This window comes from Chryseobacterium sp. TB1-D10 (assembly GCF_059803555.1).
Genome location: NZ_JAPFHB010000010.1, coordinates 1 through 56985 on the forward strand (window position 1 = coordinate 1; position 56985 = coordinate 56985).

65 protein-coding genes (1 of these 65 only partly in view) are annotated in these 56985 nt (G+C 37.3%); 47 read left to right on the plus strand and 18 right to left on the minus strand.

What is annotated here, in order from left to right; genetic code table 11:
• The first annotated feature begins 520 nt into the window (after window positions 1-520).
• From OPU68_RS14075 to OPU68_RS14090, 4 genes are all read left to right on the plus strand, one after another.
• A complete protein-coding gene (locus OPU68_RS14075) occupies window positions 521-1039 on the plus strand; it encodes a GFO_1088 family ECF-type sigma factor (protein WP_498474617.1) in 519 nt (172 codons plus the stop codon).
• Window positions 1005-1739, plus strand: coding sequence for a hypothetical protein (locus OPU68_RS14080; RefSeq protein WP_498474618.1), 735 nt, complete (start codon window positions 1005-1007; stop codon window positions 1737-1739). The genes OPU68_RS14075 and OPU68_RS14080 overlap by 35 nt, the downstream gene beginning before the upstream one ends.
• A 95-nt stretch (window positions 1740-1834) precedes the next feature.
• Window positions 1835-3103 (plus strand): DUF4252 domain-containing protein, encoded by a 1269-nt coding sequence (locus tag OPU68_RS14085; protein WP_498474619.1) that lies wholly within the window; start codon window positions 1835-1837, stop codon window positions 3101-3103.
• 13 nt (window positions 3104-3116) lie between these two features.
• A complete protein-coding gene (locus tag OPU68_RS14090; protein ID WP_498474620.1) occupies window positions 3117-3641 on the plus strand; it encodes a DUF4252 domain-containing protein in 525 nt (174 codons plus the stop codon).
• A 14-nt stretch (window positions 3642-3655) separates the two neighbouring features.
• On the opposite strand, the gene OPU68_RS14095 is transcribed toward OPU68_RS14090, so the two are convergent.
• The 8 genes from OPU68_RS14095 to OPU68_RS14130 form a co-directional block, all read right to left on the minus strand.
• Window positions 3656-4027: an iron chaperone gene (locus OPU68_RS14095; protein WP_498474621.1), complete on the minus strand. Its 372-nt coding sequence runs from the start codon at window positions 4025-4027 to the stop codon at window positions 3656-3658.
• Window positions 4027-4482, minus strand: coding sequence for a YciI family protein (locus tag OPU68_RS14100; protein WP_498474622.1), 456 nt, complete (start codon window positions 4480-4482; stop codon window positions 4027-4029). The genes OPU68_RS14095 and OPU68_RS14100 overlap by 1 nt, the downstream gene beginning before the upstream one ends.
• 60 nt (window positions 4483-4542) lie before the next feature.
• Entirely contained in the window at window positions 4543-5748 is a 1206-nt protein-coding gene (locus tag OPU68_RS14105; RefSeq protein WP_498474623.1) for an NAD(P)/FAD-dependent oxidoreductase, read from the minus strand.
• A 117-nt stretch (window positions 5749-5865) separates the two neighbouring features.
• Window positions 5866-6531 carry a hypothetical protein gene (locus tag OPU68_RS14110; RefSeq protein ID WP_498474624.1) on the minus strand — a complete coding sequence of 222 codons (666 nt, stop codon included), beginning with the start codon at window positions 6529-6531 and terminating at the stop codon, window positions 5866-5868.
• Between the two features lie 97 nt (window positions 6532-6628).
• Window positions 6629-9976 (minus strand): methylmalonyl-CoA mutase family protein, encoded by a 3348-nt coding sequence (locus OPU68_RS14115; protein WP_498474625.1) that lies wholly within the window; start codon window positions 9974-9976, stop codon window positions 6629-6631.
• Between the two features lie 247 nt (window positions 9977-10223).
• The gene (locus OPU68_RS14120) at window positions 10224-11864 is read right to left on the minus strand and encodes a T9SS type A sorting domain-containing protein (protein WP_498474626.1); all 1641 of its coding nucleotides are present in this window, start codon (window positions 11862-11864) and stop codon (window positions 10224-10226) included.
• 177 nt (window positions 11865-12041) lie between these two features.
• On the minus strand, window positions 12042-12518 hold the full coding sequence (locus OPU68_RS14125; protein WP_498474627.1) for a Dps family protein: 477 nt from the start codon (window positions 12516-12518) through the stop codon (window positions 12042-12044).
• An 89-nt stretch (window positions 12519-12607) separates the two neighbouring features.
• The gene (locus OPU68_RS14130) at window positions 12608-13483 is read right to left on the minus strand and encodes a hypothetical protein (RefSeq protein WP_498474628.1); all 876 of its coding nucleotides are present in this window, start codon (window positions 13481-13483) and stop codon (window positions 12608-12610) included.
• A gap of 137 nt (window positions 13484-13620) precedes the next feature.
• Here OPU68_RS14130 and rpsL point away from each other — a divergent pair, with 137 nt between their 5' ends.
• The 5 genes from rpsL to OPU68_RS14155 all read left to right on the plus strand — a co-directional run bounded on the left by rpsL (window position 13621) and on the right by OPU68_RS14155 (window position 19456).
• Window positions 13621-14034, plus strand: coding sequence for a 30S ribosomal protein S12 (rpsL, locus tag OPU68_RS14135; protein ID WP_028122160.1), 414 nt, complete (start codon window positions 13621-13623; stop codon window positions 14032-14034).
• A gap of 23 nt (window positions 14035-14057) precedes the next feature.
• Complete coding sequence (gene rpsG, locus OPU68_RS14140) at window positions 14058-14534, plus strand: 30S ribosomal protein S7 (protein WP_498474629.1); 477 nt, start codon at window positions 14058-14060, stop codon at window positions 14532-14534.
• Window positions 14535-14540: 6 nt separating this feature from the next.
• Window positions 14541-16658: an elongation factor G gene (gene fusA, locus OPU68_RS14145; RefSeq protein WP_498474630.1), complete on the plus strand. Its 2118-nt coding sequence runs from the start codon at window positions 14541-14543 to the stop codon at window positions 16656-16658.
• 17 nt (window positions 16659-16675) lie between these two features.
• Window positions 16676-16981 carry a 30S ribosomal protein S10 gene (gene rpsJ, locus OPU68_RS14150; RefSeq protein WP_002661363.1) on the plus strand — a complete coding sequence of 102 codons (306 nt, stop codon included), beginning with the start codon at window positions 16676-16678 and terminating at the stop codon, window positions 16979-16981.
• A gap of 243 nt (window positions 16982-17224) precedes the next feature.
• Entirely contained in the window at window positions 17225-19456 is a 2232-nt protein-coding gene (locus tag OPU68_RS14155; RefSeq protein ID WP_498474631.1) for a zinc-dependent metalloprotease, read from the plus strand.
• 76 nt (window positions 19457-19532) lie between these two features.
• Here OPU68_RS14155 and OPU68_RS14160 read toward each other — a convergent pair whose 3' ends face one another.
• Window positions 19533-20468, minus strand: coding sequence for a hypothetical protein (locus OPU68_RS14160; RefSeq protein ID WP_498474632.1), 936 nt, complete (start codon window positions 20466-20468; stop codon window positions 19533-19535).
• A 330-nt stretch (window positions 20469-20798) separates the two neighbouring features.
• Here OPU68_RS14160 and OPU68_RS14165 point away from each other — a divergent pair, with 330 nt between their 5' ends.
• The 4 genes from OPU68_RS14165 to OPU68_RS14180 all read left to right on the plus strand — a co-directional run bounded on the left by OPU68_RS14165 (window position 20799) and on the right by OPU68_RS14180 (window position 24118).
• Complete coding sequence (locus OPU68_RS14165) at window positions 20799-21320, plus strand: hypothetical protein (protein ID WP_498474633.1); 522 nt, start codon at window positions 20799-20801, stop codon at window positions 21318-21320.
• Window positions 21321-21336: 16 nt separating this feature from the next.
• Window positions 21337-22092, plus strand: coding sequence for a hypothetical protein (locus tag OPU68_RS14170; protein WP_498474634.1), 756 nt, complete (start codon window positions 21337-21339; stop codon window positions 22090-22092).
• Between the two features lie 426 nt (window positions 22093-22518).
• Entirely contained in the window at window positions 22519-22938 is a 420-nt protein-coding gene (locus OPU68_RS14175; RefSeq protein ID WP_498474635.1) for a helix-turn-helix domain-containing protein, read from the plus strand.
• A 379-nt stretch (window positions 22939-23317) separates the two neighbouring features.
• On the plus strand, window positions 23318-24118 hold the full coding sequence (locus tag OPU68_RS14180; RefSeq protein ID WP_498474636.1) for a hypothetical protein: 801 nt from the start codon (window positions 23318-23320) through the stop codon (window positions 24116-24118).
• A gap of 323 nt (window positions 24119-24441) precedes the next feature.
• Here the strand turns inward: OPU68_RS14180 and OPU68_RS14185 are convergent, their stop codons facing one another.
• Genes OPU68_RS14185 through OPU68_RS14195 form a run of 3 tightly spaced genes read right to left on the minus strand, consistent with a single transcriptional unit; the run spans window position 24442 to window position 28202 of the window.
• Window positions 24442-24663, minus strand: coding sequence for a helix-turn-helix domain-containing protein (locus OPU68_RS14185; RefSeq protein ID WP_498474637.1), 222 nt, complete (start codon window positions 24661-24663; stop codon window positions 24442-24444).
• A 36-nt stretch (window positions 24664-24699) separates the two neighbouring features.
• Window positions 24700-27216 carry a hypothetical protein gene (locus tag OPU68_RS14190; protein ID WP_498474638.1) on the minus strand — a complete coding sequence of 839 codons (2517 nt, stop codon included), beginning with the start codon at window positions 27214-27216 and terminating at the stop codon, window positions 24700-24702.
• Complete coding sequence (locus OPU68_RS14195; RefSeq protein ID WP_498474639.1) at window positions 27213-28202, minus strand: hypothetical protein; 990 nt, start codon at window positions 28200-28202, stop codon at window positions 27213-27215. The genes OPU68_RS14190 and OPU68_RS14195 overlap by 4 nt, the downstream gene beginning before the upstream one ends.
• Before the next feature lie 120 nt (window positions 28203-28322).
• Here OPU68_RS14195 and OPU68_RS14200 point away from each other — a divergent pair, with 120 nt between their 5' ends.
• From OPU68_RS14200 to OPU68_RS14355, 32 genes are all read left to right on the plus strand, one after another.
• Window positions 28323-28775 (plus strand): low affinity iron permease family protein, encoded by a 453-nt coding sequence (locus tag OPU68_RS14200; protein ID WP_498474640.1) that lies wholly within the window; start codon window positions 28323-28325, stop codon window positions 28773-28775.
• A gap of 215 nt (window positions 28776-28990) precedes the next feature.
• Window positions 28991-29617 carry a 50S ribosomal protein L3 gene (gene rplC, locus OPU68_RS14205; RefSeq protein WP_232704438.1) on the plus strand — a complete coding sequence of 209 codons (627 nt, stop codon included), beginning with the start codon at window positions 28991-28993 and terminating at the stop codon, window positions 29615-29617.
• Window positions 29608-30237: a 50S ribosomal protein L4 gene (rplD, locus tag OPU68_RS14210; RefSeq protein WP_232704437.1), complete on the plus strand. Its 630-nt coding sequence runs from the start codon at window positions 29608-29610 to the stop codon at window positions 30235-30237. Before rplC ends, rplD begins: the two co-directional genes overlap by 10 nt.
• Window positions 30238-30240: 3 nt before the next feature.
• Window positions 30241-30531, plus strand: a complete 291-nt coding sequence (gene rplW, locus OPU68_RS14215; RefSeq protein WP_063968761.1) for a 50S ribosomal protein L23 — start codon at window positions 30241-30243, stop codon at window positions 30529-30531.
• Between the two features lie 20 nt (window positions 30532-30551).
• Window positions 30552-31373 (plus strand): 50S ribosomal protein L2, encoded by an 822-nt coding sequence (gene rplB, locus OPU68_RS14220; protein WP_498474641.1) that lies wholly within the window; start codon window positions 30552-30554, stop codon window positions 31371-31373.
• A 2-nt stretch (window positions 31374-31375) separates the two neighbouring features.
• Window positions 31376-31654, plus strand: a complete 279-nt coding sequence (gene rpsS / locus OPU68_RS14225; RefSeq protein ID WP_028122169.1) for a 30S ribosomal protein S19 — start codon at window positions 31376-31378, stop codon at window positions 31652-31654.
• 2 nt (window positions 31655-31656) lie between these two features.
• On the plus strand, window positions 31657-32052 hold the full coding sequence (rplV, locus tag OPU68_RS14230) for a 50S ribosomal protein L22 (protein WP_034962861.1): 396 nt from the start codon (window positions 31657-31659) through the stop codon (window positions 32050-32052).
• Between the two features lie 8 nt (window positions 32053-32060).
• A complete protein-coding gene (gene rpsC / locus OPU68_RS14235; protein WP_498474642.1) occupies window positions 32061-32822 on the plus strand; it encodes a 30S ribosomal protein S3 in 762 nt (253 codons plus the stop codon).
• 76 nt (window positions 32823-32898) lie between these two features.
• Window positions 32899-33324 (plus strand): 50S ribosomal protein L16, encoded by a 426-nt coding sequence (rplP, locus tag OPU68_RS14240; protein ID WP_028122172.1) that lies wholly within the window; start codon window positions 32899-32901, stop codon window positions 33322-33324.
• Window positions 33325-33335: 11 nt separating this feature from the next.
• Entirely contained in the window at window positions 33336-33521 is a 186-nt protein-coding gene (gene rpmC / locus OPU68_RS14245; RefSeq protein WP_498474643.1) for a 50S ribosomal protein L29, read from the plus strand.
• A 12-nt stretch (window positions 33522-33533) separates the two neighbouring features.
• Entirely contained in the window at window positions 33534-33788 is a 255-nt protein-coding gene (gene rpsQ, locus OPU68_RS14250) for a 30S ribosomal protein S17 (protein ID WP_015806738.1), read from the plus strand.
• The gene (gene rplN, locus OPU68_RS14255; RefSeq protein ID WP_028122174.1) at window positions 33788-34156 is read left to right on the plus strand and encodes a 50S ribosomal protein L14; all 369 of its coding nucleotides are present in this window, start codon (window positions 33788-33790) and stop codon (window positions 34154-34156) included. The genes rpsQ and rplN overlap by 1 nt, the downstream gene beginning before the upstream one ends.
• Before the next feature lie 19 nt (window positions 34157-34175).
• On the plus strand, window positions 34176-34496 hold the full coding sequence (rplX, locus tag OPU68_RS14260; RefSeq protein ID WP_034962856.1) for a 50S ribosomal protein L24: 321 nt from the start codon (window positions 34176-34178) through the stop codon (window positions 34494-34496).
• 12 nt (window positions 34497-34508) lie between these two features.
• Window positions 34509-35060: a 50S ribosomal protein L5 gene (gene rplE, locus OPU68_RS14265; protein ID WP_034962854.1), complete on the plus strand. Its 552-nt coding sequence runs from the start codon at window positions 34509-34511 to the stop codon at window positions 35058-35060.
• Between the two features lies 1 nt (window position 35061).
• The gene (gene rpsN, locus OPU68_RS14270; protein WP_034962852.1) at window positions 35062-35331 is read left to right on the plus strand and encodes a 30S ribosomal protein S14; all 270 of its coding nucleotides are present in this window, start codon (window positions 35062-35064) and stop codon (window positions 35329-35331) included.
• 349 nt (window positions 35332-35680) lie between these two features.
• A complete protein-coding gene (gene rpsH, locus OPU68_RS14275; protein WP_028122178.1) occupies window positions 35681-36079 on the plus strand; it encodes a 30S ribosomal protein S8 in 399 nt (132 codons plus the stop codon).
• A gap of 18 nt (window positions 36080-36097) precedes the next feature.
• The gene (gene rplF, locus OPU68_RS14280) at window positions 36098-36643 is read left to right on the plus strand and encodes a 50S ribosomal protein L6 (protein ID WP_498474644.1); all 546 of its coding nucleotides are present in this window, start codon (window positions 36098-36100) and stop codon (window positions 36641-36643) included.
• An 11-nt stretch (window positions 36644-36654) separates the two neighbouring features.
• Window positions 36655-37008, plus strand: a complete 354-nt coding sequence (gene rplR, locus OPU68_RS14285; RefSeq protein ID WP_498474645.1) for a 50S ribosomal protein L18 — start codon at window positions 36655-36657, stop codon at window positions 37006-37008.
• A gap of 19 nt (window positions 37009-37027) precedes the next feature.
• Window positions 37028-37546, plus strand: a complete 519-nt coding sequence (gene rpsE, locus OPU68_RS14290; RefSeq protein ID WP_028122181.1) for a 30S ribosomal protein S5 — start codon at window positions 37028-37030, stop codon at window positions 37544-37546.
• Between the two features lie 11 nt (window positions 37547-37557).
• Window positions 37558-37734, plus strand: coding sequence for a 50S ribosomal protein L30 (gene rpmD, locus OPU68_RS14295; RefSeq protein ID WP_498474646.1), 177 nt, complete (start codon window positions 37558-37560; stop codon window positions 37732-37734).
• An 85-nt stretch (window positions 37735-37819) separates the two neighbouring features.
• Entirely contained in the window at window positions 37820-38272 is a 453-nt protein-coding gene (gene rplO, locus OPU68_RS14300) for a 50S ribosomal protein L15 (protein WP_028122183.1), read from the plus strand.
• A 10-nt stretch (window positions 38273-38282) separates the two neighbouring features.
• A complete protein-coding gene (secY, locus tag OPU68_RS14305) occupies window positions 38283-39662 on the plus strand; it encodes a preprotein translocase subunit SecY (RefSeq protein WP_498474647.1) in 1380 nt (459 codons plus the stop codon).
• 8 nt (window positions 39663-39670) lie between these two features.
• Window positions 39671-39886, plus strand: coding sequence for a translation initiation factor IF-1 (gene infA / locus OPU68_RS14310; RefSeq protein ID WP_027383300.1), 216 nt, complete (start codon window positions 39671-39673; stop codon window positions 39884-39886).
• A 10-nt stretch (window positions 39887-39896) separates the two neighbouring features.
• Window positions 39897-40013, plus strand: a complete 117-nt coding sequence (gene rpmJ, locus OPU68_RS14315) for a 50S ribosomal protein L36 (RefSeq protein ID WP_007839480.1) — start codon at window positions 39897-39899, stop codon at window positions 40011-40013.
• 15 nt (window positions 40014-40028) lie between these two features.
• Window positions 40029-40406 (plus strand): 30S ribosomal protein S13, encoded by a 378-nt coding sequence (gene rpsM / locus OPU68_RS14320; protein WP_034962838.1) that lies wholly within the window; start codon window positions 40029-40031, stop codon window positions 40404-40406.
• Window positions 40407-40418: 12 nt separating this feature from the next.
• Entirely contained in the window at window positions 40419-40808 is a 390-nt protein-coding gene (gene rpsK, locus OPU68_RS14325; RefSeq protein ID WP_027383298.1) for a 30S ribosomal protein S11, read from the plus strand.
• A 24-nt stretch (window positions 40809-40832) separates the two neighbouring features.
• Window positions 40833-41441, plus strand: coding sequence for a 30S ribosomal protein S4 (rpsD, locus tag OPU68_RS14330; RefSeq protein WP_034962833.1), 609 nt, complete (start codon window positions 40833-40835; stop codon window positions 41439-41441).
• A 31-nt stretch (window positions 41442-41472) separates the two neighbouring features.
• A complete protein-coding gene (locus OPU68_RS14335; protein WP_498474648.1) occupies window positions 41473-42468 on the plus strand; it encodes a DNA-directed RNA polymerase subunit alpha in 996 nt (331 codons plus the stop codon).
• 8 nt (window positions 42469-42476) lie between these two features.
• Window positions 42477-42995, plus strand: a complete 519-nt coding sequence (gene rplQ, locus OPU68_RS14340) for a 50S ribosomal protein L17 (RefSeq protein WP_034973042.1) — start codon at window positions 42477-42479, stop codon at window positions 42993-42995.
• 112 nt (window positions 42996-43107) lie between these two features.
• Window positions 43108-45114 (plus strand): glycoside hydrolase family 97 protein, encoded by a 2007-nt coding sequence (locus tag OPU68_RS14345; protein ID WP_498474649.1) that lies wholly within the window; start codon window positions 43108-43110, stop codon window positions 45112-45114.
• 348 nt (window positions 45115-45462) lie between these two features.
• Window positions 45463-46839 carry a DUF4403 family protein gene (locus OPU68_RS14350; RefSeq protein ID WP_498474650.1) on the plus strand — a complete coding sequence of 459 codons (1377 nt, stop codon included), beginning with the start codon at window positions 45463-45465 and terminating at the stop codon, window positions 46837-46839.
• A gap of 80 nt (window positions 46840-46919) precedes the next feature.
• Window positions 46920-49469 (plus strand): M4 family metallopeptidase, encoded by a 2550-nt coding sequence (locus tag OPU68_RS14355; RefSeq protein WP_498474651.1) that lies wholly within the window; start codon window positions 46920-46922, stop codon window positions 49467-49469.
• A 74-nt stretch (window positions 49470-49543) separates the two neighbouring features.
• Here the strand turns inward: OPU68_RS14355 and deoD are convergent, their stop codons facing one another.
• The 5 genes from deoD to OPU68_RS14380 form a co-directional block, all read right to left on the minus strand.
• Complete coding sequence (gene deoD, locus OPU68_RS14360; RefSeq protein WP_498474652.1) at window positions 49544-50251, minus strand: purine-nucleoside phosphorylase; 708 nt, start codon at window positions 50249-50251, stop codon at window positions 49544-49546.
• A 255-nt stretch (window positions 50252-50506) separates the two neighbouring features.
• A complete protein-coding gene (locus OPU68_RS14365) occupies window positions 50507-51211 on the minus strand; it encodes a LytR/AlgR family response regulator transcription factor (protein WP_498474653.1) in 705 nt (234 codons plus the stop codon).
• Between the two features lies 1 nt (window position 51212).
• Window positions 51213-52250 carry a sensor histidine kinase gene (locus OPU68_RS14370; protein WP_498474654.1) on the minus strand — a complete coding sequence of 346 codons (1038 nt, stop codon included), beginning with the start codon at window positions 52248-52250 and terminating at the stop codon, window positions 51213-51215.
• A gap of 66 nt (window positions 52251-52316) precedes the next feature.
• Window positions 52317-52634: a DUF4907 domain-containing protein gene (locus OPU68_RS14375; protein ID WP_498474655.1), complete on the minus strand. Its 318-nt coding sequence runs from the start codon at window positions 52632-52634 to the stop codon at window positions 52317-52319.
• The gene (locus OPU68_RS14380) at window positions 52627-53610 is read right to left on the minus strand and encodes a Kelch repeat-containing protein (RefSeq protein ID WP_498474656.1); all 984 of its coding nucleotides are present in this window, start codon (window positions 53608-53610) and stop codon (window positions 52627-52629) included. Before OPU68_RS14380 ends, OPU68_RS14375 begins: the two co-directional genes overlap by 8 nt.
• Window positions 53611-53789: 179 nt before the next feature.
• Here OPU68_RS14380 and OPU68_RS14385 point away from each other — a divergent pair, with 179 nt between their 5' ends.
• A complete protein-coding gene (locus OPU68_RS14385) occupies window positions 53790-55181 on the plus strand; it encodes a DUF4270 family protein (RefSeq protein ID WP_498474657.1) in 1392 nt (463 codons plus the stop codon).
• Window positions 55182-55210: 29 nt separating this feature from the next.
• Window positions 55211-56422: a BamG family beta-barrel-assembly machinery protein gene (bamG, locus tag OPU68_RS14390; protein ID WP_498474658.1), complete on the plus strand. Its 1212-nt coding sequence runs from the start codon at window positions 55211-55213 to the stop codon at window positions 56420-56422.
• A gap of 112 nt (window positions 56423-56534) precedes the next feature.
• On the opposite strand, the gene OPU68_RS14395 is transcribed toward bamG, so the two are convergent.
• Window positions 56535-56985: the 3' end of a transporter gene (locus tag OPU68_RS14395; protein ID WP_498474659.1), read on the minus strand. 500 nt of this gene lie beyond the right edge of the window; 451 of the gene's 951 nt are visible here — the last part of the coding sequence; its start codon lies beyond the right edge, outside the window — the gene reads right to left on this strand; its stop codon occupies window positions 56535-56537.

Consider the following 56985-nt stretch of genomic DNA (forward strand, 5'->3'; position numbering starts at 1 on the left):
TCGGGCAGACATTATGAAAAAAACTACCAAAATAATTTGGTTTGTCCATAGAAATCAAGTCGGGGCGCGCTTCGCAAGGAATCAACATTTCATTATCAATCCACGATTTGTCATTCCGTAAGAATCCAGACTGTTGAGGTTCCTACGGAAAGACAGAGTACTGTTTATTTCAGGATAATTTTGATTACATTTCCATAAGAATCTCCTTGCTAAGGAAAACCGCAGAGCGATGAACTGTTAATAGAAGGTCAAAATTCAAAACGACAATCTAAGCTCCAGCGGAGCGACCTGTAATTTATTTTAAGGGCAAAAACTATTATAACAGAAAATAAACTAAATTATTTTGTGTAAAAAATAAACTTTATTAAATTGATTATCAGGACCTTAATGATTATTAAGGTTCTTTTTTTATATTTGATGTAATAATTGTTACATTACAGATGTCTTACTTTTAAACAACCAAGAACTTTAAAGGTTTCCAAGCTTAAAACTTTGAACCTCAAACATTAAAAGAATCAATATGACTCAGGAAATATTTCAATCAACGGTTTACAGTCTCAAGAATGAGATGTTCCGTTTTGCGAAAAAGTTTCTGATGAGCGCAGATGAAGCCGAAGATGTCGTAATGGATCTGATGATGAAGTTCTGGCAAAAGAAAGAAGAACTTTTGGTTGTTGAGAATCTGAAAAGTTTCGCCATGAGAAGTGTAAAAAACGAATGTCTTAACCGCCTGAAACACCGCGAAGTGAAATTGGGATTTGCAAGCCAGACAAAACACACTTCGGAACTTTATCAGATCGAAACCAATAATATGAGAGAGCAGATTTTGGGATTCATTTCTCAACTGCCGGAAAAACAAAAAATGGTGATTCACCTGAAAGATGTGGAAGAATATGAAATCTCAGAAATTGCGGGAATAATGGAAATGGAAGAAAATGCAGTCCGTGTGAACCTGATGAGAGCAAGACAAAAAGTGAAAGAATCAATTAACAAACTCTATGCGTATGAAAACCGACAAATACAAGGATTGGGAATCTAAATTCTTCGGAGGCGAAGAGCTGACGCCGGAAGAGGAATTGTTCCTGAAAAATGAAAGCGACAATCCATATTTCTCATTCCTGAAAGAAGAGAAACAGGAAAAACTGGATATAAGTTTCGAAGATTTTTTGAAAAAAACTGAAGAACCAAGAATAGTTGCACTTCCGATTAAGAAGACATCTTACAAAATGTATTGGATGGCAGCGAGTCTGGTTTTATTAATGGGAATGAGTGCATTATGGATGTTCAATCAGCCTCAGAAAATTGAAACAACGATTGCTAAAAATCCGGATGTTCCTAAAAAAGAAAATGTAGAAAAAGTTCCGCAAGTTGAAGAAATAATTGAAGGAAATCCGGCTCCGAAAACAGTTTTAGCAAATCAGGAAAGTCAGAAAGTTGACAAAGCTGTAAATGATAAAATGGTGAAAGAGCTTGTGCAAAAGGAATTTAAAAAACTGATGGCGCAACAAGATTTATCCACAAAACAAGAAGAAAAGCAGATCCAGGTTCCAACAGAATCTACATCAGATTACAATCCGAATTATGTCATCATCAATGGAAAACCTATCTATGACGAGAGCGAAGCCATTGCTGTTACGGAGAATGCTTTTAATTATTTTGCAAGTAACGTTACCCAAACCATAAATCACGCAGAATCTGCCCAAAATCAAGTCGATTTTTACAGGATTCTTAATTATTAATTTTTAAACCAAATGCCATCGCTGCTGAAAATATTTTCAAACTAGATCTAATCAAAATGGCGATTGCATGAGACCTTAAACAAACAAATATCAAAATGAAAAAAATATCAATATTACTCGTATTATTTCTGTTGTCCACAAACATTTTCGGACAGTCGGAAAAGCTAAATGAACTCTTCGATCATTATCAGGATACGGAAGGCGTAACCTCTATCAAAATAGCAAAACCAATGTTCAAACTTTTGAACAGCCTTAAAATTGATGATGAGGAGTTAGGGAAAATACAGCCACTTTTGGTTAAAGTAAACGGACTTAAAATGCTGATTCTGGAGAAACCAAGTGCTTCGGAAAATGGAGATTCAGGAAATCAGAAAATGCTTCTGCAATCCGGAAAAATTGAAAAGGAAATTGCAGCCTCTCTCAAGAATATGAAATATGAGGAACTGGTAACCGTGAGCAGCCGCGATGCCAAGATCAAATTTATGGCTCAGGACATTACTGCCAATGTGATGGATAATCTGATCCTTAATATTATGTCGGAAGACAGCTCGGTCCTTATGCTGCTGGACGGGAAAATATCTATGGATGATATCAGCAATCTGATGGCGGAAACACAAAATGTAACTTCTGTAAATCCGGTTTCTACAATCACTTCGAATAATACGAATATGGGAAGTGTGAGAACGGTTTCTGAGTTTAATGGAATCGAAGTTTCCTCCGGTGTGGAAGTAGAATTCAGTCAAAATCCGACGCGAAATGTGACGGTAAAAACTGAAGCAGACAAGCAGCAATATGTAATGACAGAAGTTGAAAATGGGGTTTTGAAAATATTTGTAAGAAACAAAGGTGTTAGAAATCTGAACTTTAATAATCTGAAAGTAGTTGTTTCCAATCCGAAATTATCCAGACTTGTAACGAAATCCGGTGCATCTTTCAGAGCGGTAACGCCAATTAATGAGACAACGCTGGCCTTGAGCAGCAATTCTGGTTCATTGGTTTCCGGAACATTCAAAATCTCAACTAACACGGCTTTGGAAGTAGAATCAGGGTCCAATGTAAAAATCAATCTTGATACGAAATCAATTGCAATAGACGCAAGCAGCGGAAGTTCTTTGAAACTATCGGGAACGGCAAGTACAAGCGTGATCAGTGCTAGCAGCGGAAGTTCTGTTTCTGCAGGCGAGTTTGTAACAAAATCTGCGGTTGTAGATGCTTCTTCCGGATCCAGCGTGAAGATCAACACGACGGAAAGTGTAACAGCGAGTGCAAGTTCTGCAGCGTCTGTCCAATACAAAGGAAATCCTTCAAAAGTGACCAAGTCTGCTCAGGAAGTGACAGGCGCAAGTATCAACTCAATCAACTAAAAAACTTAAAATTATGTTACGATTCTTATACATTATCATTTTAGCGGTTGTTGGTTTTTTTCTACAATCATGTATGGTTTCTCAGAAAAAAGTTCACACCGATTTCTTTGATAACCCTGGATTCAAAAGTAATTCAACATTCGTAAGCATCAATGTTCCGACATTCTTAGCAAGATCGTACGTGAAAAATGCTTTGAGAGAAGATGGCGAAAGTCAGGAAGTCATAGATCTTGTGAAAAAGATCAAAGACGTAAAAGTCCTGATCGTAGAAAGCTCTACAACGCCAGTAAGAACTGAATTTCAGAAATATCTGAACAGTAATAATTACGAAGAATGGATGTCTGTGAAGCAGGAAGGAAACCTTATCAGCCTGAATGCTCAACAATCAAAAGACATTATCAATCGAATGATCATTACTGTAAGAGATGAAAAGGACGAGACGATTTTCGTAGATGTCACAGGGAAATTTACCGCGGATGATATTTCAAAGATCATCAACGCCACAGAGAAAAATCAAATCAAAATCAATAGAAATTAATTTTTCAACAGCCACTATTTATTAGTGGTTTTTGTGGTTTTGCTAATTCTGTCCTTTGCGTGGTTCACTATTTTTTTTATTAAGTCCAATGGAACATCTTCTTCCAGTGGAATTTGAATGGCGCCTTTCGAAGTTTTATATTGAGCCAGTTCTTTCTCGAAAAAAGATACAGCTTCCGGTCCGGGATATAGCCCGATATGATTTGTGAAAGCTGCGAAGTGAATGAGATTTTTATTCTGAAAAACAAAAGTCGGCATCAGGTATTTGATACATTCTTCTACTTCCGGAATTTCGTTTTTGATTTCAGTTCTGATTGTTTCCAATTTATATATGAGCTCTTCATCGAACTGAGAAAAGTAATCTTCAAAGGTTTTACAATTTTCCATCAGAATTTGACTTTAGTGACTTTATCATGAGATTTTAGGTAAAGCGGAAGAGCGGCAGAACCGTACCATTTGTAAAGTTCCACATCAAAAATCCCGGCTTTTACAGAAGGATCTGTCAAGACCAGACTTTCCGCTTCTTCTTTGGTTTTTGCATCCAGAATAAAAATTCCGCTGTAGTCATTTTGGTTTTTCTCCAGCATTGGACCTGCGACAATCAGTTTTCCGTCTTTTGCAAGTTTGTTGATATTATCCATATGGCCTTTCATCAGTTCAGCTTTCTTAGTCTTATCATTGATTTCAGCTTTCCCTTTTTTAAGAATTACGAGATAATAAGTTTTCATTCCGTATTGATCTGCTCCAAGAGAATCCGCTAATTTTTGATCAAAGTCTCGATTCTGTGCATATGCGACTGAAGAGAATATTGCCAGACAAAATATTGTGAAAATTAATTTCATATCATTAATGGTTTTAATCAAAGTTAAAAATTAAAATGATATACGAGTTTTTTTCACAAATTATCTTCTGAACCGGAAATATTCTGTTAATTCATGTTTCTTTCCTTTCAAAAAGTCAGATGCCATTTCCATTCCGATGACAGAAAACGTAATTCCGTTTCCACCAAATCCCAAAACAAAATAGGCACTTGAGAAGTCCGGATGTTCGCCGATATAAGGTAAGCCGTCTTTGGTTTCGCCGAATGTTCCGGCCCAGATAAAATCTGTTCGGAAATCATTTTCAGGAAGATGTTTGTGTAATTTTTTGACGAGTTTTTGTTCCTTTTCGTGTAACAGAGAATCTCGTTTTTTAGCATTGACGAATTCTTCATCTTCACCACCTATCAAAACGCGATTATCATCCGTTGTCCGCATATAGATGTAAGGTTCTGCAGTATTCCAAACCAAAAGATCATTCAGTTCTTTGTGATTATTCTCGTTCCGTTCGCCCACTATGGCATAAGTTGAAAGTAGATTTACAAAATCGTCTTTGATGATTTCTGTACTTTCGAAACCGTTGCAGAAAATCACTTTTTTCGCTTTGATTTTATTTCCAAATTCTGTGGTTGCAGTGACGCTATTTTTTTTATGATCGAAATTAATAATGTCGGTCTTATCAAAAACCTGCAAACCTTTTTTATGGTTGTAATGCAAAATATCGTGCGCCAGACAAAATGCATCGATGCTTCCGCCTTGTTCGGAAAGGATTCCACCGAATGTATTTTCGATTTTAAATTTCTCATTGATTTCTTCAGCCGAAAGCCATTTTACAGGAAAACTTGCCGCTTTTCTGGCTTCGAATTCTTTCATTAAATCTGGAACATCTTTTTTGAAAGCTGCAAAATAAAGCGATTCTTTTTTCTTAAAACCACATTCGGATTTTATTTGCTTGGCGACTTTTCCTAAATTGTCGATAGAATCATAACAAGCCCAATAGGCTTTTTCTGCACCTTCTTTCCCGATCATTTCTGACAGTTCATAAAGCGGAACATCGATCTCATATTGCAGCATCGAAGTAGTTGCACTTGTACTTCCGTTCCCGATTTCTCGTCTATCGACCAGAACAGTTTTGAAGTCGTCTTTTATCATTTGATGTGCTAGAAAAGATCCTGTAATTCCGCCACCGATGATGAGGATTTCGGTTTCGATATTTTCTCTTAGTGAAGGATAAGAATGTTTGATACCGTCTTTTACAAGCCAGAATGGTTCGGGAGATTTGAGTTTCATAGTTTGATTTTTGATTCTGATGGTGTAATCAAAAAGCAAACCGAGAATGTTATTTTAAAGTTCCTGATTACATATAACAAAAAAATCTCCAAGATTACTGAGAGATTTAATAGTTTATTAAGGATTGAAAATTAGTTTTTCGTCCGCTTCTACTTTGTCTAATGCTGTCCTTACGCCTTTTAAAGAATTTTCGTAATTATTATCTTTCCATTTTTTCAAAATCTCATTTTTGAAGTTTTGATTGGCGAGGATAAGATGCTGATCATTCAAATCAATAATTTTGGTATCAAGTGAGGCGTGTGCCATTTTACCAGTTTCGATCATTCCATAATAAGAGATCATAAAGCCGTAATTTACATTCACAAACAGCAATTCATCAACACCATATTTTGTCTTTAAAGCACTAAAGTCATAGCTGGAATATTTCTTTCCTTCTGATTTTTCTCCAGAGAATTTTTTTGCTGTTTTGTAATCGAATTTCTCATCAATTATCACAACTTCTTTACCTTTTGCTTTGAATATGTCAGAATAGATAACTGTCAATTCTTCTTTTGGATGGTTATTCTGACCCATAAGATCAAGAGCTTCCTTGTACTTATCTCCTGATGTCACAGCCATATCCAATAGACCTTGAGATCCTTCTTTGAATTTTGCAGGTGGATTGGCGTTGATCAAAATTCCAACCTTAGTTGGTTTCTGCCAATAGTCCGCAGACAAGGCCACTTTTGGGACACAACTAGTGACCAATAACAAAATAGAGAAAAGTAAAACTAATTTTTTCACGATGATATAATTTTTAGGTGGCGAAAATAAGAAAAAAACCTCAAAGAAATTTCCTTGAGGTTTAATTTATATTTAAAACAGTCTGCCCGAAACGGACCTACATATTCCTTCTGTATTTACCACCCACTTCAAACAAAGCATTGGTAATCTGCCCAAGCGAACAATACTTCACGGCATCCATCATTACATTAAATAAATTCTGCTGATTGATTGCTGCGTGTTGTAGCGTTTTCAGAGCGGCTTCTGATCTGTCTTCATTGGATTTCTGGAAATTATGCAGAGTCTCGATCTGAACCTGCTTTTCTTCCTCAGTCGAACGGATAACTTCTCCCGGACGAACCGTTGGCGAACCATCTTTTCCTAAAAAAGTATTTACACCGATGATTGGATATTCTCCGGTGTGTTTCAACCATTCGTAATGCATCGATTCTTCCTGAATTTTTGAACGTTGGTACATTGTTTCCATCGCACCCAAAACGCCACCTCTTTCTGTGATTCTGTCGAATTCTGCATAAACAGATTCTTCAACTAAATCCGTTAATTCTTCAATAATAAATGAACCTTGAAGCGGATTTTCATTTTTAGCTAATCCTAATTCTTTATTGATAATCAACTGAATAGCCATTGCTCTTCTTACAGACTGCTCAGTCGGAGTTGTAATCGCCTCGTCATAAGCATTCGTGTGCAATGAATTACAGTTATCATAGATCGCATAAAGTGCCTGAAGCGTTGTTCTGATGTCATTAAAATCAATTTCCTGAGCGTGAAGCGAACGTCCCGAAGTTTGAATGTGATATTTCAACATCTGGCTTCTTTCGTCTGCTCCGTATTTCAGTTTCATTGCTTTTGCCCAGATTCTTCTTGCTACACGTCCGATTACTGAATATTCAGGGTCGATACCGTTGGAGAAGAAGAAAGATAAGTTGGGTGCAAAATCATTGATATCCATTCCTCGTGACAAATAATATTCAACATAAGTGAAACCATTTGCTAAGGTAAATGCCAACTGAGAAACAGGATTGGCTCCCGCTTCTGCAATATGATAACCCGAAATGGAGACCGAATAGAAATTTCTTACTTTTTCAGTAATGAAATATTCCTGAACGTCACCCATTAATCTTAAGGCAAATTCAGTGGAAAAAATACAAGTGTTCTGAGCTTGGTCTTCTTTTAAAATATCAGCCTGAACAGTTCCACGAACAGTTGCAATGGTTTTAGCTTTAATTTCAGCATAAGCTTCCGCAGGAATTACTTCATCTCCGGTAAGTCCTAATAATTTTAATCCTAAACCATTATTGGAAGGAGGTAATTCACCGTTATATTTTGGTCTTTCTAAACCTTTATCGTCGAATTTTGCCTTTAAAGCTTTTTCAACATTCGCTTCAAGCTTATGTTCAGCAATATATTTTTCAACATTCTGATCAATAGCAGCATTCATAAAGAAAGCTAATAACATCGGTGCAGGTCCGTTGATTGTCATTGAAACCGAAGTCATTGCATTGACCAAGTCAAAACCGGAATACAATTTTTTCGCATCATCCAAAGTAGCGATGGAAACTCCCGCATTTCCGATTTTACCATAAATATCCGGTGGTAAAGCAGGATCCTGTCCATACAAAGTCACGGAGTCAAACGCTGTGGATAAACGTTTTGCATCCATTTCCGCAGAAACATAGTGGAATCTTCTGTTCGTTCTTTCAGGTCCGCCTTCTCCTGCGAACATTCTTGTCGGGTCTTCCCCGGTTCTTTTGAAAGGATAAATTCCCGCAGTGTAAGGAAATCCGCCCGGAAGATTTTCCTGACCTTTCCATTTGATTAAATCTCCCCAATCTGTGTATTTTGGTAAAGATATTTTTGGAATTTTTAAATGGGATAAAGATTCTGTTGAGGTTTCCACCTTGATTTCTTTTCCACGAACGAAATATGAGTAAAATTCAGCCTTGAAAGCCTGTTTTGTATCTTCCCAATTGTTCAGGAAGTCAATATTTTCCTGTTGAAGGTCTTTTTCGGCTTTTTGATATTCTGTATCCAAAGTTTCATTAGAAAGAAATTTTTTAACTCCTTCAATATGATACATTTTTCTTGCTAATTCTGCCTGTTTTTCAACATTGGCATCGTAAATTCTATTATTTTCTACAATTTCTGATAAGTAACGAACTCTTTTCGGAGGAATGATGGTAATATCTTCAGAAACTTCCTGTTCAACAAATCCTTGTAAGTTTAAACCAGAATATTTCTCATTCACTTTTTCGATTAATCTATTGTACAAGTCAGTTGTTCCGTGGTCATTGAATTGAGATGCTTTTGTCGCATACACCGGCATATCATCCAACGGACTTTCCCAAAGTAAATGGTTTCTCTGGAACTGTTTTCTTACCGCCTGAAGTGCATCAAGCGCGCCACGTTTGTCAGATTTATTTAGAGCAACCAAGTCTGCATAATCCAACATATCGATTTTTTCCAACTGTGTTGAAGCTCCGTATTCAGGCGTCATTACGTACATTGAAACATCAGCAAAATCTGAAACTTCAGAACCGGATTGTCCGATACCCGAAGTTTCCAGAATGATAACATCTGGATGAGCCAGTTTCAAAACATTCAAAGCGGAATGAATGAATGGAGAAACAGAAACGTTGTTTTCTCTCGTCGCCATTGAACGCATATAAACTCTAGGATCGTTGATTGCATTCATACGAATTCTGTCTCCCAATAATGCACCTCCGGTTTTCTTTTTCGAAGGGTCAATTGAGATGATAGCAATTTTTTTATCGGTATTTGAACGTAAAAAACGTCTTACCAATTCGTCTGTCAATGAAGATTTTCCGGCTCCACCAGTTCCTGTGATACCGATAATTGGAATATTTAAGTCTTTTGATTTTTCGTCAATAGCTTTTACCAAATCAGGTTTTTCGTCTGAAAAGTTTTCGACCGCAGAAATGATTTTAGCAATACTTGTAGAATTTTCAAAACTAATTGAATCTAAATCTTCCGCCGTCACATCTTTTCCGGTTGCGAAATCTGATCTTTTAACCAAATCATCAATCATTCCCTGAAGACCTAGTTCACGACCGTCGTCCGGAGAATAAATTCTGTCAATTCCATAAGACATTATATCTTCGATTTCTTCAGGCAGAATTACACCGCCACCGCCACCGAAAATTTTTATTTGCGGAGAGTTTTTCTCTCTTAAAAGGTCGTAGATGTATTTGAAATATTCGTTGTGACCACCTTGATAAGAAGTCAGTGCAATTGCGTTGGCATCTTCCTGAATGGCTGTGTTTACCACTTCTTCAGCAGATTTGTCGTGACCAAGGTGAATGACTTCGCATCCCGTTCCCTGAATCACACGGCGCATAATATTGATGGCCGCATCGTGTCCGTCGAACAGTGAAGCCGCAGTAACGATTCTTACTTTGTTTGTAGGCGTATATTTTTGGATTTCCATATTATATTATCGATAGGTTTCAAAGATAATATTTTTTATGAAATGGCAATGAAAACGGAAGGTAGAAGTTGGGTATAGCATGATTGGAAACGGAAACCCACAGCCCCGATTGACTCTTATTTTATATTTTATCTTTGGAATCGTCGAATCTCGTTCCTCGATTTGCAGCGGATATCCCACAGCAAGCTTTGGAAAATGCGGCGGCGCGGGGAGTAGGAGTGAAAAGCGGATTATGTTACTAAAAAATTTACTGCTTGATAAACTTGAAGTTCTTGAATTCTGTTTCGGTTTTTACAGAAAGTAGATAAACGCCGGCAGGTAGTTTGGAAACGTTGATCTTTTGGTTGGTATCGGAGATCATTTGTTTGCCTGTTAAATCAAAAATAGCAACTTTCTCTATTTTATGTTTAACATTAAGAATATTGATGAAGTCTGTAGCAGGATTTGGATAGATGCTCAAATCTTTTAGGTCAGATGTTCCTAAAGTTGATAAGGATTCTACCAAAGAAATTGGTTCGCGGAAAAGCGATAAGTCAAAAATGACATTGTTATTCAAAACATCATAGGTATAGGCTTCTGCTGTGTAAATAGCATAGTCTGTATTCTGAACATTGCTGAAGTTAAGGCTTTCTGTAGATATATTCATTTTTTGATCCAGATTTTTGAACCAAGTGAAAGTGTAGTCGTTTCCGGAAAGAGATTGTTCCAATTTGGCCTGTTGTCCTATGATTCCCAATACTTCTTTTTCTGCATCGTAACGCTGTGGTGAGTAATTGAGATCTGTCTGCTCTGAGAAATCTGTGATATAATTTGAAAGATCTGTTTTAGAGAACCTATTGTTACTGATATGTGTGATTGCGGGTAATTGATCTGGTAGTTCGCCTGTTAATTGATTGCTGTTCAAATTTACCATCACCAGTTTTGACATTCCCAATAATGCGGATGGGAAATTGCCTGAAAGCTGATTGTTGTTAAGAAATAATTGTTGAAGAATTGACAGTGAAGTAAGTGTTGCCAGATTTCCGCTTATTTTGTTTCTGCCAAGATTTAGGCTTTGAAGCTTCTCAAGTTGAGCAAGTTGATTAGGAACCTGAGAAAGCTGGTTGTTTTCCAGAGAAAGCCATTCCAGGTTTGTTAGCGTTGAAAGTCCAGATGTATTTTGCTCGGTTAAATTGTTTCTGCTGAGATCCAGGCTTGTAAGTTGTGTACGTTGCGAAACCTGAATTGGAATCTGAGAGAGACCGGTGCCTGAAAGTGAAAGGGTTTTCAGCTTTGTAAGTCCTGCGATGTTTCCGTAAGCATTGGCTGCAATTGGATTATTGTCTAATATTAAAGTTTCAAGATTTGTAAAGGCTGCAATTTTTGCGGGAATATTAACGAGACCAAGATCTGAAATATTCAGAATTTTGATGCTGTTGAAGCTCTGAAGTGTTCCGTTGACATCAGAAATAACAAAATAGTTTCCGCCCAGGCCAAGATCTTCAACATTAAAAAGCCCCGATAAAGCAGTGGTGGGATCTCCCGTCAGCCTATTATTACTGACGTCTAGTTTGGTGAGTAAGCTGAGCGATGAGATACTTGTCGCCACTTCGCCAGTAAGTTTATTATTACTAAAATCTAACTTGGTAAGTTTTTTAAAAGAAGATATATTTGTCGGGAAAGCGCCGCTCAAAGCATTTCCTGCGAGGTTTAGTTCTACAACTGCGCCATTTTTTACCACAACGCCAAACCAAGTTCTGGGATCTTTTTCCAAATCCCAGGTTCTATTCCAGTTTGTTCCGTCTGTAGAATTATAAATATTAAGAAGAGCGCCTCTTTCTGCATTGGAAATGCTCCATTGTGCGTAGAAAAAATTGGAAATCAGTAAAAAGAATAGAATTTTTTTCAAGTGTGTGCAAGATTAAAACGCAAATATAATGGATAATCAAATTAGTTGATCTATTTTTTAAAAAATTAATGATTATTTATAAAGAAGAAGAACTGTTTTTGGCAATTTGAGGTATTATAATAATGAAAAATCCAGCCTGTTATGGCTGGATTTCATTTTTTTAAAAAAATTAAGTTTCTATTTTCCAAGATAAGAATTGTACATCCAAACCTCTTTTTCCTGTTCTGTAATGTAATCGCTCATTTGGGAATTAGTTCCTTCGTCGCCCGCTTCGTCTGTAATGTCAAGCAGTTCTCTTTGAAGATCAATTACTACTTTGAAAGAATTGAGGATAATTTCAACACTTTTGTTTCCGTCGCTTACTTCTTTGCTTTCTTTGATAGTCGAGACCTGAAGGTAGTCTGAATAATTGTGAGCCGGAGTTGCGCCAAGTGTCAAAATTCTTTCCGCGATTTCATCGATTTTTAAAACTAAACTATTGTAAAGTTCTTCAAATTTGGGATGAAGGGTAAAGAATTGGTCACCTTTGATATTCCAGTGCGAGCCTCTTGTATTTTGATAAAAGACCGAGTAATTGGCTAATAAGATATTCAGTTTGTCTGAGATGTTTTTGCAATCGGATTCTTGAAGTCCGATCAGGGTTGTGTTTTTCATAGTGATCTAATTGTATCCGAAATTATGATTAATAATTATGCCAAATCACCTAATATGTTTGTGATTACAAAATGATTTTTTTCATTGTTTTATTTTATAATATCTATTGCTTTTCTTACTTCGTTATTATCTGGTTGTTGCCTAGGACATTTTTGAACACCATCCGGAAGTTTATCTTTGATGAAATCATTATAATCCAGACAATTTTTGAAAATATTAAATTCCTGATTTTTATAATCCCATACAATTCCTTTACCTGTATTTAATGTTCCGGCCATAACGCCACCTGCAGGTCCTGCATTGTAAGCAAGACCTTTTGCCCAAACATTTGCCAAAGCAACTTCGGTATAGATATAATTGTCTCCGCCAAATAAGGCTTTCACAAAGCTGTTAGGGAAATCAGAGGTTTGTGCGCGATCTGTTTTATTTCTGTTTGTCAATATTGCTGCAACACTGAAATATAAATTTCCGTGATAAACAACCGCAAACACATCTTTTAATTTTTTATCAGTCCTCGAATCATAGAAAAAACATTCAGAAGCATTGTCGTCTACCAATTCTTTTGTAAAACCAATTAAACCTTTTTTCGAAAGTTCTTGATTTTTGGAAGGTGTTTTTTTTATGAAATCTTCTTTTGTAGCATATATGCCTTCCGGAAAATCAGTTTTATTAATAACAGTAGTGCTGGATATTGGTCGAAAAATGTCTCCGGTTATAGAAGTGAATTTTGGGTCGGTTTCTGATACCTCTTCAATACTTTTAATAGAATTGTCATAGAGTTCCTCCATCTCCTTGTTTGTGGCATTCAGATAATGGGCTTTTCCGTTTTTATCCCAGGTTAAATCTTTAAATGCAATAGATTCATTAGTGGCGGTTATGATAATTCCTTCTTTGTAATTCTTTTTTTCCTGAGAAAAAATATTGGTAAATAAGAATAAGGCTCCTAATGCTAATAGTCGTTTCATGATTGATTTAATTTTTGCAAACTTACAAAATGCTATAAAAAAAATATATACTGGAAATTAAATTTTAATTTTTTCATAACTACTTGTAGATTAAAAAATTATTCATATTTTTGCACCCTAAAATAAAAAGCAATTAAATGCCTACTATTCAACAATTAGTTAGAAAAGGAAGAGTCGCACTCACCAAGAAGAGTAAATCGGCTGCCCTTGATTCTTGTCCACAAAGACGAGGTGTATGTACGAGAGTATATACTACCACTCCTAAGAAACCTAACTCTGCACTTAGAAAAGTTGCAAGGGTAAGACTTTCAAACGGTAAAGAGATCAACGCCTACATCCCGGGCGAAGGACATAATCTTCAAGAGCACTCGATAGTATTGGTACGCGGCGGAAGGGTGAAAGACCTACCGGGAGTACGTTATCATATCGTAAGAGGAGCACTGGACACTGCAGGTGTAAGTGGTAGAACTCAAAGACGATCTAAGTATGGAGCTAAGAGACCAAAACCAGGTCAAGCTGCAGCTGCACCAGCTAAAGGAAAGAAAAAGTAATCATTAAATAAGGTACAGAAACAATGAGAAAGACAAAAGCGAAAAAAAGACCGTTGTTACCAGATCCAAAGTTTAATGATCAATTGGTAACTAGATTCGTAAACAACTTGATGCTAGACGGTAAGAAGTCTATCGCATTCAAAATATTCTATGACGCATTAGACCTTGTAGAAGCAAAAAAAGGAGAAACTGAAAAGTCTGCCCTTGAAATCTGGAAAGATGCATTGACAAACGTTATGCCTCACGTAGAAGTACGTTCTAGAAGAGTAGGTGGAGCTAACTTCCAGATTCCTATGCCAATCCGTGCTGATAGAAAAATTTCTATGGCAATGAAATGGTTAATCCTTTACTCTAAAAAGAGAAATGATAAGTCAATGGCTTTGAAATTGGCTAACGAAGTTGTAGCTGCTTCAAGAGAAGAAGGTGCTGCTTACAAGAAAAAATCTGATACTCACAAAATGGCGGAAGCTAACAAAGCTTTCTCACACTTCAAATTCTAATTAGAAATGAGTAGAGATCTTAAATTTACAAGAAATATTGGTATTGCCGCACACATTGATGCGGGAAAAACAACCACTACAGAAAGAATTTTATTCTATACAGGTGTAAACCACAAAATTGGTGAAGTTCACGATGGTGCTTCTACAATGGACTGGATGGAGCAGGAAGCAGAAAGAGGTATCACAATTACTTCTGCTGCAACTACTTGTTCTTGGAATTTCCCAACAGACCAAGGTAAAGTGCTTCCTGAAACTAAACCTTACCACTTCAACATCATCGATACACCGGGACACGTTGACTTCACAGTAGAGGTTAACAGATCTTTGAGAGTATTGGATGGATTGGTATTCCTTTTCTCTGCAGTAGATGGTGTAGAGCCTCAGTCGGAAACGAACTGGAGACTTGCTGACAACTATAAAGTAGCGAGAATGGGATTCGTAAACAAAATGGACCGTCAAGGTGCTGATTTCCTTAACGTGGTAAATCAGGTTAAGACTATGTTAGGATCAAACGCAGTTCCAATCGTTTTACCAATCGGTGCTGAAGAAGATTTCAAAGGTGTTGTTGACTTGATCAAAAACAGAGCTATCATCTGGGATGAGGCAGGACAAGGTGCTACTTTCGAGGTAGTTCCAATTCCTGAAGACATGAAAGCTGAAGTTCTGGAATACAGAGAGAAATTAGTAGAAGCTGTTGCTGACTACGATGAAACTTTGATGGAGAAATTCTTCGAAGATCCGGATTCTATCTCTGAGGACGAAATCAACGAAGCTTTGAGAAAAGCGACTATCGATTTATCTATTATCCCAATGACTTGTGGTTCTTCGTTTAAGAATAAAGGAGTACAGTTTATGTTGGATGCAGTATGTAAATATTTGCCTTCTCCATTGGATAAAGACGATATCAAAGGTACAGACCCAAGAACTGACGCTGAAATTTTCAGAAAACCAGACGTTAAAGAGCCTTTCGCAGCTTTGGCATTTAAGATTGCTACCGATCCGTTCGTAGGAAGATTGGCATTCTTCAGAGCATACTCTGGAAGACTGGATGCAGGTTCTTATATCTTGAACACCCGTTCAGGAGATAAAGAAAGAATCTCAAGAATCTATCAGATGCACGCTAACAAGCAAAATCCTGTTGAATATATTGAAGCAGGAGATATTGGTGCAGCTGTAGGTTTCAAATCTATCAAAACTGGTGATACAATGTGTGACGAGAAAAACCCAATCGTTCTAGAATCGATGGTTTTCCCTGATCCGGTAATTGGTATCGCTGTTGAGCCTAAAACTAAAGCTGACCAGGATAAAATGGGTAACGCTCTAGCTAAATTGGCTGAAGAAGATCCTACTTTCACAGTGAGAACTGATGAAGCTTCTGGACAAACGATCATTTCTGGTATGGGTGAGCTTCACTTGGATATCATTGTTGACCGTATGAGAAGAGAATTCAAAGTTGAAGTTAACCAAGGACAGCCTCAGGTAGAGTACAAAGAAAATCTTACAAAAGTTGCCAGCCATAGAGAAGTTTACAAAAAACAATCTGGTGGTAAAGGTAAATTTGCTGATATTGTATTCGATCTTGGACCAGCTGACGAAGGTAAAATTGGTTTAGAATTCATCAATGAGATCAAAGGTGGTAACGTTCCTAGAGAATTTGTTCCTGCAATTGAAAAAGGCTTTAAAGCTGCAATGAAAAACGGTCCTTTGGCTGGTTTCGAAGTTGAAGGTATTAAAGTTACTCTTAAAGACGGATCTTTCCACGCAGTGGATTCTGATGCACTTTCTTTCGAATTAGCTGCAAAATTAGGATTTAAAGAAGCGGGACGTGCTGCTAAGCCAGTAATTATGGAGCCTATTATGAAATTGGAGGTTGTAACTCCAGAGGAATATATGGGTAACATCATTGGTGACCTTAACAAGAGAAGAGGTACGATCAGTGGACAGGAAGAGAAGAACGGTGCCGTTGTAATCAAAGGTTCAGTTCCATTGTCTGAGATGTTTGGCTATGTAACAACTCTAAGAACACTTTCATCAGGAAGAGCTACTTCTTCTATGGAATTAGAGAAGTACCAAGCTACTCCTCAAAACGTTGCTGAAGATATCATTGCTAAAGCAAAAGGTTAATTTTTAAAGTACAAGAAATGTCACAAAGAATCAGAATAAAATTAAAATCTTACGATTACAACTTGGTAGACAAGTCTGCTGAGAAAATCGTAAAAACGGTAAAGGCTACTGGTGCTGTTGTAAACGGACCAATCCCTTTGCCTACGAACAAGAGAATCTTCACAGTATTGAGATCTCCGCACGTAAACAAGAAAGCAAGAGAGCAGTTCCAATTATCAGCTCACAAGAGACTAATGGATATCTACTCTTCTTCTTCTAAAACTGTTGATGCTCTAATGAAATTAGAACTTCCTTCAGGAGTTGACGTAGAAATTAAAGTTTGATAATTGAGCCTTTTGGCTTATCATCTTAATATAAATCCCCTTTCGAAAGATTGGGGATTTTTTTGTTAATAAGAAAATCTTATTAAAATACCTTAAAAAAAGCTTAAAATCAAATTTAAGAAATTAATCAAATCTGTTTTTTAGATAGATAGACTATATTCAATTGTTAAATTTTTAACATTTATTATAAAATATTGCTGAGTTTATAATTATATCTTACATTTGTCGCCTTAATTTAAAAATATGAAGAAAGTTTTATCTTTAGCGCTAATGTCGTTTTCATTAGCGGCAATGGCACAGAATAGCAATTTATGGAAAAAGGTTACAAATGTTAGTAGCAAATCTGTAATTGAGGAAAACAAACAATTGCTGAAAAATCCGAGATTGTATTCTCTTGATTTTGAAGGATTGAAGACTGCGTTACAAAATGCACCCGAAAGTACGGATCAGGTAAGATCTAAAATTCTAGTTAGTTTTCCGGATTCTGAAGGAAATTTAGAAGAGTTCAGAATCTATGAAAAGTCCAATTTTGAATCTTCCCTCCAGGCAAAATATCAGGACATTCGTTCCTATGTAGGGGAAAGTGTATTTGGTACCGATAAGATTTATTTCAGTGTTTCTCCATTGGGATTATCTACTATGGAGTATGCCACAGACAAAACTATGGAAATCATAGAGCCATACACAGCGGATCTTTCTACTTACGCGGTTTTTAAAAGAACAGATGACAAGGGGATTGCAAAACAATTTGAATGTAGAATTCCGAATGCAGGCAAAGGCAATAATGCAAACGCAGATAGTAAAAGCTCTGATGATGGTTTACTAAGAACTTACAGATTAGCTCTTTCCTGTACAGGAGAGTATGGAGCTTGGGCCGGTTCTGTTGCAAATGCTTTAGCCAGAATGAATACAACCATGACACGAGTAAATGGTGTATTTGAGAATGAATTTTCCATCCATATGAATCTGATTGCAGAGGAAGAAAGTATTATTTTTACTAATGCAAGTACAGATCCTTATTCTGCCGCCTCCACTGGAGCATCCGGAGCTTGGAATGATGAGCTTAAAGCGGTTTTGATGGGAACAACTTATGGTATTGGAGATGCTAAATATGACATTGGACACTTGTTCGGACGCTCTGGTGGAGGTGGTTCCGCAGGTTGCATCGGATGTGTATGTAACAGTACTAATACTTTTAACTCAACTTATGGATGGTATGATCATAAAGGACAAGGGTTTACTTCTCCCGGATCAGGTACGCCGGTAGGAGATAATTTTGATATTGATTATGTGGCGCACGAGATAGGGCATCAATTTGGCGGATGGCACACTTTCACGCACGGTGCTGAAGGGAATCCTTCACAAATGGAACCTGGTTCCGGTTCTACCATTATGGGATATGCAGGGATTACCGCTAAAGATGTACAACCACATTCAGATGCTTATTTTCACGCGGCATCTCTAAGAGATATTACCAATTATATGAAAAGTACTGCAGGAAACTGTGGTGTGAATACAGCTAACGGCAATACTGCTCCCGTTGCAAATGCAGGTGCAGATTATACAATTCCTAAAAGCACGCCATTTATGCTGACAGGTGCTGGTACAGATGCTAATGGCGATGCACTTACTTATGATTGGGAGCAATTTGATCTTCAAAATTCAACAACTGCCAATCCTACGGCAACAAAGACTTCAGGGGTTAATTTCAGATCTTACCTTCCAAAAACATCACCAGTTAGATATTTTCCGAATATGACAACGGTATTGGCTGGCGGTTTATTTACTGCTGCTACAGAGTTGAATGTAGAGTATCTGCCAAGTGTTGCAAGAACGCTTAACTTCAGACTGACTGTAAGAGATAACAAAACGGGAGCTGGGGCAAATGCTTACGACGATATGAAAGTAACCGTAAATGCGGCTTCCGGACCATTCAAAGTTACAGTGCCTAATACTGCCGTTTCATACGCTGGTAATAGTTCACAGACTGTGACTTGGGATGTTGCTTCTACAACAGCTGCGCCGGTAAATTGTGCAAATGTTGATATCTTGATTTCAACAGATGGCGGGACAACTTGGTCTCCGTTGGCAACTTCAACGCCTAATGATGGTTCAGAAATAGTTATACTTCCAAATCTGGATACAACGACTGCAAGAATTATGGTGAAAGCAAACGGTAATATTTTCTTTGACGTATCTGATGCTAATTTTACAATTACGAAAACTCAATTATCAGTTACAGATATCAGTAAAACATCACTTCAGGTTTTCCCTAATCCTGCAAAAGACATCCTTAATGTTTCAAATGTTGCAGCAAACGCATCTTACGAGATCTTCAACGCAGCTGGACAGATTGTTTTGAAAGGTAATGTAGCAACAGGAAAAGTGGCGGTTAACAAATTATCAAAAGGTGTCTATTTCATCAATGTTGATAATAGCGGAACCACTGTTAAAGCTAAATTCATCAAAGAATAATAGCATTCAACAGGTATAAAAACCAAAGCCGCTTCAGGATTTCTGAAGCGGCTTTTTTATGTTTATGATTTTAAAATTACTCTACCCAAAGTCTCACACTCACAGGAAGTGTTCCCGGGTTCTTCACAATCAGATAGGTTCCTTCCGGTGCAAGATTCTCAACCAATCGGGATCGTGTTTCCCCTCCGGATAGCAGAACAGGCTCCGGACCTTCCGTAGTTTCTGTGGTGCTGAGGCTGAACGTAACTGCCTGATCGCCCATATTTTGGAGTGTGTAAAACGTATCTGTGTCATAAGCATCTGCGTGGTGCAATGCTGCCAATGTCCCCGGCAGAATATCTTTCATAATGGTTGGCTGGCTTGCAGAACCATTGATGTCTATGGCTCTTGCGCTTTGGTACAGATTATAAAGAGAAGAATTGCTGAGTTCAAAACTGCGCATCACGACATCCAGTTTCTCTTCGAAGAGAGTTCGGATCTGGTCTATGATTTCGGGGATTCTTCTGTTGTCATTTTTTCTCTGGTCGAGTGCCAGGGTCGGATTGGTAATCACATCTACAAAATTGGTAAGCGCAGTGCTGAGTGCAGTCACATCTGCTGTTGCCGCACCATAAGGCACCATAGCTGCAGCATTGGCCTGGCCCAGATCCCGGATTATGGTTGCTTGCGTGACCAGTTGTTTCTCACTGATGCTATACCAACTGCTGGTGGAAAAGTCCGCACGCTTCTTTAAAATTAAATCACTATTTACTGCCGCAAGAGATGCTACGGCATTGCTTATTTTGAGTGCTAATGATTCTACATTCTTGCGTTTCATCGCTTTGTCCAGCGAGTAACCCGTCAGGTCTGCACGGCTGCCGGTGTCTGCTGAGATCAGCGTTGTTATAAGTGTAGAAAGTTGGGTGTAAAGTCCGGCGAGGGCAGGGATGCTGGCCATTGCAGCGGTGTTGCGGGCGTAGAAATTTTTGGTTTTCAAAGCCATTGCAAAGTAAGATTCTTCTTCTCTTGTCATTGGTGTTTTATTTATTGGTTAATCAACCAAATATATCAAAAACACAAATATGATTAATGAATTTATTTAATATTTATTGATAAAAATTCAATTATTAAGTTATATTTAATATAATATTTAAAATTTAATATTGTATTAGTTGTATAATTGTTAAAAATAAATAGATTTTAATCCGGATATTAAAGCAATAATCCGAATTAAGGAAAGATTAAATATAAATAATGGTTATTTTAGTTTATAGTATTACAAAGCTAATTGAGATAAAATATTATTTTAGTAGAAATGTTCGCTATAAATTAGCGTATGTTTATTTAAGCAAATATTAGTACAATGGATAGTAACAAAATTGGAATTGAAGGAGAAGAGGCTGTCCATGAATTAGCATATAATACATATTTAAAATATTGGTGTTTTCCGAATCCAAAAGATGAATTAGGCGACAAAAAAGAAATTTGTGATCTGCTTATTTGTTTTCAAAATCATCTTTTAATAATTTCAATTAAAAACTATTCTTTCAAAGGGAATTATGAAAGATATTTTAGATCAACACTTGAAAAAGCAGTTTCACAGATTCATGGCGCAGAACGTAAGCTTCTCAATAAACATTCTATTGTAAAATTTAGTCATCCAGAAACTGGGGTATATGATTTTCAACACGATTTGTTTGATAGTGTTCATCGCTTAATTATAAATATCAACACTGTTCCTTTATTTCATCCTGGTGGTATCGAAACAAAAAACAAAGAATTTTGCCATATTTTCAATTGGCAATCGTTTCTTGGCTTGGTAAAAGAACTTGATACAATTCCTGACTTTATATCCTATTTTAAAGAAAAGAGAAACTACTTTTAAAGGTGGAGAATTTGTTATGATGTTAGGCAAAGAGGAAGACTGGTATGTAGAGACTAATAATGCATTTTCAAAATTTAGTAGTTCAATTGTTAATGAAAAAAGAAAGTTTGTCCTATTTTCTGGTGGCGAACTTGATCTATTAGCAGATTACTTTTTCAACGAAAGAACGTTTAATCAGAATTTTTATTCGAAGGATGTAAATGGTTCATTTATTCAAATGGATGGGAAGTGGGAAAGTTATTTATCACGCAAAGAAGTCGAGAATAAAAAGAAAGAAGATAGAGTGAGTTATTTTGTTGATGAATTTGTAAAACGAGAAGTTCTTTATAAAAGCGATTCAAGTAATATTAAAATTGCAACAGAGTTACTTTCTTTAAGTCGTTTTGAACGAAGGATTTTTAGTCAAACTTTTTTTGAATTTTGGAACCGCTACAAAGAAGAAAGTGGGTATTTTGTTGCTAGAAGATATGGTACTGTTAATGATATTGTTTTTGCTATGGTACTTCATGGAAGTAAAATGGAACACGATCATGTAATGATTTCAATGCAGTTAGCTGCTGAAGGATTTTGTGTTTGGGAAGGATATAAATCAAAGAGAATTGTTCTAATTTCTACTTCAAATAAATTAACAGGCTTTAAATTTGGAATGATTGAAAATATTGAACGATTTCCGAAGGAAAAGGAATTAGAAGTACTTGAGGATTTAAAATTATTTAACTGGTTTCAAAACATTGAGAATATAATTGCAAATTTCAAAGAATATCCGAAATAGAAATTGCTATGAACTGATTGCGAGAAATTAAGGTAATAGAAACAGATTTACAAAATCCCTCTCCCCCTTCGCTGGCGCGAGCGTCCCGCTCGTGCCTATTATGGATACGAGCCAGAGCCTCGCACTAGCGGAGAGTCTGATTATCGGATTAGTACAACATTCTTAAAATATACATAGGTCAGAAACTCATACCTATCAACATTTCACACCATTCTTCGACCTTTGCAGTAATCCTCACAGCAACAAAAACCATCTATAATACAACTCGGCTAATCTGTAATACTACTCCGGTAGTCTGTAACAATAGGCGGCCAATCTGTAATGCTACTCCGGTAATCTGTAACACTACTCCGGCAAGCTGTAATACTACTCTGGTAGTCTGTAACATTAGTCGGGTAATCTGTAATAATACTCCGGTAATCTGTATTGCTACAATCCCGAAATCGATGTATATTTACTTCAACAAAAACACAAATAGATATGCTTAGAAAAAAACGCGGGAACCTAAGACCTTCCCAAAGCAGTCTCGTACTGCATCTGGCTCCTGTCCTGACACTAAGACAGATTACATTCCCTTATGCTTTTCTCACAAAAGCAGGGATCAGTGGAAAGTCGGCTCAAAAAATGCTGAATGGCGAGGCAGTACAAATCAACTTCCGGCAGCTGACTGCCCTTTGTCAACATCTTGACTGCACACCCAACGACCTTTTCGCAAGACGCGACCTGCAACCTGCCGAAGGTCATCAGCTCAACAAACTGCAGGATCTGCAAGCCCCATTGGTAGATCCAAAAGATTTTTACAAAGGGAAGAGTTTGGATGAGATTAGGGGAATGGGGGAGTTGTAAACAAGCCGCGGATTACATCCGAATCATTATTTGTCAGGTCTAAAACATCCAATATGTCATTCCGTAGGAATCTAAACAGTCCTAGTCGAGATTCCTACGGAATGACAATATTGTGTTTATCATTTTAGTTGACCTTTAGTTTGTGCTATTATTAAAAAAGATTACGAACTAGAGGCTCGTACCAGCGAGGGGAGATCAGAGCCAAGGGATAGTTATAAGGAACTTATACTTATTGGCTGTGAAACCTCAGACAAAGATGTTAGTACACATACTATCAGCTGGTTTTTTTTCAATCGGGAATTTCAAACTAAATGTTAATTTTACAGAAGTGTTACATCTTTTCCATACTTTTGGCGAAATTTTATAAATAAAAATAACCATGAAAAAATTGATTTTAGGTCTTTCTCTGGCATTCCTTGCAATAGGCTGCGGCTCAAATGATGATGACGATGCCTCTGTTCCCGCAGAAGAAACACTTGTTTTACCAACCAAACTTTCCAACAGCGATGATACCGGAACTTTTAAATATAACGGAAACAAGGTCTCAGAAATAAACTGGGTAGATTATAAAGTCGTTTGTGAATACACCGGGAATCTTATTACCAGAATGATTGATTATGACGCTGCAGGAGCAAAGGAAACAACTACAGACTTCACTTACAGCAATGATAAACTGATAAAAGTTGTATTTGTAGAAGGCAACGTCAATGAGACTACTACTTATTCTTACCCCAATACAAACACCGTCAATGCGACTGTAACTCGAACTTCTACATCTCAAGGTTCTCCAGTTGTGTACAAAGATGTGATAACTTATACACTGGACAACGGCAATGTTGTTTCTGAGGAGATGAATTATTATGTAAATGGTACTTTGAAAGGTAAGATTTCTGCAACGTACACTTATGACGATAAAAATAACGCTTATAAAAACATTCTGGGATTTGATAAAATTATGATATATAGTTTTGACGGTGATGAAAACACGGTCGGCAGAAATAATCTGCTGGTCAAAAATCAAACAAATACACCTGTAGGAAGTAGTGTTTCAAAATATAAAAATGTTAATACAATTACCTATTCTGCTGCCGGATATCCTACCCAGATTATTACCAATCAGTATAATGCGAGCAATCAGCTAAACAGTACGAGTACAGATTTTTATGAGTATAATAAATAAGGCACAGTATTGTCTTAAATATTTTTAATAAAAAAAAGCAGTAGCATCCGTTACTGCTTTTTTTATGTAATTAAAAGGTCTTTTGACCTCATCAAAGTTAACTGTTAATAGATAAGATGATGAAATATTGAAAACAGCACCGTAGATGTCCTGTTAATATGATGTTTTACAGGTCGCACCTACGGCGCTTTTAATTTTGATTGTTTGATTTTCTATTAACAGGCCGCCTTTAAAAGGCTTGGATTGTTTTAACATTTGAATCTAAACCGCAAATTCCAGCCTGTATCCTTTGCTTCTTATCACAACAATTTTGATATTCGGATCTATTTCCAGTTTTTTCTAAGTTTTGAGATGAACATATCCAGGCTGCGCCCCACAATCACCCCGTCATCTTCCCAGATTTCCTTTTGCAGCCGGCTTCGCTCTATGATTTCGTTGGGAGACCGGGCGAAGATCAGTAATACCCGGCTTTCCGTTGCGGTCAGGTCTGTGATTGTTTCATTCAGGATCAGTTTAATACTCATAAAAACCAAAAGCCGCCTCATAATATGAAGCGGCTTTTATATTAATTAAATTCAAAATCATTTACTCGTATAATATCCAAAATACAGACAACTGCTCTGAAGATTTTTATAAGTTGCTGTTTGGATGTAGTTGGCTTTCAACTGCGCAAACGATGTCCGGAATTTTTCATTCTTGGTCTTGTTGGCAAAGAGCTCGTTTTGTTTGGATTTCTCTTCATACTTAGGATCGTCATAATTTACCTTGAAAGGATTGTTGGCTTCCCACTGGTAATATTTCCCTTGCTCGGCACTTGCCATTTGAAAAAGGATTCTGGCTTGGTTTTCTTTGTCTTTTGATAAGGTTAAGGCTTTCTTGTAATAATTAATCGCAAGATCAAAGTTGTCTGGTTCCACATAACTTCTGCTCGAGAAGTTTTTGTAATACAGGTAAAACGGCGACTGCAGTTCATTCCCAAACTGGAACTTAGGACCGTTGGAGTTATCGACATCCATCACAAACAATTCCCGGAAATAACCCAGGACCGAAGTGTTGTAAAGCAGATTTCCTAAAAGTTGATTCGCCAGTCTTGCTTTGTCATCTTTTCCATTTCCAATCTTTTCCAGTTGAATCATTGCGTCTGCCAATTCGATCTTGTTCATTTTGTTTTTGATGAATGGAAAATTGGAAAGACCTTCCGCCTTCATAGATTCTTCGGGTTTGCTTTGGAAGCTTTCCCAAACACTATGACCGAAAACCAGAGACGAGATATTGTTGAAACCATTGTAAACACCATTTTCAAAGACCATTGGTTTTTGGGTGTAAGTTTTACCATCGTCTTTCCATTCTCTCATTAGTCTCGGAATGCCTTTGTAGTTTTTGGCTTTCTGATAATATTCTTTTGCCTTTTTGAAATCTGCCAGTCGCATCGCCCAGTCGCCATAGATCACATTGAAGAACGATTCCGGATCGGCAATATCTTCCATTTTCTTTACCAGATAATTTTCGAAGGCCGTCTTGTTGGGTTTTTTATAGAATTCTTCTACTTTTCTTACAAGGTCAGAATTCGGATTGTACTGCAGATCGGAAAGGTTGTTGTTCATCAGGAAAGATTTGGCGTCCTGCTTCTCTATGAAATAGCGGTTGGCAAGGATGTCCATTACAAAATCTTTGGTCGCAGGCCGATATGCCCAATTGCTGTAATCGCCTTTCTCTTCAAAAACCTGTGCATATTTTTTCATCAGTGAGTTCTCAAATGCCGGCGTAATCGTTGGTTGGGAAACGATCTCATTCAGCATTTTGAATTTCTCAATCTCAGCCAGATATTCTTTGTCGGTGGTTTTGATTTGCGATAGAGTGTTCTGGCTTCCTTTGTAATCCGTGTTCAGAAATTTGATGTAGGCTTCGCAGAGTTGCCAGAATTCGTCCGCCCCTTTTTTATTTTTTGCAAGGACAACCGTTGCTTCCAGCTCTTTTGCAAAATCTTTGCTTTCCTTTGCATAATTGTCCGGCGCATAAAGTGGCAATCTCTTATTTCGGAAATGGTCACAGTCTTTATCATTGCAATAAGGATTTACGACCAGATAATTTCTTTCCAATTGATTGATGGCTCGAACCGTAAGAACTTTTAGAATGTCAGATTCCGTGTTGTTCTCAATCATCTTGTTCATAATCGGAACCGGATTGTTGAAGGAGTTGTAAGCCAAGAGAAAGTACGCCATATTTTTATCTTCAGGCGTTTTGGCATGAGCAAGGATTTTATTAAAGTCCTTATCCGTTGCCAGAAACATAGAATTGTAAGCGCTTTCTTTCTTATTCTTGGTGTTTTTGAAGACCTGGAAGAAATCCCAATTGGCTTTGTCAAACTGCTTCAATCCACGTTCTGCGCCTGCTTTTTGGTCCAATGCGTAGTAGTACATATGGTTTTTCAGCTTTAAAGATTCCACGTAAGTTTGGAAATCATTGATTGCCGACTGGTATTTTCTGGAGTAATGATTGAAACGAACGAGTTGATACGCATATCGTAGTTTGATCTCAGGATTAGTGGCCGCTTTGTAAAGTGAGATTAAGGCCGCATTAGTTTTTTCATAATTAAGTTGAGTCGCATTCTTAGTATCGGTTTTTTCATCACGATAATAATAAGAGTCAGGATTTTCAACATAATTGATGCGCATATACGGTTCCATATATTTTGCCTGGATCAGGTAATCCATTGCTTCCTGATATTTGATATAAAAACCTTTCCCGAGTTTTTGAAATAATGGATGTGTGAGCTGACCTTTCTTGAGACTGTTCAAATGTTTGATGTCCACCTTTGTAACTAAAGCATTGGTTTCTTCGTAGGTTAGTTTGTTGTCGAAATATTTGACCCAGGATTCGATGTTCTCGTCAGGAATATTTTTGTCCAGCCTTCCGTTGTAATCATAACCATAGAAATGGCTGCTGTAAGTCAATAGAAAAGGTTCATAGGTTTTATTGTGAATGATCTCTTGTGCAAACAGATTGAAGTATTCGTAATCCGGGTCATACCAGGAACAAGCTTTTGAACTTTCTTGAAAACCTAAAAATAAAGCGGCGGTCAGAATTAGTTTTTTCATTGGAAAAGGATATTGTAGTTTTTGGTAAATCTCTCGTCGAGATGATAGTATATGAGGAGAGGTTTGTAATCTAATTTTTCATTGATAAAATTAATACTTTCCAGAATGCCTTTCTCCGGAATTTCCTCGACTTTGATTTTGAAACCTTTGTTGAGATACATTCCAAAATAGAAATCGTCTTTCAGAACTTCGAAGTTATGTTCATTGATCTTCCTGAAGTTTTTATTTTGCATCAATTCTTCTGCCGTTACTGCATTGATGAGTTTTTTCTTTCCAACGTGATTGGTCACGATTCCCCAAGAGTAGATCGGCAAACCCACATCCAGTTTCACAGGATAATCGTCAATGTGTTTCAGATAGGATTTCAAAGTCTTGACATCCAGGATAGAATTCTGTTGTTGGTTTTTCAATGGGGAAGAAGTAGCGTAACACATAAGGTACATTTTCTCAACCGGCGGAATTCCAGTTTGCAATTTATCTTTGACTTGGTGAAGCCTTAAAGTACAAGTCACATTTTTCTTAGAAACCATTTTAAGTGTTTGCATGAATTTAAAATAATCATCTTTTGTAGAAGTTGTCCAGTCGCTGTCGATCTGGATCTCGTTTGCCAGATTGAGTTTGTGATTTGCTTTGATTTTATTAATATGATCATTGATCTTATTAGCCAAAAACTCAATTTCGTTTGCTTTGATGTCGAACCAGGTTTCATTTGTAATAAAGATGACGGGAACGATCTTTTTATTAATGGAAAAGTCTTTGTCAATAGAAATCACGCCGACTTCCAAAAATTGATTGTCTTGCTTTACAACATCAAAAAATCTGGTGTAGAGATTTGAGGCTTTGCTATTATTAAGGAGTTGTTGTTCGTTTTTGGTTAAGTTTAATTTTGATCGCCAATAGTAAAATCCGTGGTCATTATTGATGTCAGTTTTGGAACAGCCGGTCATAAATAAAATAAAAATGAGCAGTTGAAAAGTTCTCTTCATAGAAATCTGTTATTAAGGATCATTAATATTAATCATTAAAAAGAAAAAATAAAAGGAATTCTCTGAAAATAAAATCCAAATTTGGATTATTCCTGATTGTTTAACTTTGAAAACAAAAAGATGCACAACAAAAATTTGTTTGAAAGATTCTCCAACTGGGCAACTACTTTTACAGGTAGTTCTTACGCATTCATTGGTGCGGTAGTGATTGTGATTCTTTGGGCGGTAACAGGTCCGGTTTTCAAATACTCCGAAACGTGGCAGCTTGTGATCAATACTGGGACAACCATTATTACTTTTCTAATGGTTTTCTTAATTCAAAAAGCGCAGAACAAAGATGGGAAGGCAATCCAGTTAAAGCTTAACGAACTCATCGCAGCCAGCAAACAGGCGAGTAACAGAATGGTTGATATCGAAGACCTTACGGAAAAGGAATTGGATCAGCTTCACGATTATTTCGTAAAGATTGCAGAATTGTCTAAACAATCAGAGAATATTCATAAGTGTTATTCGATAGACGCTGCTGAGAAAAAGCACAAGAATAAGTATCAGGAAAAAAGTCAGGAATTATAAATCCGCTATTCAAAACTCAGTTTTCCGGAGAATATTTTGCCAAAATCACGTAACTCACAAATTATCAAATAATTTCCGAATATTTATTTGTCAATATAAAAAATATTCTTACATTTGCACACTCATTTTAGGGAAGGAGTATGCCTATTTCAAACATAGTATATTACGAAAACCACTAAAATGTTAAGTTTTAATATAATAGATATATATAAATAATGTCAGGTATTATTGGAAAAAAAATCGGGATGACATCTCTGTTTGACGAGAACGGCAAAAACTTGCCTTGTACCGTTATTCAAGCAGGTCCATGCTCGGTTTTACAGGTCAGAACCGTAGAAAAAGATGGCTATAAAGCTGTTCAGTTAGGTTTCGATGACAAGAGTGAGAAGAACGTTGGTAAAGCGTTAGCCGGCCACTTTAAAAAGGCTGGTTCAACTCCTAAAGCTAAGTTGGTAGAGTTCTACAGAGAATTCGTAGACCAAGTAACAGTGGGAGAAGATGTAACTGTAAAATTATTCGGCGAAGGAGAATTCGTAGATGTTACAGGTACTTCAAAAGGTAAAGGTTTCCAAGGTGTTGTTAAAAGACACGGATTTGGAGGTGTAATGCAGGCAACTCACGGACAGCACAACAGACTTAGAGCTCCAGGTTCTATCGGTGCGGGTTCAGATCCATCTAGAGTATTCAAAGGGATGAGAATGGCAGGCAGAATGGGAGGTAAGCAGGTAACTGTTCAAAACCTTCAGGTGTTAAAAGTAGATGAGGAACAAAATCTTTTAGTAGTAAAAGGTGCTATTCCGGGAGCGAAAAATTCTTATGTAATTATCAGAAAATGGAACTAGTAGTATTAAATACATCAGGAAAAGAGACCGGAAGAAAAGTAACTCTTGACGAAACAGTTTTCGGAATTGAGCCAAACCAGCACGCGGTTTACTTAGAGGTTAAACAATATCTTGCTGCTCAGCGTCAGGGTACTCACAAATCAAAAGAAAGAAGCGAGATCACAGGTTCTACCAGAAAGCTTAAGAAGCAAAAAGGTTCTGGATCTGCTAGATATGGTGATATCAAGTCGCCAACTTTCAAAGGTGGAGGTAGAGTTTTTGGTCCAAAACCAAGAGATTACCGTTTCAAATTGAACAAATCTTTGAAAAGATTAGCTAAGAAATCTGTACTTTCTCAAAAATTGAAAGACAACAGCGTTAGAGTATTGGAAAATTTCAGTTTTGATGCGCCTAAGACAAAAGAATTCATCACATTGTTGGATGCTTTGACTCTTACAGGTAAAAAATCATTATTCGTACTTCCTGAGTCTAACAAGAATGTATATTTATCTTCAAGAAACTTACCTAAAACTAAAGTTTTGAATTATAACGAGATTTCTTCTTATGATTTGATCAACGCAGGTGAGATTATCTTCTTGGAAGATGCAGTAGAAAAATTTCAGGAAAACTTAAAGAAATAAATCATGTCACTTATTATTAAACCAATCATTTCAGAAAAAGCAAACTATCTTACAGAGTTGAGAGGTGCTTATTCTTTCTTAGTTGCTCCAAAAGCAAATAAGATTCAGATCAAAAGTGCAATAGAAGCACATTATGGTGTAAAAGTAGCGGACGTTAGAACGATGATTTATGCGCCTAAAGTTTCTACTAAAAACACTAAACAAGGACTTCAAGTTGGGAAAACCAATAAATTAAAGAAAGCTGTTGTAACATTGGCAGCTGGAGAAGTTATTGATATTTTCGCAACTAATTAATTAATTTATAAATAAGAGTAATGTCTGTTAGAAAATTAAAACCTATCACCCCGGGACAGAGATTCAGAGTTGTAAACAACTTTGAGGAAATTACTACCAACAAACCAGAGAAATCTCTAACGGTTGGTATTAGTAAGTCAGGTGGACGTAACCAAACTGGTAAAATGACCATGCGTTACACCGGCGGTGGACACAAAAAGAAATACAGAATTATCGACTTCAAAAGAAACAAACATGATGTTGAAGCAACGGTAAAAACTGTAGAATATGATCCAAATAGAACTGCTTTCATCGCTTTAGTTGAATATGCAGACGGAGAGAAAAGATATATCATCGCTCCAAACGGAATCAAAGTAGATCAAAAAATCATTTCAGGAGAAAGCGTAGAGCCAAATGTTGGTAACGCAATGAAACTGAAAAGCATTCCACTAGGAACTGTAATTTCTTGTATCGAATTGAAGCCAGGACAAGGTGCTACTCTTGCTAGAAGTGCTGGATCATCCGCTCAATTAACTTCAAGAGACGGTAAATATGCAATCGTTAAATTGCCTTCAGGAGAATCTAGAATGATCCTTACTGAGTGCTATGCAATGGTTGGATCTGTTTCTAACTCAGACCATCAGTTGACTGTATCAGGTAAGGCTGGTAGAAGCAGATGGTTAGGAAGAAGACCTAGAACAAGACCAGTAGTAATGAACCCTGTAGATCACCCAATGGGTGGTGGTGAAGGACGTTCTTCTGGAGGTCACCCAAGATCTAGAAACGGTATGCCGGCTAAAGGTTACAAAACTAGAAAGAAAAACAAAGCGTCTAACCGTCATATCATATCTAAACGTAAATAATTATGGCAAGATCACTTAAAAAAGGACCATTTATTCATCATACTTTAGATAAAAAGGTTCAGGCAAATATAGAGTCTAATAAAAAGACTGTAATCAAAACTTGGTCTAGAGCGTCTATGATCTCTCCAGACTTCGTAGGTCAGACTATCGCAGTACACAACGGGAAATCCTTTATCCCGGTTTATGTTACAGAAAACATGGTAGGACACAAGCTAGGCGAATTTTCTCCGACAAGATCTTTCAGAGGTCACGGTGGTAACAAAAATAAAGGAGGTAGATAATCATGGGATCAAGAAAAAGAGAAAGTGCATTAGCACGTAAAATAGCAAACCAAGATGTGGCAAAAGCGTTGCACAACGACTGCCCGTCTTCTCCAAGAAAAATGAGATTAGTTGCTGATATCATTAGAGGAGTAGAGGTAGAAAAAGCTTTGTCTATTCTAAAATATTCTAAGAAAGGTGCTTCTGAGAAATTGGAAAAAGTATTACTTTCTGCAATTGCTAACTGGCAATCAAAAAACGAAGGTGCTGACATCGAGGAGGCAAACCTAGTTGTAAAAGAAATATTTGTGGATAGCGCAAGACAATTGAAGAGACTAAGACCAGCACCACAAGGTAGAGGTTACAGAATCAGAAAGAGATCTAACCACATTACATTAATCTTAGGTACTAAAAATTAATTCAAGGTATGGGACAGAAGACAAATCCAATCGGTAACAGATTAGGTATCATCAGAGGATGGGATTCTAACTGGTATGGAGGTAAAAACTACGGTGATAGAATCGCTGAAGATTACAAAATCAGAAGATATCTTGAGGCAAGATTAGCTAAAGGTGGTATTTCAAAAATATATATTGAGAGAACACTTAAATTAGTAACTGTAACTATCACAACTGCTAGACCAGGTTTAATTATCGGAAAAGGAGGACAGGAAGTTGACAAACTAAAAGAAGAGTTGAAAAAATTGACTGGAAAAGATATCCAGATCAATATCTTCGAGATCAAAAGACCTGAGCTAGATGCAGTACTTGTTGCTGACAGTATAGCTAAGCAAATTGAAAACCGTATCTCTTACAGAAGAGCTGTGAAAATGGCAATCGCTTCTACAATGAGAATGGGTGCAGAAGGTATCAAAGTTCAAATCTCTGGAAGATTGAATGGTGCTGAGATGGCACGTTCTGAAAACTTCAAAGACGGAAGAATTCCATTATCTACTTTCCGTGCAGATATCGATTATCACATCGGTGAAGCATTGACTCAGTATGGTAAACTAGGAGTGAAAGTTTGGATTATGAAAGGTGAAGTGTATGGTAAAAGAGACCTTACTCCACTTGTAGGACAACAGAAAAAAGCTCCGTCTGGAGGAAGAAACGACCGTAATGACAGAAATGACAGAGGGGGCGACAGAGACAACAGAGGAGGAGACAGAAAACCAAGAAGAAATAATTAATAAAATTTTAGAGGCCAGTTTTTAAATGACCGTTACTTTTTTAAAATCTAAATTCTAAAATCTAAAATTTAAAATTATGTTACAACCAAAAAGAACCAAATTCCGTAGAGTTCATAAGATGAAGATGAAGGGGATTGCCCAAAGAGGTAATCAACTCGCTTACGGAACTTTCGGAATCAAAGCTACTGAAGGAGCTTGGATTACTGCAAGACAAATTGAAGCTGCGCGTATCGCTGCGACAAGATATATGAAAAGAGAGGGTCAGTTATGGATCAAAATATTCCCGGACAAGCCTATTACTAAAAAACCAGCCGAAGTAAGGATGGGTAAAGGTAAAGGTGCTGTAGAATATTGGGTAGCCGTAGTGAAACCTGGTAAAATTATGTTCGAAGTTGGTGGTGTACCTTACGAAGTAGCAAAAGAAGCTCTTAGGCTTGCTGCTCAGAAGTTACCAATCGTTACCAAGTTCGTAGTTGCTAACGATTTTGTTAAACCTCTATAATCTCTATTAAAATGAAAAACGCTGACATCAAAAATTTAAGCAAAGAGGATTTGACAAACCAATTGGCTGAAGCTAAAGCTAACTACGCAAAAACGAAGATAGCTCACAAAATCAGTCCACTTGAGAATCCGATCTTAATCAGAGATTTGAGAAGATCAATCGCAAGACTTAACACAGAGTTAACTAACAAACAATAATTCCTTTTTACAATGGACAGAAATTTAAGAAAAGAAAGAATCGGAATAGTTTCCAGCAATAAAATGGAAAAGACTATTGTTGTTAGTGAAACTACGAGAGTAAAACATCCAATGTACGGTAAATTCGTTTTGAAAACGAAAAAATATACTGCACACGATGAGAACAACGAGTGCACAGAAGGCGATACAGTTTTGATTACTGAAACTAGACCTTTGAGTAAAAGCAAAAGATGGAGATTAGTAAGAATCATAGAAAAAGCTAAATAATGTTACAAACCGAATCAAGATTAAAAGTTGCTGATAACACAGGTGCTAAAGAAGTACTAGTGATCAGAGTTCTAGGTGGTACTAGAAGAAGATATGCTTCTGTTGGTGATAAAATTGTAGTGACTATCAAAGATTCTACACCATCAGGAAACGCAAAAAAAGGTCAGGTATCTAAAGCGGTAGTAGTAAGAACTAAAAAAGCAGTCAGAAGAAAAGATGGTTCATACATCAAATTCGAAGACAACGCTTGTGTTTTGCTAAACGCTGGAGGAGAGATGAGAGGAACACGTGTTTTCGGACCGGTTGCCCGTGAGTTGAGAGACAAAGAATATATGAAGGTTATTTCATTAGCTCCTGAAGTACTTTAATTTTAAAATTTTAGAAAAAATGACAAAAGTTAAAATAAAAAGAGGAGACAACGTACTGGTAACTACTGGAAAAAATAAAGGTAGCAAAGGTGAAGTTCTTGAAGTAATAAGAAAAGAAGGTAAAGATCCAAGAGTGATCGTTGCAGGTATCAACATCGTGAAAAAACACGTTAAGCCGTCTGCTTCCAACCCTCAAGGTGGAATTGTTGAAAAAGAAGCTTCTTTACACATTTCAAACGTAGCACTTGTTGACAAAGACGGGAAAGCTACTAAGACTGGAACCAAAGTAGAAGGAGACAAAAAAGTAAGAGTAGCTAAAACTACCGGCGAAACTTTATAATTAAAATTTACGATGGAATATATAGTAAGACCAAAACAACAATATAAAGACACAATTGTTCCTGCAATGATGGAAGAATTTGGGTACAAATCTGTAATGCAGGTTCCTAAATTATTGAAAATCGTTGTCAGCCAAGGACTTGGTGCAGCTGTTCAAGATAAAAAAATCGTGGATTACGCTGTAGAAGAATTGACTGCAATCACTGGACAAAAAGCTGTAGGTACTTTATCTAAAAAAGATGAGGCTGCTTTCAAACTAAGAAAAGGAATGCCAATCGGAGCTAGAGTAACTCTTAGAGCTGATAAAATGTATGAATTCTTAGACAGATTGACATCTTCTGCACTACCAAGAATTAGAGATTTTTCTGGTATCAAAGCTGATGGTTTCGACGGAAGAGGTAATTACAACTTAGGAATTACTGAGCAAATTATCTTCCCAGAGATCGTAATTGACAAAGTGAAAAAAATCCAAGGGATGGACATCACTTTCGTTACAACTGCGAAAACTGACAAAGAAGCAAAATCATTATTAACTCACTTCGGTTTACCGTTCAAAAAGAACTAAGATGGCTAAAGAATCAATGAAAGCGCGTGAGCGCAAAAGAGAAGCTACTGTAGCTAAATATGCTGAAAAAAGAAAAGCTTTGAAAGAAGCTGGAGATTATGATGCACTACAGAAGTTACCTAAAAATGCTTCTCCTGTAAGATTACACAACAGATGTAAATTGACAGGAAGACCTAGAGGATATATGAGAACATTCGGAATTTCCAGAGTAACTTTCAGAGAAATGGCGAACAACGGACTTATCCCAGGCGTTAAGAAAGCTAGTTGGTAAGCAATTAAAATTTTTACAGCTGACTTCTATATTTTTATAAGTCAGCTGTATTTTAATAAATAGAGAATAGATTGAATTGATTTAAGGGCAAAGAAAAAAATAAATACTATTAATTTTTTTTGTACTTTTGCACCCGCTCGGAAAAATTATTATTTCTCTGGGTGATTATTATTCTTTTTGACTTTGTTTATTAGAATAAAATGAAATTAAGAAAATCAAGTGACAATTAAGTTGTTTAGATACTGAAGGTAAAGAGATCAGGTTAAGAAATATTCGGATCCATATAAGTCTTTAATCTTCAAGTCTTTTCAATACTGGTTGTCATTAACCAATAATTTAAAACAAAGAAATGGTAACAGATCCAATTTCAGATTTCCTAACAAGAGTAAGGAACGCACAAAGCGCAGGCCACAAAGTGGTGGAAATTCCTGCATCAAAAATCAAAAAAGAGCTTACGAAAATTCTTTTTGACCAAGGTTATATCTTGAACTACAAGTTCGAGGAAAGCGCGGTTCAGGGAACGATCAAAATCGCTCTTAAGTACGACAAGCAAACTAGCAAGCCGGCTATCAAGTCTATCCAAAGAGCTTCTAGACCAGGTCTAAGACAGTACAAAGGTTCTACAGAACTTCCAAGAGTACTTAACGGACTGGGTGTAGCTATTATCTCTACTTCCAGAGGAGTAATGACAGATAAAAAAGCGAGACAAGAGAAAGTAGGAGGTGAAGTAATTTGCTACGTATATTAATTTTTTAAAACAAGGAAAATGTCAAGAATTGGTAAAGCAATTATAGAAGTTCCTGCTGGTGTTACAATCTCTCAAAAAGATAACATTGTCACAGTTAAAGGTCCAAAGGGCGAATTGATCCAGGAACTTACAGGAGGGATTACCTTCACACAAGAAGACGGCGTACTTACGTTCAGCCGACCTTCTGACTCAAAAGAACACAAAGCGCTTCACGGTTTATACCGCGCGCTTGTCAACAACATGATTGTTGGTACTACTACAGGATTTACTAAGAAATTAGAATTGGTAGGAGTTGGATACAGAGCATCTCACAACGGTCAAAGATTAGAATTGGCTCTTGGATTTTCTCACGGTATCGTTCTAGAACTTCCAAAAGAAGTGGTACTAGAAACATTGACTGAAAAAGGGAAAAACCCTATCGTTACATTATCTTCTTACGATAATCAACTTCTTGGAATGGTGGCTGCAAAGATCAGATCTTTCAGAAAGCCTGAGCCGTACAAAGGAAAAGGTGTTAGGTTCGTAGGTGAAATCATTAGAAGAAAAGCCGGTAAATCTGCATAAAATTTAAGAAAATGGCATTAACAAAAGTTGAGAAAAGAAACAGAATCAAAAGAAGAGTAAGAGGTAAGATCTCAGGATCTGCTGCATTACCAAGATTGTCTGTATTCAAAAGTAATAAAGAAATCTACGCACAATTGGTAGATGATAAAGAAGGTAAAACATTAGTATCTGCTTCCTCTAGAGATAAAGGAGTTGACGCTAAGGGTACAAAAACAGAAGTATCTACAGCAGTAGGTAAAGCGATTGCTGAAAAAGCAAAAGCAGCTGGTATCGAGAGTATTGTATTTGACAGAAACGGATTCGTGTACCACGGTAGAGTGAAAGCTCTTGCTGACGGTGCTAGAGAAGCTGGTCTTAAATTCTAATTTTAAAAATTCAGAAAACATGGTAGATAGTAATATAGAAAGAGTTAAACCTGGAGGATTAGAATTAAAAGATCGTCTAGTTGATGTTAACAGAGTAACTAAAGTGACCAAAGGTGGTAGAGCTTTCGGATTTTCTGCAATTGTTGTTGTAGGAAACGAGGACGGAATCATCGGTTACGGACTAGGTAAATCTAAAGAAGTTGCTTCTGCAATCGCGAAAGCGGTAGAAGATGCTAAGAAAAACTTGGTTAAAGTTCCTGTAATCAACCATACAATTCCTCACCAGACTTCTGCAAGATACGGTGGTGCTGATATCTTCTTGAGACCTGCGTCTCACGGTACAGGACTTATCGCTGGTGGTGCAGTACGTGCAGTACTAGAATCTGCAGGTGTACACGATGTATTGTCAAAATCTAAAGGTTCTTCTAACCCGCATAATGTTGTGAAAGCTACTTTCAACGCATTGTTGGACATCAGAAGACCAGAAGAAATTGCAAGAATGAGAGGAGTTTCTTTAGATAAAGTGTTTAACGGTTAATAAATATAATAATGGCAACAATCAAAGTAAAACAAGTTAGAAGCGCTATTAATAGATCTAAGACCCAAAAAAGAACGCTTGAAGCTTTAGGATTTAGAAAACTTCACCAAGTAATCGAGCACGAAGCTACTCCTTCCATCTTAGGAATGATTGCTTCTGTAAGTCACTTATTAGAAGTTCAAAAATAATAATAGATAATGAGATAAGAGATTGGAGACTTGGTCTTCGATCTCAGACCTCAAATCTTTTAATCTCATAATATTCAATACAACAATGAATTTAAATAACTTAAAACCGTCAACTGGTTCTACATTCAGCACAAAAAGAATTGGTAGAGGCCAGGGAAGTGGATACGGTGGTACTTCAACAAAAGGACATAAAGGTCAAAAAGCCAGAGCTGGTTATTCTCAGAAAATCGGTTTCGAAGGTGGACAGATGCCTTTGCAAAGAAGATTACCAAAATTTGGTTTCAAAAACGTTAATAGAAAAGAGTTCAGAGCAATCAATCTTGATACAATCCAAACTTTGATCGATACTAAAAACATCACTGGTGAAATCACTAGAGACGTATTGGTAGAAAATGGTCTTGCATCTAAAAACGAATTAGTAAAAATCTTAGGAAGAGGTGACTTGAAATCTGGTATTTCTATCACTGCTGATAAATTTACTAAATCTGCTGAGGAAGCAATCAACAAAGCTGGAGGTAAAGCAATCACGACTCTTTAATTATTGACTAATGAAAGAATTTATACAAACACTTAAAAACATTTGGAGTCTAAAGGAGCTTAGAGATAAAATTGTCTTGACGCTTTTGTTGGTCCTTGTGTATAGATTCGCATCGTACGTTTCTCTTCCTGCGATCAACACTGCAGAAGTAGGAAACTTACTACAACATTACAAAAACCAAGGCGGGAACCAACAAGGTGCCGGCCTTTTAGGTTTATTGTCTTCTTTCACAGGAGGAGCATTTAGCCGTGCTTCTATTATGGCATTAGGAATTATGCCTTATATCTCTGCTTCTATTATTGTACAGCTGATGGGTATGGCAATCCCTTACCTTCAGAAGTTGCAAAAAGACGGAGAGAGTGGAAGAAACACTTTGAACCAGATCACCCGATGGTTAACGATTGCGGTTTGTCTTGTACAGGCACCTTCTTACTTAACCTCGGTAACGCAGTTTTTCTTACCTTATTCACAATTTGCATCAGCATATTACATAGATCCAAACTCTGTGATGTTCTGGTTGCCAAGTATCATTATCCTGGTAGCAGGTTCTGTATTTGCGATGTGGCTAGGAGAGAAGATTACGGACAAAGGGATTGGTAATGGTATTTCTATTTTGATTATGGTGGGTATCCTTGCGGATCTTCCAACAGCTTTTTATCAGGAAGTTTTGACACAGAATGGTAAAGGTGGATTGGGAAGCATCATGATTTTGGTAGAAATTATTTTCTGGTTATTGGTAGTTCTTTTAGCAATTATTTTATCGGTTGCAGTAAGAAAGATTCCAATTCAGTATGTAAGTAGAGCTCAGGCAAGAGGTGGCGTAAGCAGAAACCTGATGGACGGAGCCAGACAATGGATTCCATTGAAGGTGAATGCAGCAGGTGTAATGCCGATCATCTTTGCACAAGCATTGATGTTTGTTCCTGGATTGCTTACAAAAGTAGACGAATCGAATACATTTTTAGCAGGTTTCAAAAATGTTTTTAGCTGGCAGTACAATGTATTGTTTGCATTATTAATTATAATTTTCTCATTTTTCTATACGGCAATTACCATTCCTGTAAATCAGATGGCTGATGATCTAAAGCGTAATGGTGGGTTGATCCCGAAAGTAAGACCCGGAAAAGAAACGGCAGATTACCTGGATGATATTTTGTCCAAGATAACCTTGCCAGGTGCAATTTTTTTATCTATCTTTGCAGTCCTTCCGGCAGTAGTGCACGGAGCGTTTGTTCAGACAGATAGATTTGCCCTGTTTTTTGGGGGAACATCGTTGTTAATTATGGTTGGCGTTATCTTGGATACCGTTCAACAAATTAACACATATCTGCTGAACCATCATTATGATGGGTTGATGCAATCTAAATTATCAAGATCATCAAACCTTTAATAGAATAAATGGCTAAACAGAAACATATAGAACAAGACGGCGTGATCACGGAAGCACTTTCGAACGCGCAGTTCCGTGTAGAGCTGGAAAATGGGCACGTATTGATTGCCCATATTTCTGGTAAAATGAGAATGCATTATATTAAACTCTTACCTGGAGACAAGGTAAGACTCGAACTCTCTCCTTATGACTTAACTAAAGGGAGAATAACTTTTAGATATTAAAAATAACAAAATGAAGGTTAGAGCATCTATCAAAAAAAGAAGTGCTGATTGCAAAATTGTACGTAGAAAAGGCGTGCTTTTCGTAATCAACAAAAAGAACCCTAAATTTAAACAAAGACAAGGTTAAGAACCAAATTAAATTATGGCGAGAATTTCAGGTATTGATTTACCAAAGAACAAAAGAGGCGTTATCGGTCTTACTTACATCTACGGTGTTGGAAGAAGAACAGCTTCAGAAATTTTGAAAAGCGCTGGAATCAGCGAAGACAAGAAAGTCAACGAATGGAATGACGATGAATTGGCAGCAATCAGAACTTATATCTTGGACAACATCAAAGTTGAAGGAGAATTGCGTTCTGAAGTGCAATTGAACATCAAGCGATTGATGGACATTGGATGCCAACGAGGAATACGTCACAGACTAGGACTACCTTTAAGAGGCCAGAGAACGAAAAACAACTCGAGAACCCGTAAAGGAAAGAGAAAAACAGTTGCTAACAAGAAAAAAGCAAGTAAATAATCGTTAGGAATTATGGCAAAACAAACTAAAGTAGTTAAGAAAAGAAAAGTAAAAGTTGAGGCTATTGGTGAAGCGCATATTCAAGCTTCTTTCAATAACATCATCATTTCTTTAACAAATAAAGCAGGAGAAGTTATCTCTTGGGCTTCTGCCGGTAAAATGGGTTTCAGAGGTTCTAAAAAGAATACTCCATTCGCAGCTCAAATGGCTGCAGAAAACTGTTCTCAGGTCGCTTTCGAAGCTGGTCTTAGAAGAGTTAAGGTGTTTGTAAAAGGTCCAGGTGCTGGTAGAGAGTCTGCAATCAGAACTCTTCACAACTCAGGGATTGAAGTAAGCGAAATCGTTGACGTGACGCCTATGCCACACAACGGATGTCGTCCACCTAAAAGAAGAAGAGTATAATCTTTTAACCTCAAATCTAAAACAATGGCAAGATATATTGGCCCTAAAACAAAAATTGCTAGAAAATTTGGTCAAGCAATTTTCGGAGATGATAAAAACTTCGAGAAAAGAAAAAATCAACCACCTGGACAACACGGTGCAAACAAAAGAAGAGGATCAAAGAAATCTGAGTATGCAGTACAGTTGATGGAAAAGCAAAAAGCTAAGTACACGTACGGTATCCTTGAGAAACAATTTGCTAACCTTTTCGACAAAGCTCATAGAAGTAAAGGTGTAACAGGTGAAGTCCTATTGCAACTTTGCGAATCAAGATTGGATAACGTAGTTTTCAGATTAGGTTTTGCTAAAACCAGAGCTGGAGCTAGACAACTAGTTTCTCACAGACACATCACTGTGAATGGAGAGCTGGTAAACATTCCTTCTTATTTGCTAAAAGCTGGTGATGTAATTGCAATAAGAGAGAAATCAAAATCTCTTGAAGTAATTGCTGACGCTCTAGCTTACAAAGCAAATTATGAGTGGTTACAATTCAATGACGAGAAAAAAACTGGTACTTTTACGACTGCTCCTGAGAGAATTCAGATTCCTGAGGACATCAAAGAACAGTTAATCGTCGAATTATACTCTAAATAATAATTTTTTCAAATTTTTGCTCAACCAGACTATGGCAATTTTAACATTTATAAAACCCGATAAAGTAATCCTTTTAAACTCGACTGATTTTAAAGGTCAATTTGAATTCAGACCTCTTGAACAAGGTTTCGGGCTTACAATCGGTAATGCATTGAGAAGAGTTTTATTATCTTCTCTGGAAGGATATGCTATTTCATCTATCAAAATAGAAGGCGTAGAGCACGAATTTTCAACTATACCAGGAGTGATCGAAGATGTTACTGAAATCATTCTTAATCTTAAACAACTTCGTCTTAAAGCGAAAACTGAAAACCCGGGAAGCGAGCAGATTACTGCAAAAATCTCTGGTAAGGATGTTGTAACTGCTGGAGATCTAGGAGATTCAATCGTTAATTTTGAAATCCTTAATCCAGATTTGGTTATCGCAACTCTAGCTAAAGATGTAACGTTTGAAATTACTTTCAACGTAGAAAAAGGAAGAGGATATGTTCCGTCTGATCAGAACAAATCAAACAATGCTCCTGTTGGGACTATTGCTATTGACTCTATCTTTACACCTATCAAGAAAGTACAGTATAGTATCGAAAATTACCGTGTAGAGCAAAAAACAGATTACGAAAAATTAGTATTGGATATTGAAACTGATGGATCTATCACTCCTCAGAACGCTTTAACAGAAGCTTCTAAGATTTTGATCTATCACTTTATGTTGTTCTCCGATGAGAGAATTACACTTGAAACTGAAGCTGTAAAAGCTTCTATCCAATACGATGAAGAAACCCTTCACACAAGACAACTTCTTAAGTCAAAATTAGCAGATATGGATCTTTCTGTAAGAGCCCTAAACTGTCTGAAAGCTGCTGAAGTAGAAACTCTTGGAGAATTGGTATCTTTCAGTAAATCTGATTTGATGAAATTCAGAAATTTTGGTAAAAAATCTTTAACAGAACTTGAAGAATTGGTTCACTCAAAAGGACTTAATTTCGGGTTTGATGTTGCAAAATATAAGTTAGACGCTGATAAATAATCCTTACAATGAGACACGGAAAGAAAATAAATCACTTAGGGAGAACAGCCCCGCATAGAAAAGCAATGCTTGCTAATATGGCTTGTTCACTAATTGAACATAAAAGAATCAACACTACTGTTGCTAAAGCGAAAGCTTTAAGAGTTTACGTGGAACCACTCCTTACAAAAGCTAAAGAAGATACAACTCACAATAGAAGAACAGTTTTCTCTTACCTACAAAGTAAAGAAGCTGTGACTGAATTGTTCAGAACTGTAGCTCCTAAAATCGCTGAAAGAAACGGTGGTTACACAAGAATCATCAAAACTGGTTTCAGACTTGGTGATGCTGCCGATATGGCAATGATCGAGTTGGTAGATTTCAACGAAATCTACAATCCAAACGCAGAAGAGAAGAAAACAACAAGAAGAAGTAGAAGATCTACTGCAGCTCCTAAAAAGGAAACTGCTGCTGTTGAAGCTACTGAAGCTAAAGTTGAAGAAACTCCCGCTGCTGAAACTTCTACAGAAGAAAAAACTGAAGAATAAGAATTCTAAGTTTTTAAATATAAAACCATCTCTTTTTAGGGATGGTTTTTTTTATGGAGTAATTTCAATAGTGTATTTTTGTAGATATATACAAACCTTAAAAATAGTATTAATGAAATTACACCGCAAAGATCTGCTCAAGATCTTCTGTCTGTTTGTCGTGTTGTTCGGATTTTCACCGATGACATTCGCACAGACACTCAAGAATAATATAATCAAATCACCCGATGGGAAAATCGTCTTGGAAGTAGGATTGGACAAATCCAAGATCTATTACAAAGTTTCCAAAGAAGGAAAATCGATTTTAAATCCATCATTTCTAGGATTTGAATTGAAAGATGGTTCGCTTAAGGACAATCTTTCGGTCAAAAATATTTCACATTCTAAGTTTGATGAGACTTGGAAGCAGCCTTGGGGCGAAGAGATCGAGGTACGAAATCATTACAACGAGATGAAAGTCTTGGTTAAGGACAATTCAAAGCTTTCAAGAGAATTCATTATTGATTTTAAAGTGTTTGATGATGGTTTCGGTTTCCGATATGAGTTTCCAGAGCAAAATAATCTGAAGGAATTTGTCATAATGGATGAACTCACGGAATTCAACTTCCCGGAAGATCACAAAACCTGGTCAATTCCTTACAATACAGAATTCTATGAAGGCTTGTTCAAGTCCAATCCAATTTCAAAGTTAGACACAGTTGCGACACCATTGACAATGGAAACCAAGTCAGGCTTATTTCTGACCGTTCATCAAGCAAACCTAACGGATTACGCCTCAATGAATCTTGCGAAAGTTGGAAATTCAACCAAACTGAAAAGTTATCTCACACCTTGGGCGACTGGCGAGAAAGTATTTGCGAAAGCGCCTTTCAACACACCTTGGCGAACAATAATTATTGCGAATTCTGCAGGTGACCTGATGCTTTCAAGATTGATGCTAAATCTCAACGAACCAAACAAACTTGGTGATGTTTCCTGGATCAAACCTGGCAGATACATCGGCATCTGGTGGGCAATCCATATGGAAAAATACACTTGGAAAGCCGGATCAAAACACGGTGCAAATACTGAGAATGTCTTGAGATATATCGACTTCGCTGCGAAACATAAGTTCTCAGGCGTTTTGGTCGAAGGCTGGAACAAAGGCTGGGAAGATTGGAAAGATTTCAAGTTTACAGAACCATATCAGGATTTTGATATCAAGAAAATCACAGATTATGCGAAGTCTAAAAATGTGAAATTGATAGGTCACCACGAGACTGCTGGAAACACTGTGAACTACGAAAACCAAATGAGCGACGCTTTTGATTATTACAAAAAATATGGTGTTGATGTCGTGAAGACCGGTTACGTTGGCGGAAAATTGGATGGCAAACAACCACACAGCAGCCAATACGGCGTTCGTCATTACAGAAAAGTCATTGAAGAAGCAGCGAAGCACAAAATAATGATAGACAATCACGAACCCGTAATGCCAACAGGTTTGCAGAGAACACTTCCGAATCTGATGACGCAGGAAGGCGTGAGAGGTCAGGAATGGGACGCTTGGTCCAAAGGTGGTGGCAATCCACCGGAACATACGACCATCATCCCTTTTACAAGAGGTTTGGCTGGTCCGATCGACTTTACGCCCGGAACTTTCAACTTTACCAATACGGTTTTGCCCAATACGAAAGTTCATACTACTTTAGCCAAGCAATTGGCATTGTCGGTTGTGATTTACAGCCCTTTGCAGATGGCCTCTGATATGATTGAAAGTTATGAGAACAACCCTGCTTTTGAGTTCATCACATCTTGCCCGACAGATTGGAGCAAAACGGTAGTTCCCGATGCGAAGATTGGAGAGTTTGTAACAATTGCCAGAAGAGACAAAGCGACTGACAATTGGTTCCTAGGAAGCATCACCAACAAAGATGCGAGAACTGTAAAATTAGATTTGAAGTTTTTGGATTCAAATAAAAAATACAAAGCCAAGATCTTCCGGGATGGAAAAGGTGCAGATTACGAAACGAATCCTTATCCAATCATCATCGAAGAGAAAGAAGTGGACAGCAAAACTATCTTGTCAGTTGACTTGGCGAGAAGTGGCGGTGTTGCGATTATTTTGACGAAGCTTTAATATTAAATTTTAAAGTGGGAAAGCCACAGAGTGGCAACCTGTTAATAGAAAAGAACCGAACAAATATAAATTAAGGTCCAGAGGAGCGAACTGTAAAAAATTCTCGTGTGTTATCATAAAAAGACACGAGAGTTTTGTTCAAAAGACACGAGAGTTTTCATTAAAACACACGTGTCTTTTACAGAGCCTTTGCAAACGTCCTATTCATCGGACTTGCAGGAGGTCATTTTATTCAATTAAAAAAATTATAAAAACAACAAAAAAGAGAGTAGGATTTCCCGGCTCTCTTTTGTTTTTCTCATCAATAAAACCATTAATTTTGCGTTTTAAATTTCATTAAAAACATTTATGAATCCAGTTCGAAAGTTTGTCGCCATCTTTTTATTAATGGTAAGTTTCATCGCCTTTTCTCAGGCAGAAAAGCTAGTTTATACTTTACCCAAGATCAAGTCAAACATCACTTTGCCCGTTTCGCTTCCCATTTCGGAAATCAATAGTTTGATCAATCAATCCGTGAAAGGTGTTTTGTATGAAGATCAGTCTTACACGGATAATAACAACGATCAGTTCAAAGTGAAAGTCGAGAAGCAAGGCAATATTGCTATAAAAGCTTTGACAGGAAATCGATTGATGATCTCTGTTCCGCTAAAAATATGGGCAGACAAAGGCTACGGAACTTTTGGGTATTATGCTTACAAAGACACGAATTTCAATTTGATAATGAATTTCATTACGACTATTTCAGCAGCATCAGATTGGAGATTGAATACAAAAACCACGACGGCAGGATTTGCCTGGACTCAAAAACCTGTTTTAGATTTTGGGAAAATTAAAATTCCGATTGCACCTTTGATTGAGAGTACATTGAAAGAACAACAGAATAAATTCACAACAATTATCGATCAGCAGATTAAATCCCAATTCAACCTTCAGCCATATCTGGTGATGGCCTGGAATCAATTTTCAAAACCAATTAATGTTTCGGAAGAATACAATACCTGGCTGAAGATATCGCCTCAAAGCACTTATATGTCACCACTGCAGGTTTTTCAGGATAAAATCAAAATGACAATTGGAATCGATCTGTATTCCGAAACGTATGTGGGCCAAGTTCCGTTGGCGACAAGAGATGTCAATACGGTTCCGAATTTTACATTAAACCCAAATCTTCCAAACATTTTCAATCTACAGACTACTGCTCATATTAGTTTCGATGAAGCCACTAGGATCGCTAAACAACAATTTCTAAACAAAGAATTTGCGATGAGCAGCGAAGATAAAAAGGTTAAGATTACGGATATTTCGGTTTATCAGGAAAAAGAAAATATGGTAATTGAGGCTCATACGACAGGCGAAGTCAACGGAATCGCTTTCATCAAAGGAAAACCGTTTTATGATGCTGCGAATCACAAAATCAAATTGGATGTCACAGACTTCAATCTTAAAACCAAAAATTTCTTTCAAAAAGCTTTGACCGTTTTGTTTGAAGGCAAAATCCGAAGAATGATTGAAAATGATTACGGCATTCCACTTCTCGATATCGAGAATTCTTCCAGAAAAAGCATGATGGACAATTTCAACAAAGAATATGTGAAAGGCATCAAATTGCAGGGAAATGTTCTGGATTTGAAACCGACACAATTTTTACTTTCGGAAAAATATATTACGATCATTATAGATACCAAAGCGCAGTTGCAAATGAATGTGTCGGGATTGAGTTTTTAGCAATTTCTTGTTATTTAACATTTATCGTTAGTAATAATGCATAGAATAATGGGTATATTTGTTTTCAGTAAAATTTAAAAATGAAGAAGACAGTAACTCTACTCCTTGCACTAGCTTATACTTGTGGTTTCGCTCAGGAATCTAAAGAATTGGCAAAGCTCAAAAAACAAACAAACGCTAACGTTACAATTAGTAACAGTACTTCTAATCCCAACTTTATCCTTTTCGGAAATGCCAATGCGCTCCAGTTGAAAGCTTCCGGTGCGAAAGCAAAAACTGCGGAATTCTTAACAGAAAATTTTCAGGCTTTTAATCTGAAATCAGTTAATGATTTGATTTTTGTAGAAGAAACTACAGATAATTATGGATTGAAAAATGTGACATACAGACAGCAGTACCAAGGTATTCCTGTTTATGACGGTGTTCTGAAGTTTCATTTTAATAAAAAGGAAGAATTGTCATCCGTCAACGGAAATGCAATTTCGAATATTAAAGTTAATGTGACGCCGGACATTTCTGCAGCAGAAGCAGAAAATATCGCAAAAAGTTTAGTTTCAAAACAGGATCTTAATAAGTCTAACAAGCCTTTGCAAACTGCAAAGAACAACTTGCTAATCTTCCCGAAAAACTTAGTTCAAGGCGGCGTTGTAACTTCTTATCTTGCTTACGAAGTAGAAGTTACCAATAAAGTAGATGTCAGAGAATTTCTTTTTATAGATGCTCATACCGGAGAATTGGTAGAGCAGTTTACAGGAATTCACCCAATCGATAGAAAACTTTATGAAACCAATACCAATGCTGCAAATCTCAAATGGAAAGAAGGCGATGTTTTTCCGGGAGCACTCAGCATCTGGCAGCAGAATGAAGTGACTACTTCTGAGCACGTTTACAATTTCTTCAAAAATGCATTCGGATATGTTTCTTATGATGCCGCAGATCACACGATGATAACGGTAAATAATGATCCTACGATCTCTTGTCCTAATGCAAGATGGAATGGGACCTATGCTGGGTATTGTGACGGCACGGCTACAGATGATGTGATTGCTCACGAATGGGGACACGCTTATACAGAATATACAAGTGGCTTGATTTATCAATACCAATCCGGCGCGCTCAATGAGTCTTACTCCGATGTTTGGGGAGAAACTATCGACTTGATTAATAATTATCAGGATGAAGGCGAAAATCTAAATGTGAGAACAACCTCTTCCTGCACAGGATCTCAACGTTGGAAAATTGGAGAAGATGCATCGGCTTTTGGCGGCGCAATCCGTGATATGTGGAATCCTAATTGTAATGGCGATCCGGCGAGAGTTCTGGATTCGAACTACTATTATTGTGGAACTGCTGATAGTGGTGGCGTACATACAACGTCTGGTGTAACCAATCATCTCTATTCACTTCTTGTGGATGGAGGAACTTACAATGGCTATACAATGACACCGCTTGGATTTGTAAAAGCAGCTCATCTTTGGTGGAGAGCTCAGAAGAATTATTTGACGGCTACCAGTGATTTTGCAAATTTTGCAGATGCTTTGGAAGCAGCAGCTAATGATTTAATTGGAATCAATCTTCAGGGATTATCTACTACCGGTACGGCCGCTGGATTATCCGGACAGATTCTTAATGCTTCAGACCTGCAAAACATCAAAAACGGAATTCTGGCAGTGCAGTTGAGATCTTCTCCTGCAACGCAATGTAATTATACACCGCTTCTGAAACCAGTTCCGGATCTTTGTGCAAGCGCAACTTCTAATCCTTTGTTCAAAGAAACGTGGGAGAACGGTTTAGGAAACTGGACGGTTTCTAATGTGCCTACAAAACCTTCAACTTGGGAAGCAAGAGACTGGACTGTTAAAGATAATTTACCAAAAGGAAGAACAGGAAAAGCAATTTTCGGTATAGATCCTATCAACGGAGATTGTGCATCAAACCTACAAAACGGTATTCTTCGTCTGGAAAGTCCACAGATTACGATTCCGGCTTTCTCTGGCGGAAAATATGAAATGGCTTTTAACCACTATGTGGCAACAGAATCAACGTGGGATGGCGGAAATATTAAGTACAGTTTAAATGGCGGTGCTTGGACACTACTTCCGATAGCGGCATTTACTCAAAATGGATATAATAGCACTTTGGACGGAACATCCAGCAACGATAATCCTTTGAAAGGTCAACGTGCTTTCACAGGTACAGATGGCGGTTCTCTTGGCGGAAGCTGGGGACAAAGCGTCATCGATCTTTCAAAAATCGGTGTGGTTTCAGGATCTAATATCAAATTTCGTTTCGAATTGGGAACTGATGGCTGCAACGGAATTGAAGGCTGGTATTTAGATGAGATCTATGTTTACAACTGTTCTACACTTGCTGTGGAAGATGCTCAGAAACAAAACGGAATCCAGGTTTATCCAAATCCAACTTCTGGTTTTGTAACGATTCAGAACAGTAAAAACTCAAACCTGAAAGATGTCGAGATTTATAATGTTGCAGGACAGTTGATCCAAAAATTCAATGTGAATAATGCTAAGAATGCTTCATTGGATATGAGCCAATTGCAGAAAGGAACTTACATCCTGAAAGTCAACTCAGAAACAGAAAGCAACTCTGTAAAAGTGATCAAGAAATAATTCAAGATCTTTAACCAATAAAAAAACGCTTATGAATCTCATAAGCGTTTTCTTATTTCATTTATTAAAGTTCATTAAAACTTCAAAGCTGTTTCCAGTGAAAGCTCCATCATCGTTCTCAAAGCATTTTCTCTCTGGTCTGCAGAGATAAATTCTTTAGTAGGAATAATATCAGAAACAGTTAAAATCGTTGCTGCATTTTTACCCAAATGTTTAGCATTGGCAAACAATGCAAAAGCTTCCATCTCTACTGCCGGACAATGATGTCTCACGGCAATTTCCGGAACAGCAGGATCTTTTCTGTAGAAGATATCGCTGGAATGGATGTTTGTTGCCTTTGCATCAAGTCCTAATTCTTTCGCGGTTTCATTAATTTTATCAAAAGCAGAGCCTTGGTTGGCGATGATATCTTCCTCAATTCCCCACGCAAATTTCGCGTAAGTACTTTCACTTGCGGCATTCTCTACGTTCAGGATGTCAAATAATTTCAAGTCCGGCGTGTAAGCCCCACAAGTTCCGATTCTGATTATCGTATCAACTTCATATTCTGTAAACAATTCGAAAGAATAGATTCCGATACTTGGGAATCCCATTCCGCTGGCGCCAACGGTGATTTCTTTGCCTTTGTAAAGTCCTGTGTAGAAAAAAATATTTCTCGTTTGGCTTACCAGTTTTGCATCGATCAGGAAATTATCAGCAATATATTTAGCTCTCAACGGATCGCCGGGCATCAAAACGGTTTTCGCGATTTCTCCTTTTTTAGCACTAATGTGAACACTCATATTCAATGATTTTTTAAGACCGTGAATATAAAATTTATATTCCGATTACTGAAACCGATTTTTAAGAAAATTGGATCGCATTCCGGGCGCGGGCGGTTCGGTCACTTCACTTGGGCGGTCTCGTCAAGTCACGGGGGCGGTCTGGTGACTCATCGGGGGCGGTCCGGTGTGACGGCCGATCCAGAGAGACTTACAGAAGGCATTAATTCGAGGTCGAATCAAGCAGAATATTTCTCCGAAAATCAGTGAATTTGATTACTTATATCTTTCAATAATTCCTGTTAAAAAAGGCTTGTACTTTTCACTCACAGGAATCCTTTCGTCGCCGATCATAATGCTGTTTTTCCCCACACTTTGCAAATGCCGAAGTGACACGATATGAGAATTATGAACCCGGATAAAGTTCTCATAATTGATCTTTTCCATTATCGATTTCATCGTTTGATGCACGATCAGCTTGCGGGTATTGGTGTAGATGATGATATAATCCTTCAGCGCATTGATTCTTGTGATCTCTTCGAGATTCAGTTTTACATCTTCATTATTGGATCTTACGAAGATGAAAGATTCTCTGACAGCAGCAGTCGTTTCCTGTAACAGTTTTTTATTATTTGTCAGATTATAGCTTTTATAAGCCGCCTTCAGGAACCGTTCGAAAGAGAAGGGTTTCAATAGATAATCTATCACATCCATTTCGAATCCCTGGATAGCGCAATTGTCATAAGCGGTTGTTATGATGACATTCGGGAGTTTGTTGAAGCTTTTCAGAAACTCAATGCCGGAAATGTTGGGGAGATTGATGTCCAAGAAAATTAAATCAACGCTTTTGTTCTGTAAAATACTAATGGTTTCCTGGATGTCGTAGCAGTTGGCCACAAGATTCAGAAAAGGTATTCTTGAGATATATTCCTCTATTACATTGTGTGCTAATTCTTCATCATCTACAATTATGCAATTCATGCTAGTCCAGTTGAAGGGTTAGGTTAATTTCGTATTCAGAACCATTATCGTTTATATCTAATTTATATTTTTCGGGATATAGCAGGTCCAGTTTCATTTTGGTGTTCTTGATACCAAGTTTATTGTTGTCCGTTCTTTCACTCGGTTTCGTTTCGTAGAAATTCTTGACATTGAAGTTAAGCTCATTGTCTTTCAGATTAATCAAAATATCCAAAGGTCCTTTTTTGAAATCTGCATATTTGAAAGCATTTTCCACAAAGGTCAGGAGAAGCAGTGGCTCGATCTTGTAAGCTTCGAAGTTTCCGTAGAACTGCCAGTTGATATTATTAAATTTATTAAATCGAATGGATTGGATTTCGATGTATTTTTTGATATTAATGATCTCATCATTCAGATTATTTTTCTGTCCATTCCTGTCGTTCAGGACGTATCTCATAATATCAGACAAAATCAATATAACCCTTGGCGTATCTGTAGACTGAATGATGGAGAGAGAATAGATACTGTTCAGCGCATTAAAGAAAAAGTGAGGGTTGATCTGTTCCCGAAGGATTTTCAGTTCGCTGGACTGTCTTTCAAACTCCAGTGCTTTGATCATTTTCTGATTCTCCAGCCACTTGTCTACAAAGAAAAGCAGTGTGCTGAAAATGATAGAGAAAAGCCCTATTTTGAAAAAAATATCATGGAAACTGAGTCCATGTTCAAATGGCTTCATCATCCTCCCGGGTCGAGGGAAATCTTTTGGCGGAAAAGGTGGATGATTTGGCATAAAGAAAACAAACGACCCAATGTAGAATATGATAAAAGTGATAACAATCGTGACTCTTGTTCTTGGTGTTTGCTTGATAATAAAAGGAAGCAATACACCGTAATTGATGTAAAAAATGGAAATAAAAGCGAAGAAAAGCTTTATGTTTGTAAAAATGAGAAAACTTCCGAAGACGGAATAATCTACAATAAGTTTGAAAAAGATAAGAATAATCCAAATCACACAATGGTAGATGTAGATGGTTTTTATTCTTTTGAAGAGGCTTTTCATAATGCTAATTTATTCTTTTTTTTAACTACAAAATTCCTCCGATAAAAAGTATCGAAGGAATTATTATTAATATTTTTGGATCCCGAATTCTATCTTCATTGAGTCCAGTTCATCTATCGAGATCCTAGGAAATGATGAGTTCCCTATTTTTCTTACCACCAGCTCAGCCGTTTTGCGAGCCTGCAAACTGTCTTTGAAAACCTGCTCTCCAGGAATTGCCGGAATATAGGGCTGAGTGATGAATATTTTTTTATCTTTTATAATCTGATAACCATAGCCTGTTTTCTCCTTGGTGATCTTTATATCAAGCGTATCATTGTTTTTCTGACATCCAATGGTTAGCAATCCAAAGATCAGAAGTAAGTTTCCAAAAGATTTAGTCATCTTCGTTTTCAGTTTCTGTCGGGTGTAAAACCCAGATGTCATCAAAGTAAGAAGAGCCGCTGTTTCCCGTCAGCACATAACCATAAGTCCCGAATGAAAATGCGCAGGCACTCTCTCTTGAGGAACCTTCAAAGGCTGTTCTCTCTGTCCAGTCATCTGTGTAAGGATCGTACTCCCAGGTAGAACTGGAAACACCACTTACAGATCCTGTGGAAACGTAGCCCAATCCATTGGCCGAAAAAGCTGCCGGGGAAGATCTGTTTTGTGAATCGTCATCATTACTGGTGTTAGCTTTCCTTGTCCAGGTTTCTGCAGAAGGATCAAACGCCCAGAAGTCGGAAACCAGGCTTCCGTTATTGGTTCCGAATCCAACATAAGCAATGCCATTGATCACAAATGCAGCTCCGTCTCTCCTTTTGGATCCGCCAAGACTTACAATGCTGGTCCAGGCAGAAGCAGATTCATCATATTTATAGAAATCCTTTAATTCACTGCCGTCGTATCCTGTTCCTACAAAACCTTTATTACCAACACCGAAGGCAAGTGCAGCATATCTTTCTGATCCCGGAAGATCATCTATCTGAACCCAGGAATTGGCGGAAGGATCGTATTTGTAGAAATCTTTTAATTTGTTGACGCCGTCATATCCTGTTCCAACATAGCCAAATGATGTGGTTGCAAAACCAACCGCCGAACTTCTCTTCACGCCAGGGAAGTCTGCTTTCTGTGTCCAGGAATTAGCATCGGGATCGTAGCTCCAAAGATCGTTGTAGTAATATTCGCCATCGTATCCTCCGGTTAAATATCCTTTGCCGTTTACCACAAAAGCAGAAGCATTGGAACGTGGTTTACCATCCAGATCGGAAACCCTTACCCAATTTCCTACCAACTCATCATCATCATCGTCATTATTACAGCTTGATAATAAAAACATCCCTGCAAAAGCAAGAAGTAAAACCGAAAGTTTTTTATCCATTCTTATTTTTTGATGCAAATGAATCTCATTCTGAGGGTATCTGAAAATTTTTTAGACGAACACGCTTTTTTTGTCGTTAAACCGTCTGATTGTTTCGATACTTTGACATTAATTCTTTAAAACCGAATCGGTCTACATAAAAGGCTGAATTGTCGAAAACTAAAGGCTAAAGGAAGAAAATGTTTTACCTCTACCATTCTCACAGCGTATGTTTACAGAAAAAAATGTACAAATATGTATTGTTGTGTGTTGCGGTTCTCCTTTTATTTTCCTGCGAAAGAGAAAGCAACACCTATGAAGTAGGAAATTCCTTGATGTCTTCCCAATCCAAAGTTGTAATGGTAGACACACTCACACTGAAGATGTCCACCATCATGAAGGATTCTGTGACCACATCTGGAAAAAGCGCCATATTAGTAGGGAATATTAAGGATCACACATTTGGAAAGGTAAATTCGACATCAATGTTTGAGCTTACTCCTACAAATTATTCTTTGGCTGCTACAACCAATGTGGTTTTTGATTCTATCGTAATGTATCTCACCAATACAGATTTTTATTATGGCGATACACTGAAGACTTTCAAGCTGGATGTTCATCCGATGATCGACAGGATCAAACTCAACAGCAATGGTTATCTTTACAATAACAGCGATCGGAAATACTCATCTACTTCTATCGGGAGTGCAGAGTTTCTTCCCAGACCGAATACAGACAGTAGTTTTGTAAAAGTAAAATTAGATCAATCTTACGGTCTTAATATCTTTAATCTTCTTAAGAGCAAAGATGCAACGAGTCAGGAATATTTTCTTAATTTTTTTAAAGGTCTCGCATTGGTTCCATCTGATGACAATAATGCAATGCTACGTTTTGGGATCAGTTCTTCTTATGAGGCTCAGATTAGCAATGCTACAAAAGAAAAAGTATCAAATACTGTCCGGATGTATTACCACACAACTTCTGTAAACGGAACGGAAGAAGTAAAATATACGCTGGATCTGAATCCAAGTACAGGCTATCAATACAACAAAATCAAAAGTGATTTCACAGGCTCCGATCTTGCTGGTCTCACGCCAACAAATCCAATTGAATCTAAAAATATAGGAAACCGATCTTATCTGATGGCAGGAATTGGCGTTTACACAAAAGTCGAAATCCCTTATCTGAAATCTCTGAAGAATCTTTATACCAATTATAAAATCATCAGTGCAGATCTTGCGGTAAGTCCGGTGGCAGGCTATTATTCCAAATCATTTTATAACCCAACGCCGCTTTACTATTACGCAGGAGACAAGAAAAATAATATTACATCCACTTTTTTGGAATCAGACGGAACAACGGAGATACAAGTCAGCCTGTCAGCTGATAGCGAGTTTCAAAGTGATTACAGATACAATTTTAATATGTTGAATTACGTCAATACCATCCTGGCGGAGACCTCTACCTCCAATTATAATATTTTGCTTTATCCTTCATCGTATGCCGATGTCTTATCGGGAAAAGCAGTTCTTGGAGATCAGAAAAATGCAACAAATCCGGCTAAGCTCAGACTTTACCTTTTAGGTTATTAATTCAGAATTATATGTATCAGAAAATCAAAATGATAATAGTTTTTGCAGTCATTTTCACGCAGAAATTAGCAGCGCAGGATTCTTCTCCATATTCTTATTTCGGAATTGGAACTTTCAATAATGTCGATAATGCCAGAAATATTTCTTTAGGGAATACGGGGATTGCTCTCCAGTCTCCGGATTATATTAATTCTAAAAATCCAGCGGCCATTACAACTATTGGAATGCACAATGTCATCTACGATGTTGGCGGAACTTTGAAGTACGACAATATCTCCAGCAATCAGGGATCGGACAAGCGGATCAACGGAAATTTCACCAACCTCGGTTTGGCAATGAGGATTTCCAATAAGGTTTCCATTGGCGCAAGCGTTCAGCCTACAACTTCCTCAGATTATAAATTTGTTTCTACCATTCCAATCGAAGGGACCTCCGGCACATATCCAATAACTTATGAAGGAAGCGGCGGAATTACAAACCTTGGTGTCACTGCAGGTTATAAGATTAATAACAATTGGAGTGTTGGCGGAAAAGTGAAAAATAACTTCGGGACCATCAGCAGGGTAGAAACAATCACTACGAATTCTGAACTGGAAATCAGCAGGAATATACGCTACACAGGATTCAGTTACGGTCTGGGAACACAGTTTAATAAATATTTTGCAAAAGAAAGACTCCAGTTGACTTTAGGCGCAATAGCCAATTTCAAAAGCAATCTGAATGCGAAAGGAGAAACAGTCTATTCAGAGAATAAAGATTACACAAATAGCATCACGACAAAGCTTTCTTCCAAAGATTCTACGTTGCCGTTGGAAATGGGAATTGGGATCAGTGTTTTGAAGAATGACAGATATCGCTTCAGTTTTGATTACACACAAAGCCAATGGAATGAAGTCAAAAACACGATGACTAATGAGAAATATTACAAACAAAATGTCTACGGTTTAGGCTTCGAACTTCTTCCGGAAAGCAAAAATCCAAAGAATGTTGGAGAAGCTTTGATTTATCGATTTGGTCTTAATTATGATACAGGATATTATAAAGTTAATAATCGGGAAATCAACAAATTGGAAGCAACCGTTGGTGTTGGCGTTCCGATGAACAAAATAGTTTTGAACATTGGTTACGGCTACGGAAAACGCGGTGCCTTTAGCAATATTGCCATCAAAGAGAATTATCATATGCTCAATATCAGCATAGATTTTCTGGATAAATGGTTTGCAAAACGATACATCAATTAATTTATATTTTTTTTAAAGGAGGCACTTTTTATAAGCGCCTCCTTTTTTATTTAATGATTAAAATCTGCCAAATCTGCTCAATCAGCGAGAATATTTTGTTTTTAACGAATGGTCATATTCCAAAATTTACAAACATTCCAAACCTCGATTTAGCTTCAATATCTCCGCTTGCAAGATTTGTGTAAGCAGGCAACATTATTTCACTTCCGATGCTCCATTTTTTATAGGAAGCTTCGAAACCGATTTTTCCGTAAAGTGCGCTTCCGGCAGTTCTCGGCATCACTTCGCCAAACTGTTTGTTCCAGTCGTAAACTTCGCCTTGCAATCCTAATTTTCCTGAAATAATACTGTTTTCATTTCGCCAAATCCTTTGAAATCCAGTCATCGCATAATTCCATTGATTTCCGAATTGATAATGTTTCTTATTTTCTGTTTTGATGGTATAATCTGTATTGATGAGCAACGCGAAAAGGTTTTTCTGAAATTTATAATTAAGTGCCAGCTGATAATCCCAGCTTCCTGTTCCCAACTGAAAACTTGGATTCACGCCCGAAATTCCTTTC

Bases quoted from the DNA above. Each gene is read 5' to 3' on its own strand.
- OPU68_RS14075 (WP_498474617.1), top strand. From the start codon at position 521: ATGACTCAGGAAATATTTCAATCAACGGTTTACAGTCTCAAGAATGAG.
- OPU68_RS14080 (WP_498474618.1), top strand. From the start codon at position 1,005: ATGAAAACCGACAAATACAAGGATTGGGAATCTAAATTCTTCGGAGGC.
- OPU68_RS14085 (WP_498474619.1), top strand. From the start codon at position 1,835: ATGAAAAAAATATCAATATTACTCGTATTATTTCTGTTGTCCACAAAC.
- OPU68_RS14090 (WP_498474620.1), top strand. From the start codon at position 3,117: ATGTTACGATTCTTATACATTATCATTTTAGCGGTTGTTGGTTTTTTT.
- OPU68_RS14095 (WP_498474621.1), bottom strand. From the start codon at position 4,027: ATGGAAAATTGTAAAACCTTTGAAGATTACTTTTCTCAGTTCGATGAA.
- OPU68_RS14100 (WP_498474622.1), bottom strand. From the start codon at position 4,482: ATGAAATTAATTTTCACAATATTTTGTCTGGCAATATTCTCTTCAGTC.
- OPU68_RS14105 (WP_498474623.1), bottom strand. From the start codon at position 5,748: ATGAAACTCAAATCTCCCGAACCATTCTGGCTTGTAAAAGACGGTATC.
- OPU68_RS14115 (WP_498474625.1), bottom strand. From the start codon at position 9,976: ATGGAAATCCAAAAATATACGCCTACAAACAAAGTAAGAATCGTTACT.
- OPU68_RS14125 (WP_498474627.1), bottom strand. From the start codon at position 12,518: ATGAAAAACACAACCCTGATCGGACTTCAAGAATCCGATTGCAAAAAC.
- OPU68_RS14130 (WP_498474628.1), bottom strand. From the start codon at position 13,483: ATGAAACGACTATTAGCATTAGGAGCCTTATTCTTATTTACCAATATT.
- rpsL (WP_028122160.1), top strand. From the start codon at position 13,621: ATGCCTACTATTCAACAATTAGTTAGAAAAGGAAGAGTCGCACTCACC.
- rpsG (WP_498474629.1), top strand. From the start codon at position 14,058: ATGAGAAAGACAAAAGCGAAAAAAAGACCGTTGTTACCAGATCCAAAG.
- fusA (WP_498474630.1), top strand. From the start codon at position 14,541: ATGAGTAGAGATCTTAAATTTACAAGAAATATTGGTATTGCCGCACAC.
- rpsJ (WP_002661363.1), top strand. From the start codon at position 16,676: ATGTCACAAAGAATCAGAATAAAATTAAAATCTTACGATTACAACTTG.
- OPU68_RS14155 (WP_498474631.1), top strand. From the start codon at position 17,225: ATGAAGAAAGTTTTATCTTTAGCGCTAATGTCGTTTTCATTAGCGGCA.
- OPU68_RS14160 (WP_498474632.1), bottom strand. From the start codon at position 20,468: ATGACAAGAGAAGAAGAATCTTACTTTGCAATGGCTTTGAAAACCAAA.
- OPU68_RS14165 (WP_498474633.1), top strand. From the start codon at position 20,799: ATGGATAGTAACAAAATTGGAATTGAAGGAGAAGAGGCTGTCCATGAA.
- OPU68_RS14170 (WP_498474634.1), top strand. From the start codon at position 21,337: ATGATGTTAGGCAAAGAGGAAGACTGGTATGTAGAGACTAATAATGCA.
- OPU68_RS14180 (WP_498474636.1), top strand. From the start codon at position 23,318: ATGAAAAAATTGATTTTAGGTCTTTCTCTGGCATTCCTTGCAATAGGC.
- OPU68_RS14185 (WP_498474637.1), bottom strand. From the start codon at position 24,663: ATGAGGCGGCTTTTGGTTTTTATGAGTATTAAACTGATCCTGAATGAA.
- OPU68_RS14190 (WP_498474638.1), bottom strand. From the start codon at position 27,216: ATGAAAAAACTAATTCTGACCGCCGCTTTATTTTTAGGTTTTCAAGAA.
- OPU68_RS14195 (WP_498474639.1), bottom strand. From the start codon at position 28,202: ATGAAGAGAACTTTTCAACTGCTCATTTTTATTTTATTTATGACCGGC.
- OPU68_RS14200 (WP_498474640.1), top strand. From the start codon at position 28,323: ATGCACAACAAAAATTTGTTTGAAAGATTCTCCAACTGGGCAACTACT.
- rplC (WP_232704438.1), top strand. From the start codon at position 28,991: ATGTCAGGTATTATTGGAAAAAAAATCGGGATGACATCTCTGTTTGAC.
- rplD (WP_232704437.1), top strand. From the start codon at position 29,608: ATGGAACTAGTAGTATTAAATACATCAGGAAAAGAGACCGGAAGAAAA.
- rplW (WP_063968761.1), top strand. From the start codon at position 30,241: ATGTCACTTATTATTAAACCAATCATTTCAGAAAAAGCAAACTATCTT.
- rplB (WP_498474641.1), top strand. From the start codon at position 30,552: ATGTCTGTTAGAAAATTAAAACCTATCACCCCGGGACAGAGATTCAGA.
- rpsS (WP_028122169.1), top strand. From the start codon at position 31,376: ATGGCAAGATCACTTAAAAAAGGACCATTTATTCATCATACTTTAGAT.
- rplV (WP_034962861.1), top strand. From the start codon at position 31,657: ATGGGATCAAGAAAAAGAGAAAGTGCATTAGCACGTAAAATAGCAAAC.
- rpsC (WP_498474642.1), top strand. From the start codon at position 32,061: ATGGGACAGAAGACAAATCCAATCGGTAACAGATTAGGTATCATCAGA.
- rplP (WP_028122172.1), top strand. From the start codon at position 32,899: ATGTTACAACCAAAAAGAACCAAATTCCGTAGAGTTCATAAGATGAAG.
- rpmC (WP_498474643.1), top strand. From the start codon at position 33,336: ATGAAAAACGCTGACATCAAAAATTTAAGCAAAGAGGATTTGACAAAC.
- rpsQ (WP_015806738.1), top strand. From the start codon at position 33,534: ATGGACAGAAATTTAAGAAAAGAAAGAATCGGAATAGTTTCCAGCAAT.
- rplN (WP_028122174.1), top strand. From the start codon at position 33,788: ATGTTACAAACCGAATCAAGATTAAAAGTTGCTGATAACACAGGTGCT.
- rplX (WP_034962856.1), top strand. From the start codon at position 34,176: ATGACAAAAGTTAAAATAAAAAGAGGAGACAACGTACTGGTAACTACT.
- rplE (WP_034962854.1), top strand. From the start codon at position 34,509: ATGGAATATATAGTAAGACCAAAACAACAATATAAAGACACAATTGTT.
- rpsN (WP_034962852.1), top strand. From the start codon at position 35,062: ATGGCTAAAGAATCAATGAAAGCGCGTGAGCGCAAAAGAGAAGCTACT.
- rpsH (WP_028122178.1), top strand. From the start codon at position 35,681: ATGGTAACAGATCCAATTTCAGATTTCCTAACAAGAGTAAGGAACGCA.
- rplF (WP_498474644.1), top strand. From the start codon at position 36,098: ATGTCAAGAATTGGTAAAGCAATTATAGAAGTTCCTGCTGGTGTTACA.
- rplR (WP_498474645.1), top strand. From the start codon at position 36,655: ATGGCATTAACAAAAGTTGAGAAAAGAAACAGAATCAAAAGAAGAGTA.
- rpsE (WP_028122181.1), top strand. From the start codon at position 37,028: ATGGTAGATAGTAATATAGAAAGAGTTAAACCTGGAGGATTAGAATTA.
- rpmD (WP_498474646.1), top strand. From the start codon at position 37,558: ATGGCAACAATCAAAGTAAAACAAGTTAGAAGCGCTATTAATAGATCT.
- rplO (WP_028122183.1), top strand. From the start codon at position 37,820: ATGAATTTAAATAACTTAAAACCGTCAACTGGTTCTACATTCAGCACA.
- secY (WP_498474647.1), top strand. From the start codon at position 38,283: ATGAAAGAATTTATACAAACACTTAAAAACATTTGGAGTCTAAAGGAG.
- infA (WP_027383300.1), top strand. From the start codon at position 39,671: ATGGCTAAACAGAAACATATAGAACAAGACGGCGTGATCACGGAAGCA.
- rpmJ (WP_007839480.1), top strand. From the start codon at position 39,897: ATGAAGGTTAGAGCATCTATCAAAAAAAGAAGTGCTGATTGCAAAATT.
- rpsM (WP_034962838.1), top strand. From the start codon at position 40,029: ATGGCGAGAATTTCAGGTATTGATTTACCAAAGAACAAAAGAGGCGTT.
- rpsK (WP_027383298.1), top strand. From the start codon at position 40,419: ATGGCAAAACAAACTAAAGTAGTTAAGAAAAGAAAAGTAAAAGTTGAG.
- rpsD (WP_034962833.1), top strand. From the start codon at position 40,833: ATGGCAAGATATATTGGCCCTAAAACAAAAATTGCTAGAAAATTTGGT.
- OPU68_RS14335 (WP_498474648.1), top strand. From the start codon at position 41,473: ATGGCAATTTTAACATTTATAAAACCCGATAAAGTAATCCTTTTAAAC.
- rplQ (WP_034973042.1), top strand. From the start codon at position 42,477: ATGAGACACGGAAAGAAAATAAATCACTTAGGGAGAACAGCCCCGCAT.
- OPU68_RS14345 (WP_498474649.1), top strand. From the start codon at position 43,108: ATGAAATTACACCGCAAAGATCTGCTCAAGATCTTCTGTCTGTTTGTC.
- OPU68_RS14350 (WP_498474650.1), top strand. From the start codon at position 45,463: ATGAATCCAGTTCGAAAGTTTGTCGCCATCTTTTTATTAATGGTAAGT.
- OPU68_RS14355 (WP_498474651.1), top strand. From the start codon at position 46,920: ATGAAGAAGACAGTAACTCTACTCCTTGCACTAGCTTATACTTGTGGT.
- deoD (WP_498474652.1), bottom strand. From the start codon at position 50,251: ATGAGTGTTCACATTAGTGCTAAAAAAGGAGAAATCGCGAAAACCGTT.
- OPU68_RS14365 (WP_498474653.1), bottom strand. From the start codon at position 51,211: ATGAATTGCATAATTGTAGATGATGAAGAATTAGCACACAATGTAATA.
- OPU68_RS14370 (WP_498474654.1), bottom strand. From the start codon at position 52,250: ATGAAAAGCCTCTTCAAAAGAATAAAAACCATCTACATCTACCATTGT.
- OPU68_RS14375 (WP_498474655.1), bottom strand. From the start codon at position 52,634: ATGACTAAATCTTTTGGAAACTTACTTCTGATCTTTGGATTGCTAACC.
- OPU68_RS14380 (WP_498474656.1), bottom strand. From the start codon at position 53,610: ATGGATAAAAAACTTTCGGTTTTACTTCTTGCTTTTGCAGGGATGTTT.
- OPU68_RS14385 (WP_498474657.1), top strand. From the start codon at position 53,790: ATGTTTTACCTCTACCATTCTCACAGCGTATGTTTACAGAAAAAAATG.
- bamG (WP_498474658.1), top strand. From the start codon at position 55,211: ATGATAATAGTTTTTGCAGTCATTTTCACGCAGAAATTAGCAGCGCAG.